The organism is Mangrovicella endophytica, assembly GCF_002893625.1.
Taxonomy (GTDB): domain Bacteria; phylum Pseudomonadota; class Alphaproteobacteria; order Rhizobiales; family Rhizobiaceae; genus Mangrovicella; species Mangrovicella endophytica.
In genome coordinates, this window is sequence record NZ_PKMZ01000007.1 from 57,052 (window position 1) to 113,214 (window position 56,163).

At 66.0% G+C, this 56,163-nt stretch carries 52 protein-coding genes and 1 pseudogene (2 of these 53 cut by a window edge); 34 read left to right on the forward strand and 19 right to left on the reverse strand.

From position 1 onward, the window contains the following. The 3 genes from C0R46_RS15095 to C0R46_RS15105 all read left to right on the forward strand — a co-directional run. Positions 1 to 809: the 3' portion of a sensor domain-containing phosphodiesterase gene (locus C0R46_RS15095; RefSeq protein ID WP_245413604.1), read on the forward strand. It extends 898 nt beyond the left edge of the window; 809 of the gene's 1,707 nt are visible here — the last part of the coding sequence; the start codon falls outside the window, past its left edge; its stop codon occupies positions 807 to 809. A 339-nt stretch (positions 810 to 1,148) separates the two neighbouring features. Then, positions 1,149 to 2,354 (forward strand): glycoside hydrolase family protein, encoded by a 1,206-nt coding sequence (locus C0R46_RS15100; RefSeq protein WP_102960492.1) that lies wholly within the window; start codon positions 1,149 to 1,151, stop codon positions 2,352 to 2,354. Next, positions 2,351 to 3,172 (forward strand): enoyl-CoA hydratase/isomerase family protein, encoded by an 822-nt coding sequence (locus tag C0R46_RS15105; RefSeq protein WP_102960493.1) that lies wholly within the window; start codon positions 2,351 to 2,353, stop codon positions 3,170 to 3,172. The genes C0R46_RS15100 and C0R46_RS15105 overlap by 4 nt, the downstream gene beginning before the upstream one ends. Here the strand turns inward: C0R46_RS15105 and C0R46_RS15110 are convergent. Further along, positions 3,160 to 4,182 carry a LacI family DNA-binding transcriptional regulator gene (locus C0R46_RS15110; protein WP_157944656.1) on the reverse strand — a complete coding sequence of 341 codons (1,023 nt, stop codon included), beginning with the start codon at positions 4,180 to 4,182 and terminating at the stop codon, positions 3,160 to 3,162. The genes C0R46_RS15105 and C0R46_RS15110 overlap by 13 nt on opposite strands. Positions 4,183 to 4,427: 245 nt before the next feature. On the opposite strand from C0R46_RS15110, the gene C0R46_RS15115 reads away from it, so the two are divergent. From C0R46_RS15115 to C0R46_RS15150, 8 genes are all read left to right on the forward strand, one after another. After that, a complete protein-coding gene (locus C0R46_RS15115) occupies positions 4,428 to 5,330 on the forward strand; it encodes a dihydrodipicolinate synthase family protein (protein WP_102960495.1) in 903 nt (300 codons plus the stop codon). Next, positions 5,327 to 5,869, forward strand: a complete 543-nt coding sequence (locus C0R46_RS15120; protein WP_157944657.1) for a TRAP transporter small permease — start codon at positions 5,327 to 5,329, stop codon at positions 5,867 to 5,869. The genes C0R46_RS15115 and C0R46_RS15120 overlap by 4 nt, the downstream gene beginning before the upstream one ends. A gap of 4 nt (positions 5,870 to 5,873) precedes the next feature. After that, the gene (locus tag C0R46_RS15125) at positions 5,874 to 7,151 is read left to right on the forward strand and encodes a TRAP transporter large permease (protein ID WP_102960497.1); all 1,278 of its coding nucleotides are present in this window, start codon (positions 5,874 to 5,876) and stop codon (positions 7,149 to 7,151) included. A gap of 18 nt (positions 7,152 to 7,169) precedes the next feature. Further along, positions 7,170 to 8,156 (forward strand): TRAP transporter substrate-binding protein, encoded by a 987-nt coding sequence (locus tag C0R46_RS15130; protein WP_102960498.1) that lies wholly within the window; start codon positions 7,170 to 7,172, stop codon positions 8,154 to 8,156. A 68-nt stretch (positions 8,157 to 8,224) separates the two neighbouring features. Then, the gene (locus C0R46_RS15135) at positions 8,225 to 9,361 is read left to right on the forward strand and encodes an acyl-CoA dehydrogenase family protein (RefSeq protein ID WP_198598354.1); all 1,137 of its coding nucleotides are present in this window, start codon (positions 8,225 to 8,227) and stop codon (positions 9,359 to 9,361) included. An 86-nt stretch (positions 9,362 to 9,447) separates the two neighbouring features. After that, positions 9,448 to 10,644 carry a CaiB/BaiF CoA transferase family protein gene (locus C0R46_RS15140; RefSeq protein WP_102960582.1) on the forward strand — a complete coding sequence of 399 codons (1,197 nt, stop codon included), beginning with the start codon at positions 9,448 to 9,450 and terminating at the stop codon, positions 10,642 to 10,644. After that, positions 10,641 to 11,090: a MaoC family dehydratase gene (locus C0R46_RS15145; RefSeq protein WP_102960500.1), complete on the forward strand. Its 450-nt coding sequence runs from the start codon at positions 10,641 to 10,643 to the stop codon at positions 11,088 to 11,090. The genes C0R46_RS15140 and C0R46_RS15145 overlap by 4 nt, the downstream gene beginning before the upstream one ends. Before the next feature lie 37 nt (positions 11,091 to 11,127). After that, positions 11,128 to 12,306 (forward strand): fumarylacetoacetate hydrolase family protein, encoded by a 1,179-nt coding sequence (locus tag C0R46_RS15150; protein WP_102960501.1) that lies wholly within the window; start codon positions 11,128 to 11,130, stop codon positions 12,304 to 12,306. 64 nt (positions 12,307 to 12,370) lie between these two features. On the opposite strand, the gene C0R46_RS15155 is transcribed toward C0R46_RS15150, so the two are convergent. Further along, positions 12,371 to 13,132, reverse strand: coding sequence for an IclR family transcriptional regulator domain-containing protein (locus C0R46_RS15155; protein WP_102960502.1), 762 nt, complete (start codon positions 13,130 to 13,132; stop codon positions 12,371 to 12,373). A gap of 115 nt (positions 13,133 to 13,247) precedes the next feature. Here C0R46_RS15155 and C0R46_RS15160 point away from each other — a divergent pair, with 115 nt between their 5' ends. The 3 genes from C0R46_RS15160 to pcaF are packed head-to-tail and all read left to right on the forward strand — an operon-like array spanning position 13,248 to position 15,855. Beyond that, the gene (locus C0R46_RS15160) at positions 13,248 to 13,982 is read left to right on the forward strand and encodes a 3-oxoacid CoA-transferase subunit A (RefSeq protein ID WP_102960503.1); all 735 of its coding nucleotides are present in this window, start codon (positions 13,248 to 13,250) and stop codon (positions 13,980 to 13,982) included. Then, positions 13,979 to 14,650: a 3-oxoacid CoA-transferase subunit B gene (locus tag C0R46_RS15165; RefSeq protein WP_102960504.1), complete on the forward strand. Its 672-nt coding sequence runs from the start codon at positions 13,979 to 13,981 to the stop codon at positions 14,648 to 14,650. Before C0R46_RS15160 ends, C0R46_RS15165 begins: the two co-directional genes overlap by 4 nt. Positions 14,651 to 14,652: 2 nt before the next feature. After that, positions 14,653 to 15,855 (forward strand): 3-oxoadipyl-CoA thiolase, encoded by a 1,203-nt coding sequence (gene pcaF, locus C0R46_RS15170; RefSeq protein WP_102960505.1) that lies wholly within the window; start codon positions 14,653 to 14,655, stop codon positions 15,853 to 15,855. Positions 15,856 to 15,991: 136 nt separating this feature from the next. Here the strand turns inward: pcaF and C0R46_RS15175 are convergent, their stop codons facing one another. The 7 genes from C0R46_RS15175 to C0R46_RS15205 all read right to left on the reverse strand — a co-directional run bounded on the left by C0R46_RS15175 (position 15,992) and on the right by C0R46_RS15205 (position 23,141). Continuing rightward, entirely contained in the window at positions 15,992 to 16,807 is an 816-nt protein-coding gene (locus tag C0R46_RS15175; RefSeq protein ID WP_102960506.1) for a substrate-binding periplasmic protein, read from the reverse strand. A gap of 40 nt (positions 16,808 to 16,847) precedes the next feature. Then, a complete protein-coding gene (locus C0R46_RS15180) occupies positions 16,848 to 17,507 on the reverse strand; it encodes an amino acid ABC transporter permease (RefSeq protein WP_102960507.1) in 660 nt (219 codons plus the stop codon). After that, the gene (locus C0R46_RS15185; RefSeq protein ID WP_102960508.1) at positions 17,507 to 18,148 is read right to left on the reverse strand and encodes an amino acid ABC transporter permease; all 642 of its coding nucleotides are present in this window, start codon (positions 18,146 to 18,148) and stop codon (positions 17,507 to 17,509) included. Before C0R46_RS15185 ends, C0R46_RS15180 begins: the two co-directional genes overlap by 1 nt. Then, complete coding sequence (locus C0R46_RS15190; RefSeq protein ID WP_102960509.1) at positions 18,145 to 18,996, reverse strand: amino acid ABC transporter ATP-binding protein; 852 nt, start codon at positions 18,994 to 18,996, stop codon at positions 18,145 to 18,147. Before C0R46_RS15190 ends, C0R46_RS15185 begins: the two co-directional genes overlap by 4 nt. After that, on the reverse strand, positions 18,993 to 20,153 hold the full coding sequence (locus tag C0R46_RS15195) for an NAD(P)/FAD-dependent oxidoreductase (RefSeq protein ID WP_102960510.1): 1,161 nt from the start codon (positions 20,151 to 20,153) through the stop codon (positions 18,993 to 18,995). The genes C0R46_RS15190 and C0R46_RS15195 overlap by 4 nt, the downstream gene beginning before the upstream one ends. A 62-nt stretch (positions 20,154 to 20,215) precedes the next feature. Further along, positions 20,216 to 21,514, reverse strand: a complete 1,299-nt coding sequence (locus C0R46_RS15200) for an aspartate aminotransferase family protein (protein ID WP_245413605.1) — start codon at positions 21,512 to 21,514, stop codon at positions 20,216 to 20,218. A gap of 79 nt (positions 21,515 to 21,593) precedes the next feature. Continuing rightward, positions 21,594 to 23,141 carry an aldehyde dehydrogenase family protein gene (locus C0R46_RS15205; protein WP_102960512.1) on the reverse strand — a complete coding sequence of 516 codons (1,548 nt, stop codon included), beginning with the start codon at positions 23,139 to 23,141 and terminating at the stop codon, positions 21,594 to 21,596. Positions 23,142 to 23,450: 309 nt separating this feature from the next. Here C0R46_RS15205 and C0R46_RS15210 point away from each other — a divergent pair, with 309 nt between their 5' ends. Then, on the forward strand, positions 23,451 to 24,284 hold the full coding sequence (locus C0R46_RS15210; protein ID WP_102960513.1) for an IclR family transcriptional regulator: 834 nt from the start codon (positions 23,451 to 23,453) through the stop codon (positions 24,282 to 24,284). Between the two features lie 13 nt (positions 24,285 to 24,297). Here C0R46_RS15210 and C0R46_RS15215 read toward each other — a convergent pair whose 3' ends face one another. Further along, positions 24,298 to 25,353: an AraC family transcriptional regulator gene (locus C0R46_RS15215; RefSeq protein WP_102960514.1), complete on the reverse strand. Its 1,056-nt coding sequence runs from the start codon at positions 25,351 to 25,353 to the stop codon at positions 24,298 to 24,300. A 147-nt stretch (positions 25,354 to 25,500) separates the two neighbouring features. Here C0R46_RS15215 and C0R46_RS15220 point away from each other — a divergent pair, with 147 nt between their 5' ends. From C0R46_RS15220 to kce, 6 genes are all read left to right on the forward strand, one after another. Beyond that, positions 25,501 to 26,607, forward strand: a complete 1,107-nt coding sequence (locus C0R46_RS15220; protein ID WP_102960515.1) for a sugar ABC transporter substrate-binding protein — start codon at positions 25,501 to 25,503, stop codon at positions 26,605 to 26,607. Between the two features lie 70 nt (positions 26,608 to 26,677). Continuing rightward, positions 26,678 to 28,207 carry a sugar ABC transporter ATP-binding protein gene (locus C0R46_RS15225; RefSeq protein ID WP_198598355.1) on the forward strand — a complete coding sequence of 510 codons (1,530 nt, stop codon included), beginning with the start codon at positions 26,678 to 26,680 and terminating at the stop codon, positions 28,205 to 28,207. Next, complete coding sequence (locus C0R46_RS15230; protein ID WP_102960517.1) at positions 28,204 to 30,234, forward strand: ABC transporter permease; 2,031 nt, start codon at positions 28,204 to 28,206, stop codon at positions 30,232 to 30,234. Before C0R46_RS15225 ends, C0R46_RS15230 begins: the two co-directional genes overlap by 4 nt. 26 nt (positions 30,235 to 30,260) lie before the next feature. After that, positions 30,261 to 30,788, forward strand: coding sequence for a cupin domain-containing protein (locus tag C0R46_RS15235; RefSeq protein WP_102960518.1), 528 nt, complete (start codon positions 30,261 to 30,263; stop codon positions 30,786 to 30,788). After that, the gene (locus C0R46_RS15240; protein WP_102960519.1) at positions 30,785 to 31,747 is read left to right on the forward strand and encodes a 3-hydroxyacyl-CoA dehydrogenase NAD-binding domain-containing protein; all 963 of its coding nucleotides are present in this window, start codon (positions 30,785 to 30,787) and stop codon (positions 31,745 to 31,747) included. Before C0R46_RS15235 ends, C0R46_RS15240 begins: the two co-directional genes overlap by 4 nt. Next, positions 31,747 to 32,679 carry a 3,5-dioxohexanoate:acetyl-CoA acetone transferase gene (kce, locus tag C0R46_RS15245; protein ID WP_102960520.1) on the forward strand — a complete coding sequence of 311 codons (933 nt, stop codon included), beginning with the start codon at positions 31,747 to 31,749 and terminating at the stop codon, positions 32,677 to 32,679. The genes C0R46_RS15240 and kce overlap by 1 nt, the downstream gene beginning before the upstream one ends. A gap of 287 nt (positions 32,680 to 32,966) precedes the next feature. On the opposite strand, the gene C0R46_RS15250 is transcribed toward kce, so the two are convergent. Next, on the reverse strand, positions 32,967 to 34,907 hold the full coding sequence (locus C0R46_RS15250; RefSeq protein WP_198598356.1) for a helix-turn-helix domain-containing protein: 1,941 nt from the start codon (positions 34,905 to 34,907) through the stop codon (positions 32,967 to 32,969). A 422-nt stretch (positions 34,908 to 35,329) separates the two neighbouring features. Between C0R46_RS15250 and C0R46_RS15255 the strand changes: the two genes are divergently transcribed. The 12 genes and pseudogenes from C0R46_RS15255 to C0R46_RS15310 all read left to right on the forward strand — a co-directional run bounded on the left by C0R46_RS15255 (position 35,330) and on the right by C0R46_RS15310 (position 46,576). Continuing rightward, entirely contained in the window at positions 35,330 to 36,562 is a 1,233-nt protein-coding gene (locus C0R46_RS15255) for a branched-chain amino acid ABC transporter substrate-binding protein (protein ID WP_425349893.1), read from the forward strand. A gap of 73 nt (positions 36,563 to 36,635) precedes the next feature. Continuing rightward, a complete protein-coding gene (locus C0R46_RS15260; RefSeq protein ID WP_102960523.1) occupies positions 36,636 to 37,577 on the forward strand; it encodes a branched-chain amino acid ABC transporter permease in 942 nt (313 codons plus the stop codon). Between the two features lies 1 nt (position 37,578). Then, entirely contained in the window at positions 37,579 to 38,868 is a 1,290-nt protein-coding gene (locus C0R46_RS15265) for an ABC transporter permease subunit (protein WP_102960524.1), read from the forward strand. Positions 38,869 to 38,882: 14 nt separating this feature from the next. Beyond that, complete coding sequence (locus tag C0R46_RS15270) at positions 38,883 to 39,635, forward strand: ABC transporter ATP-binding protein (RefSeq protein WP_198598366.1); 753 nt, start codon at positions 38,883 to 38,885, stop codon at positions 39,633 to 39,635. After that, positions 39,632 to 40,342, forward strand: a complete 711-nt coding sequence (locus C0R46_RS15275) for an ABC transporter ATP-binding protein (protein ID WP_102960526.1) — start codon at positions 39,632 to 39,634, stop codon at positions 40,340 to 40,342. Before C0R46_RS15270 ends, C0R46_RS15275 begins: the two co-directional genes overlap by 4 nt. Before the next feature lie 45 nt (positions 40,343 to 40,387). Further along, a complete protein-coding gene (locus C0R46_RS15280; RefSeq protein WP_102960583.1) occupies positions 40,388 to 41,176 on the forward strand; it encodes an SDR family oxidoreductase in 789 nt (262 codons plus the stop codon). A gap of 44 nt (positions 41,177 to 41,220) precedes the next feature. Further along, positions 41,221 to 41,603: pseudogene (locus C0R46_RS15285) on the forward strand (integrase core domain-containing protein); the annotation flags it as partial. Further along, entirely contained in the window at positions 41,600 to 42,541 is a 942-nt protein-coding gene (locus C0R46_RS15290; protein ID WP_102960528.1) for a MurR/RpiR family transcriptional regulator, read from the forward strand. The pseudogene C0R46_RS15285 and the gene C0R46_RS15290, both read left to right, overlap by 4 nt. Beyond that, positions 42,531 to 43,184, forward strand: a complete 654-nt coding sequence (locus C0R46_RS15295) for a cysteine hydrolase family protein (RefSeq protein WP_102960529.1) — start codon at positions 42,531 to 42,533, stop codon at positions 43,182 to 43,184. The genes C0R46_RS15290 and C0R46_RS15295 overlap by 11 nt, the downstream gene beginning before the upstream one ends. Further along, entirely contained in the window at positions 43,181 to 44,494 is a 1,314-nt protein-coding gene (locus C0R46_RS15300; protein WP_102960530.1) for a type I glutamate--ammonia ligase, read from the forward strand. Before C0R46_RS15295 ends, C0R46_RS15300 begins: the two co-directional genes overlap by 4 nt. Next, entirely contained in the window at positions 44,494 to 45,264 is a 771-nt protein-coding gene (locus tag C0R46_RS15305; RefSeq protein WP_102960531.1) for an N-formylglutamate amidohydrolase, read from the forward strand. The genes C0R46_RS15300 and C0R46_RS15305 overlap by 1 nt, the downstream gene beginning before the upstream one ends. Continuing rightward, complete coding sequence (locus C0R46_RS15310; protein ID WP_102960532.1) at positions 45,251 to 46,576, forward strand: M20 family metallopeptidase; 1,326 nt, start codon at positions 45,251 to 45,253, stop codon at positions 46,574 to 46,576. Before C0R46_RS15305 ends, C0R46_RS15310 begins: the two co-directional genes overlap by 14 nt. On the opposite strand, the gene C0R46_RS15315 is transcribed toward C0R46_RS15310, so the two are convergent. The 6 genes from C0R46_RS15315 to C0R46_RS15340 all read right to left on the reverse strand — a co-directional run bounded on the left by C0R46_RS15315 (position 46,569) and on the right by C0R46_RS15340 (position 52,925). Continuing rightward, a complete protein-coding gene (locus tag C0R46_RS15315; protein ID WP_102960533.1) occupies positions 46,569 to 47,591 on the reverse strand; it encodes a branched-chain amino acid ABC transporter permease in 1,023 nt (340 codons plus the stop codon). The genes C0R46_RS15310 and C0R46_RS15315 overlap by 8 nt on opposite strands. Next, positions 47,588 to 48,463 (reverse strand): branched-chain amino acid ABC transporter permease, encoded by an 876-nt coding sequence (locus tag C0R46_RS15320; protein ID WP_102960534.1) that lies wholly within the window; start codon positions 48,461 to 48,463, stop codon positions 47,588 to 47,590. Before C0R46_RS15320 ends, C0R46_RS15315 begins: the two co-directional genes overlap by 4 nt. A 9-nt stretch (positions 48,464 to 48,472) precedes the next feature. Continuing rightward, a complete protein-coding gene (locus C0R46_RS15325) occupies positions 48,473 to 49,186 on the reverse strand; it encodes an ABC transporter ATP-binding protein (RefSeq protein WP_102960535.1) in 714 nt (237 codons plus the stop codon). Beyond that, positions 49,183 to 49,920, reverse strand: coding sequence for an ABC transporter ATP-binding protein (locus tag C0R46_RS15330; RefSeq protein WP_102960536.1), 738 nt, complete (start codon positions 49,918 to 49,920; stop codon positions 49,183 to 49,185). Before C0R46_RS15330 ends, C0R46_RS15325 begins: the two co-directional genes overlap by 4 nt. Before the next feature lie 4 nt (positions 49,921 to 49,924). After that, positions 49,925 to 51,154 carry an ABC transporter substrate-binding protein gene (locus C0R46_RS15335; RefSeq protein ID WP_198598358.1) on the reverse strand — a complete coding sequence of 410 codons (1,230 nt, stop codon included), beginning with the start codon at positions 51,152 to 51,154 and terminating at the stop codon, positions 49,925 to 49,927. A 565-nt stretch (positions 51,155 to 51,719) separates the two neighbouring features. Then, the gene (locus C0R46_RS15340; protein WP_245413607.1) at positions 51,720 to 52,925 is read right to left on the reverse strand and encodes an MFS transporter; all 1,206 of its coding nucleotides are present in this window, start codon (positions 52,923 to 52,925) and stop codon (positions 51,720 to 51,722) included. A gap of 123 nt (positions 52,926 to 53,048) precedes the next feature. Here C0R46_RS15340 and C0R46_RS15345 point away from each other — a divergent pair, with 123 nt between their 5' ends. Further along, positions 53,049 to 53,939 (forward strand): LysR family transcriptional regulator, encoded by an 891-nt coding sequence (locus tag C0R46_RS15345; RefSeq protein ID WP_102960538.1) that lies wholly within the window; start codon positions 53,049 to 53,051, stop codon positions 53,937 to 53,939. Between the two features lie 24 nt (positions 53,940 to 53,963). On the opposite strand, the gene C0R46_RS15350 is transcribed toward C0R46_RS15345, so the two are convergent. Both C0R46_RS15350 and C0R46_RS15355 read right to left on the reverse strand, forming a co-directional pair. Further along, positions 53,964 to 55,598, reverse strand: coding sequence for a sensor histidine kinase (locus tag C0R46_RS15350; protein WP_102960539.1), 1,635 nt, complete (start codon positions 55,596 to 55,598; stop codon positions 53,964 to 53,966). A gap of 109 nt (positions 55,599 to 55,707) precedes the next feature. Then, positions 55,708 to 56,163: the 3' portion of a LysR family transcriptional regulator gene (locus tag C0R46_RS15355; RefSeq protein WP_102960540.1), read on the reverse strand. 462 nt of this gene lie beyond the right edge of the window; the window shows 456 of its 918 coding nt (coding positions 463-918); its start codon lies off the right edge, out of view; the stop codon is at positions 55,708 to 55,710.

Genomic DNA, 56,163 nt, shown 5'->3' on the forward strand with positions numbered 1-56,163 from the left:
GCGTCTACTCGTCCGAAGTGGACGAGCAATATCGCCGCCGCTACCGCCTTCTTCAGGATTTTGGCGCCGCCCTGGCGTCATCCGATCAGCTCCGTCTCGTTTACCAGCCGCGTATCGACCTGAAGTCGGGAGCCTGCTTGGGAGCGGAAGCGCTGCTGCGGTGGCGCCATCCGGTGCTGGGGGACGTTTCTCCGGTGGAATTCATTCCGATCGTCGAGCATTCTCCTCATGTTCAGGCGATGACCGCCTTTGTTCTGGACGAAGCGCTGCGTCAACTCGTTCGCTGGCAGCATGACGGCCTCAGCCTCTCGGTCAACGTGTCTGCCGCAAATCTCGACGAGCCGGACTTTGCCACGTCGATCGTGGCCGCCGTCGGACGCCACCGGGTGGATACCGCCTGGCTGGAACTCGAGGTGACGGAGAGCGCCGTCATGCGTGACGCAGAGCATGCGCGTCGGCAGCTCGAGGCTCTGTCCGACACGGGCATCCGCTTGGCCATCGACGATTTCGGGACCGGTTATAGCAGCCTTGGTTACCTGCAGACGCTGCCGGCCAAGGTGGTCAAGATCGACCAGAGCTTTGTTCGCAATCTCGATGATGGCGAAAAGGAGCGCTCGCTCGTCCGCTCCATGATCAATCTGTCGCACGACCTGCGTTATCGGGTCGTCGCCGAAGGTGTCGAGACACCACAGGTGGCGGATTGGCTGCGGCAACAGGGCTGCGACGAGGCGCAGGGCTACCTCTTTTCGCGCCCGCTGGAAGCCGACCAGTTCGAGACGTGGCGGCAGTCGCGCAGCCTCGCCGCTTGAACTGAGCCGGCGCAATCCGGCTGGCACGGCGGCAAGAAGGCAGACGCTTCTTGGCCGTCACTCCGATCGCGATCCGAAGGGCCGCGGTCGTCGCTCATTCCCGGCCGGCGTGCTTTAGACACCACGCCTGACCGGTGCCCTCGAAGATGCCCGCCGACGTCGACCAAAGGACGACGGTGGCGCGAAGCCGAGCGCTGACGACCGACATCGTCAGCAGCCGCCCCGAGGCCACGCTGGCAGAGGAGCCAGACGAACAGCCGCGGCAAACGACGACTGAAAGCGCTTTCAAAGTGAAGCCCAGTTCGTTTAGTCTCCAGCCTGCATGTTTGGGAGGACGACATGAACGAATCAGGCCAACAGATCACGCGCTTTCACGAGGCGCTCGACGTTCTGGCGCGCAAGACGATGGAGGATGAGCGCAGGCTAGGGGTCGAGTTCCCCTATGTGACCAAGCCTGATGGTTCGTGGGACACGATGTATGCCTCGCGCTCCGCCGGCTACACCGGTGACGACTGGAGCCACGGCAACTGGTTCTGCGGCTTCTGGGTCGGGCTGCTCCTCATCTCGCATCTCCATACAGGAGACGCCGACATGCTGGAGCGTGCCCGTGAACGAATGAAGCTGGTTGCGCCAAGATCAGCTGATCCGAACACACACGATATCGGCTTCATCTTCCTGTCGAGCGCTCTTCCGGCGTTTCACATCACTGGCGATCCCGATTATGCCCGGATCGGTCTCGAGGCCGCAGCGCAGCTCCGGGCGCGCCTCGTGCGGACGGATGCCGGCGCCTATGTCTCCTCATGGGGGCCGCTCAGCGATCCGCGTGGGCGGCGCAGTTCTGCCATCGATACGATGGCGAACCTTCCGCTCCTGTATTGGGCGGCGGACGTCGCCGGTGACGACAGCTTTCTCGTCGCGGGTGAACTGCACGCCAAGTCGACCGAGCGCGCCTTTATCCGTCCGGATCTCTCCACGTATCATGCGGTGGAGTATGACCTGCCGTCCGGCGATCGGCAGCGGGGCTACACCTTCCAGGGCTATAGCGACGAGTCATTCTGGTCGCGGGGCCAAGGCTGGGCGATTCTTGGCTTTGCCGAAACAGCGCGGGCGACCGGCGAATACGCCTATCTCGCCCTGGCGCATCGCCTCGGCGACCGCTTCATGCAGGCGCTGGGCGACGCCACGTCGGCGCCATGGGACTTCGATGATCCCGCCGGGGCGGCAGCCACGCTCGATACGGCCGCTTCGGCGATCGTCGCCAACGCCTTTCTCCAGATCGCCGACCTCGAACCTGATATGGCGCTTGCGCAAAAGCGGCGTGAGCAGGGACTGCGGCTGCTGGACGACCTCTGCCGCGAGCACCTGTCAAGGGACGACTCCGAGCGTGGGTTCCTTCGGCATGGCTGCTACTCAAAACCGCATAATATCGGTCCGGATGCCGCAGTCCTGTTCGGGGATTACTATTTCGCCGAAGCCCTGCTGATGGCCACGAAGCCTGGGGCTCTCCGCGCGGTCCCTGCGAAGCTGTCGAGCACATCGGCATGAGCGCAGGCGACGGTGTTGAACTGGAGGTGAGCGGCCCGGTTGCGACGCTCCGCCTCTGCAACCCACCACTGAACGTCCTGACAGTGGCGTTGCGGCGCGCCCTCTTCGAGCAGATCGTCGCGTTGAGCGAGCGACCGGACATCCGTGTTGTGATCATCGAGGGGCAGGGCGAGAAGGCGTTTTCCGTCGGCTCGGACGTGAAGGAGTTTCCCACCGACGAGATCGGCGGGATCGCGAAGATCCGTTTCGAGCAGTATCTGCTCGATCGGCTCGCGGCGCTGCCGCAGGTGACGATCGCCAAGATCGGGGGCTATGCCCTCGGTGGTGGCGCCGAGCTGATGCTGGCTTGCGACTTCCGTATCGCCTCGCGAGACGCATCGATCGGATTTCCTGAAATCAAGCTCGGTGCTCTGCCTGCGGCGGGCGGCATGAAGCGGCTCGTGCAGGAGATCGGCCCGCTGCGCGCTCGCGAGCTGGTGATGACCGGCAAGCCGATCGATGCTCGGAGGGCGGCGGAGCTCGGGCTGCTGAACGAGGTCGTGGGACCCGAGAGGCTTGCTGAGGCCGTCGATCGTCTGGCCACAGATCTCGCGCAGCTTCCTGCCGGCGCGCTGGCCCTGGCAAAGCGGACGATCGGATCTGCCGTCCCGGCAAGCGGCATCGATACGGCCGAAGCCGAGGCCTTCGGCGAACTGTTCCGCGGAAAGGATCTGGCTGAGGGACTTGCAGCCTTTCTCGGCAAACGTCAGCCGGGGTTCAACCGTGGGCCCGCGGGAAAAGCGGGCACAGCGGACGAGGCAACGCCTCAGCCGGGATGAGCAGGCGGCGCTCCCGTCGAATCCCTGATGGCCAATGCCGCTTCCAGCACGGTGTTGGCGCGGGGAGTCCGTCCGGCGAGAATGTCGATCATGCTCTCGGCGGCAGAAGTGCCGATGCCGGCCGCTGGAACGGTGATGGTCGTCAGGCCAGGCGACAGGTAAGCTGCGAAATCCAGTCCGTCGTATCCAGCGATCGATAGAGCATCGGGGATGACGAGCCCCATCTCCTTTGCCTCCGCCAAGGCGCCGACAGCGATGACGTCGGTCGTGCAGATGAGGCATGTGGTCGCGCTGGACTGCTGCAGGACCTGTCGAAGTCCTCCGCGGCCGGCCTCCATCGTGTAGGGCACTTCGACAATGCAGCCCAACTGGGCGTGGGTGCCTGCGTCCTTAAGGCCCTGGAGCGCGCCGTCGCGACGTGCACGGATGCGGTCATTGCCCATCGTCGGGCTCGTCATGACGGAAAAGACCCGGTGCCCTTCGGAGAGCAGGTAGCGGGTCATGTCGTAGGCTGAAGCGAAATTGTCGAAGCCGACCGCCGGATAATCCTCCGACGCCTCGTGGACGAAGGTCACGACGACAGGGCAGGCGTGGGTCCGAAGCAGCCTTCGAGACTCCGGAGAGCGTTCGTTGCCGACGAGGATCAGCCCGTCGACGCCGTGCGTGATCAGAGACCGGATCGCCTCATATTCCTTATCGGGATCATAGCGTGAATTGGCCACGACGAGGCGGTAGCCTTCACCGTTGAGGCGGTCCTGCATGGCTTCGACTCCCTTGGCGAACACAGAGATGCCAAGCGTCGGCACCACGACTCCGATGGTCCGTGTTCGGTTGGAGGCAAGGGCGCGTGCCGCGCCATGGGGAACATAGCCGAGTTCACGCGCGGCCCGCAGCACGCGCTCGCGAAGTTCCGCGCGCACGATCGACGGGTTGTTGAGAACGCGCGAGACTGTTGCCACCGAAGCGCCGGCAGCGGCTGCGACGTCGCTGAGCGACGCTTTCTTGGTCAAGCGATCCTCCAACGCTGGAATGCCTCGTCTCTACACCAGACCGGGATGAATGCTGAAGCAAACGTCTGGATTGCTGCATATCGGCCTAAAGCGCATGCGTGCATCTCGACGGAAGGCGATTGACATGCCTCCGTCACATGCCTAGCCTGAAAGCGCTTTCAGAAACTGAGCGACTGGGAGGTCGTTCAAGTTCCGCACGAGTCTCGGCAGACTCTGCAGTAGCGATCAAGTCTTGGGAGGGACGCATGATCGATTGGGCCGGGGTCTTCCCCGCTGTCACAACCAAGATGACGCGCGACGGCGCCGTTGATGTGGAGTCCACGCAGGCCTCTGTCGAGCGACTGATCTCGGCCGGGGTCAACGGCGTCGTCATGCTGCCGATGCTCGGCGAGAATGCGTCCTTGAGTGAGGGTGAGCGCGAGCAGGTGCTTCGCGCGGCCGGCGAGGTCGTCGCCGGTCGGGTTCCGATGCTGTCGGGTCTTGCAGCCGTTACCACCGAGGAGGCCGCATCGACGGCGCGTAAGATGCGGTCATGGGGCGCCGAAGGGTTCATGGCATTCCCCAGCCTCGGCTACCGCACGGACGGGCGGGAGACGGTGGCGTGGTATCGCGCCCTGGCGAGTGCCGGCGGCCTTCCGATCATGATCTACAACAATCCCATCTCCTACGGCGTCGACGTCACGCCGGAGATACTGGGGCAGCTGGCCGATGTGCCGGAGATCGTCTGCATCAAAGAGGAAAGCGGCGACGTGCGCCGCGTGACCGATCTCTTCAACGCGCTCGGCGATCGCTTCAGGGTCTTCTGCGGCGTCGACGACCAGGTTCTGGAGAGCGTTGCTCTCGGTGCAACGGGTTGGGTGTCCGGCATGACGAATGCCTGGCCTCGTGAGTGCGTCGAGCTCTTCAACAGCTGCCGGTCCGGCGAGCTTGACCGGGCAAGGCCGCTCTATCGGCTTCTGACGCCGGCCTTTCATCTCGATACGCACGTCAAGCTCGTTCAATACATCAAGCTAGCCGATCATCTCGCCAATGGCGCACCGGAATGGTGCCGTCCGCCCCGCCTGCCGCTGGAAGGCGAAGAGCGCAGCCGTGTGGTGGAGATCGTCGAGACCGCCATCGCTCGGCTGGCCGCGGAGAAGGCCCAGTGACCGGCGGCGGCATCGTCCGGCCAATCACCCAAATCGCCGACCTGGTAACGATCGTTCTCGGCTGGATCGTCGGGCTCCTCCTCGCCATCGCGACGGCCGCCGTCCTTTGTCAGGTTGCAGTCCGGTTCCTGCTCCCTCTGCTCGGGCTCTACCTGTCTGCTCCCTGGACGGAAGAGGTAGCACGTTACCTGTTGATCTGGGCTGTTTTCCTCGGCGTGGCCGTCCTCTGCCGCAGCTATCGCCTCATCGCCGTCGAGATGCTCGCCTTTGCATTTCCTCCGCGCGTCGGAACCGCTCTCAAGCTGTTCTCGGTCGTCGTCTGCATCGGCTTCTTCGGTGTCGTCGCCGCGCTCGGATTCGACTGGCTGGAGATGAGCGGCATCGAGCGATCGCCCGTGATGCGCATGCCGATGAACTGGGTTTATCTCGCCCTGCCTGTCGGAGCGATCCTGTCGGTCTTCAATCTCTTCGTCTTCGCTGCCGAGGTGCTGACCGGCCAACGCTCCGCGCTGCAGGCCAATGCCGAAATGATGGAGTAGAGCGATGCTTATCGCCCAGATCATCATCGGCTTGCTCGTTCTTCTCGCCTGCACCGTCCCGGTGGGCATCGCCATCGGCGTTCTGTCCTTCGCCGGATTGGCGGCTCGCGGCATTCCGGCGATCTCAGCCATTCAGACGGTGTTCGAGAGCCTCGACAGCTTCTCGCTGATGGCCGTGCCGTTCTACATCCTCGCCGGCAGCATCATGCAGGCGGGCGGCATCTCGCAGCGCCTCGTCAACCTCGCCAACGCCCTGATCGGCTGGCTAAAGGGCGGGCTCGGCGGTGCTGCAGTGCTCACCTCGATGTTCTTCGCCACGATCTCCGGCTCATCGTCCGCAACGACGGCGGCGGTCGGTTCCACGACCATCCCCGCCATGGTCGCCAAGGGCTACCCGCGCAACTATGCGGCCGCCATGGTTGCCGCCTCCGGCGAGCTCGGCGTGATCATTCCGCCGTCGCTGCCGATCATCATCTACGGCCTCGTCATGAACCAGTCGATCGCGACGCTGTTCATCGCAGGCATCTTGCCGGGCATCCTCATCGGCGGCTCACTGATCGCGACTTCGATCGTCACGGCCTATGTCAGGGGTTTCGACAACGTCACGCGTCTGTCGCTGTCGGATTGGGCACGTGGGGTCGCGGTCGCCGCCTGGGAGGCAATCCTCGCGCTGATGATGCCGATCATCATCCTCGGCGGCATCTATTCCGGCGCGTTCACGCCCACCGAGGCGGCGGTGGTGGCGGTTGCCTACGGTCTGGTCGTCAGCCTGTTCGTCTACCGTCAGCTGCGCTGGCGCTACCTGGGAACGGTCTTCGTGCAGGCGGCGCTCGTGTCCGCGGGCATCCTCTTGATCGTCGCCTTCGCGTCGGCGCTCGGCTTCTTCCTGACGATCAGTCAGATCCCGCAGCAGATCGGCGCCTGGATCGGTTCGCTGACGTCTTCGCCGCTGGTCTTCCTGCTGATCGTCAACGTGCTTCTGTTCATCACCGGCATGTTCATGGAGACGCTGGCGGCGATCATCATCCTCGCTCCGATCCTCGGGCCGATCGCGACGTCCTACGGCATCGATCCGATCCATTTCGGCATGGTGATGGTGGTCAACCTCGCCGTCGGCATGGTGACCCCGCCGGTCGGCGTGAACCTCTTCATCGTATGCGAAGTCGCCGGCATCCGGCTCGATCAGATCATCAGACCGCTGCTGCTGTTCCTCGGCGTCCTGATCGTCGACATCCTGATCGTCGCCTACGTGCCCGCCCTCTCGCTCGCACTCGTCAGATAACAACCGGAGGAAACTGGCATGAAGACTTTTGGACGCCTGGCCCTGGCCGCCATGCTGGCGGCGGCACTCCCTGCCGGGGCTCAAGCCCTGGAGATCAATCTGGGCCATACGCTGGCGCCGGACAGCCACTACAACGCAGCAGCGCAGAAGTTCAAAGAGGTGGTGGAGGCCGGCAGCAAGGGCGAGATCACCGTCTCCATCTTCCCGCAGAGCCAGCTCGGCGGCGAGGTGAAGATGATCCAGTCCGCCCGCACGGGTGCGATCGGTGCCTTCATCACGGCGGCGCCGCCGCTGGAGAACACCTTGCCCGAATTTTCGGTGTTCTCGCTGCCCTACCTGTTCGACACGGTCGATCAGGCCAATGCCGTTCTGCAGGGCGAAGTCGGCCGCTCCTTTCTCGACAAGCTGTCCGATGCCGGTCTCGTCGGCCTGAACTTCTTCTCCGTCTTCGAACGCAGCGTGGGCGGCAGCCGGGCGATCAACACGGTCGAGGACATGCGCGGTATGAAGATCCGGGTCCTGCAGGGTCCCGGCTTCATCCAGACCTATGACGCGCTCGGCGCCCAGGCCACTCCGATGGCCTATAGCGAGGTCTTCGTGGCGCTCCAGAACGGCGTCGTCGACGGGCTGGAGACATCGCCCGAGCAGGCGGTGCAGGACAAGTTCGTCGAGGTGATCAAGAACTTCAGCATCACCAAGATCCACCACATGCCGTCGCTGCTGGTGATGTCAAAGCCGATCTTCGACGGCCTCACGCCCGAACAGCAGGCGCTCGTCAAGGACGCTGCCCAGCAGGCGGTTCAGGCATCGATCGACACCTACAAGAAGACGCGTGCCGACGCGCTGGTGACGATGAAGACCCAGGGCATCGCCGTCAATGAGCCTGATCTCGCCGCCTTCCAGGAGAAGGCCAAGGCGCTCTGGCCGCAGCTGCTCGCCAACATCCCCAACGGGCAGGCCAATCTGGACCGCATCCAGGCGGCCGCAGGGGCAGCGGGCAAGTAGGCACCTCAAGGCCCGGGCCGGTTTTCAGGCACCGGCCCGGTCCCTCCAATCCTTGGATGATGATGATCATGTTCGACCTCGACGAAGAAAATCGCCTGATCCGCGATACCACCCGCAGCTTCGCGGAGGATGTCGTGATGCCCCGCGCGGCTGCGATCGATGAAGAAGACGCCTTTCCCTTCGAAATCTACCGGCAGATGGGTGAGCTCGGACTTCTCTCCATGACCCTGCCGGCCGCCTATGGCGGATCGGAAGCCGACACGCTGGCCTGGACGATCGTCCTGGAAGAGCTGGCGCGTGCCTCCGCGGCTGTCGCCGATGCGCACATGGTCAACAAGCTGATGTGCGACATCATCTTGAGCGAAGCCCGAGACGCGGTACGGCAGAAATACCTGCCCGGCATGGGCCGCGGTGACATCATCTGCGCCATAGCGCAGACCGAGGCCGATACCGGTTCGGACGTCGCCGCCATCAAGACGACGGCGACGCCGGTCGACGGCGGCTATCGGCTGAATGGCACCAAGCAGTTCATCACCTTTGCCGGCATCTGCGACATCGCCGTCGTCGTCGCGACGGTCGACCGCTCACTCGGCCGCAAAGGCATTGGCCTTTTCCTGGCGGATGCTCACGCCGAGGGCTTTCGGCGCGGTGCCAAGAACAAGATCATGGGCGTGCGTGGGCTGGCGACGGGCGAACTCGTCTTTGAGGACGTCTTCGTTCCGAACGATCACAGGCTCGCCGAGCCCGGCGCCGGCATGCGGCGATCGCTGACATCGCTCAATTCCGGCCGTATCGGCATGGCGGCTCAATCCGTTGGCATTGCCCAGGCGGCTTACGAACAGGCTCTCGCCTTCGCCAGGCAGCGGCATGCCTTCGGCGGTCCTATCGCCAATCTCCAGGCGATCCAGTTCATGCTGGCGGACATGTCTGTCGGCATCGAAGCCGGACGGTTGATGACGCGCCGTGCGGCGGCTGCGCGGGACGCCGGAGTGGACGTCGTCCGCATCGTGTCCGAGGCCAAGCTCTTCGCGTCCGAGATGGCGCAGCGGGTCGTCGATGACGCCCTGCAGATCCATGGCGCAGCCGGATACTCCACCGAGACGACGGTCGAGCGGCTGCAGCGTGACGTGCGCGTCTACAAGATCTGGGAAGGCACGAGCCAGATCCAGCGGATCGTCATCGCCAGGCAGCTGCTGGCGGCCTGACGAGCGGGCGCGGGCTGCATGAGCTTCGAATACAAGGACAATTCACATTGACTGCAACTGCCAAATCCGACGCTGCGGCGCCGGCCATGCTCCAAGGCATGCGCGTGCTGAGCTTCTGCCATTACCTGCAGGGTCCCGCCGCGGCGCAATACCTTGCCGACATGGGGGCCGACGTCATCAAGATCGAGCCGTCCCGCGGCGCGTTCGAGCGCCATTGGTCGGGCGCGTCGACCTTTGTCGGCGAGGTCAGCGCCTTCTTTCTGTCAGCCAACCGCAACAAGCGGAGTGTGGCGATCGATCTGAAACATCCGGACAGCCGCAAGGTGCTGACGCGCCTGATCGCCAGTGCGGATGTCGTCCTGGAGAACTACCGTCCCGGCGTCATGGATCGTCTCGGCCTCGGCTATGATGCCATCCGGGCGATCAAGCCCGACATCATCTACGCCTCGGCTTCAGGCTACGGCGCCGATGGTCCGCTTCGCGAAAGGCCGGGGCAGGACCTCCTGATCCAGGCGCGGTCGGGCCTCGTCGCGGCGAGCGGTGCCACGCCCACGGTCGTTGGATGCGCTGCTGTCGACCAGCATGGCGCGGCGCTCCTCGCCATGGGCATTGCGGCTGCCTATGCCGGCAAGCTGACGACGGGAGAGGGCACCCGTATCGAAGGCAGCCTGTTCAGTGCCGGCATCGACCTCCAGACGGAGTCGCTGACCCTCTATTATTCCGGCAAACGGACGCGCGAGCGCTTCGATCGTGATCCGCATCTCGGCACGTGGTTCCACGAGGCACCGTATGGCGTCTACGCGCTCACCGATGCATCGGTCGCGATCTCGCTCAATCCGATGCGCCGCATGGCCGATGCGCTCCAGGATGACCGTCTCGCCGCAGTGGCTGATCTCGATCCCTATGCGGAACGTGACCGGATCGCGACGGTCTTGGCAGAGATCCTGTCCGAACTCAGCTTCGCTGACGTTGAGCGGAAGTTCGAGCCACACGGCGTCTGGTATGAGCGCGTCGCCGATTACGACGATCTTCTGCATGATCCGCAGGTGGTCCATTCCGGCGTCTTCCAGACGATCCCGGTCGGCGGAGCCGAGGCGATAATCGTCAATCACCCGCTGCGCTATGACGGCCATGTTCCCGCCTTGCGGCGCTTGCCTCCGGATGTCGGCGAGCATGGGCGCGAAATCCTGACCGAACTTGGGTTTGCGAGCGACGAGCTCGCCAGGCTGGCTGAGGCAGGCGCAATCGTCCTGCCTGCCGAAGACGAGGACCATGACCGATGAAGCGCATCTACGCAGAAGTCTCCGAGCAGACGAGCTTCTCCAAGACAGTGTCGGAAAGCGACGTCTACCTCTTCGCCGGCATCACCGGCGATCTCGGCGGCAACCACGTGGACGAGGAGTTCATGAAGACCTCCAAGTTCGGTCGCCGCATCGCGCACGGCGCGCTCATCATCGGCTTCATGTCCACGACATCGACGCGGCTGATCGAGCGGTGCCTCGAGAGGGGACTTGAGACCACTCCGGTCTCGCTCGGCTACGACCGCATCCGCATGCTGAAGCCGGTCTTCCTCGGCGACACCGTCACGGTCGTCTACACGGTCGCCGAAGTCGACGAGGAGCGGATGCGCACGCGCGCCAGGATCGAGGTGACCAACCAGCACGGCGAGGTCGTCACCGTCGGCGAGCACATCATGAAGTGGGTACCGCGGATCGAGGCTGCAGCCTGACGGGATATCCGTCCGATAAGCCTGAAAGGCCTGTATCATGACCGAGCACGATCATGCTCAGACGATCGAACTTGCTCGATCGGGATCAGCGGCCCTCGTCGGACGGGTCTTCCGCCCCGATGTCGGCGGTCCGTCCGTGGTGCGGATCGAGAAGGAGCGCGTGATCGATATCACGGCGACCTTCCCGACCATGCGCGACCTCTGCGAATGTGACGCACCGGCCGCCGCGGCTTTCGGGTGCGTCGGCGAGGACGTCGGCGATATCGCTGAACTGCTCACCAACTCGCAGCCCTGCGCTCGCGATCCGAAGCGGCCCCACGTCCTGGCGCCGATCGATCTGCAGGCGATCAAAGCTGCGGGTGTCACCTTCGTCGCCTCCATGCTGGAGCGGGTGATCGAAGAGCGCGTGCGCGGCGATGCCGATGCTGCAGCAGGGGTGCGAGAGCGCATCGTCGCCGCCGTCGGCGAGCGTATCTCGAATCTGCGTCCGGGCTCGCCGGAGGCCGAAAGGCTGAAGCAGGCGTTGATCGAGGCGGGCGCTTGGAGCCAGTATCTCGAAGTCGGCATCGGACCCGACGCCGAGATCTTCACCAAGGCTCAGCCGCTCTCGGCCGTCGGCACCGGTGCAGAGGTCGGCATTCATCCGGCATCGTCATGGAACAATCCCGAGCCGGAAGTGGTGCTCGTCGTGTCGTCGAAGGGCTCAGTTGTCGGTGCGACGCTCGGCAACGACGTCAACCTGCGAGATGTGGAGGGGCGATCCGCACTGCTCCTCAGCAAGGCGAAGGACAATAACGGGTCATGCGCGATCGGGCCGTTCGTCAGGCTGTTCGACGAGCGCTTCACCATCGACAGCGTGCGCCGGCTCGACGTGTCCCTGGACGTGCGGGGCGGGGACGCGTTTCAACTCTCAGGCTTCTCGTCTCTCCAGCAGATCAGCCGCGACCCGGAGGATCTGGTGGCGCAGGCGATCAACGCGCATCACGCCTACCCCGACGGCCTCGTCCTCTTCCTTGGGACGATGTTCGCCCCCACCAAGGACCGAGGCGAAGACGGCAAAGGCTTCACGCACAAGAGGGGCGACGTCGTGACGATCTCAGCGCCGGAACTCGGCGCTCTGGTCAATCGGGTGGCTCCGACGAACGAAGTGGAGCCGTGGACGTTCGGCCTGCGTGACCTGATGGGCAACCTCGCGACGCGTGGCTTGATCGGGTAGCTCGATCGCATTGGGGTCGCCCTTCAAGGCGCCCCATAAGCCCCGTCGGCGCTGCGAGCGGCCCTCACCGCAGGACGCTGCGCAGCTCCTCCTGAACGCGGAGCAGTTCGGGAAGATAAAGCGACACGAGATCCTGCGGTTCGGCCTGCACCGCTGCGACACCCGTGTTGAGCGCGGCCACGACGCGGCGGCGCGCGGAGTGCAGCGGCACGGCGATGGACCGCAGGCCCATCTCCACCTCCTGGTCGATGATGGCGTAGCCTTGTTGCCGCACCGCGGCGAGCTCGGCCAGGATGGCATCCGGCGCGGTGATCGTCTTCGGTGTGCGGGCGGGAAGCGGATCGCGGCCGAGCAGGCCGATCGCCTCATCCTCCGGTAGGGCCGCGAGCATCGCCCGCCCCATCGAGGTGCAATAGGCCGGCAGCCGCGAACCCGGCATCAAAGCGATCGACATCACCTTCTTCTGCGCCGCGCGCGCGACATAGACGATGTCGGCACCATCGAGGATCGACACCGACGAGCTCTGCCCGGTGGTTTCCGACAAGCGGTCCAGCATCGGCTGGACGAGCTGCGGCAGCGGCATGGTCGCCAGGCAGGCGGTGCCAAGGCGCAGCACGCGCGGCGTCAGCGTGAAGAACTTCCCGTCATAGGTCGCGTATCCCTCCTGGACGAGCGTCAGAAGGCAGCGCCGCGCCGTCGCACGATCCAGCTGGGCTGCAGTCGCGACCTCGGTGATGGATTGGCTCGGCCGATCCGCCGTAAAGGTCTCGATCACGGCGAGACCTTTGGCGAGGCTGCCCATCAGATCCCGCGCTGCGAATGTCATGGAACGATCCGTGCGATAATCGAACAAAGGACTTATATCGCACAACCAGCATTTACCGGAAGTGTCTGGCGAACCTATCCATGCTCCTGTCATCAGGTCAGCGGCGGAGCATGGAATGGACAAGACCCTCCCAACGGTCGCGCAGGCGGTCGCGGAGATCCCGGATGGTGCGGTCGTGATGATCGGCGGTTTCGGCGGCTCCGGCGCGCCCATCGAGCTGGTTCACGCCCTCATCGATCGCTTCCTCGCGACAGGTCATCCGCGCGCCCTGACGGTCGTCAACAACAATGCCGGTAACGGTCATGTCGGGCTCGCCGCGCTGATCGAGCAGGGCATGGTGAAGAAGCTCGTCTGCTCCTTCCCGCGCTCGGCCGATCCGCGCGTCTTCACTGAGAAATTCCTTGCCGGCGAGATCGAGCTGGAACTGGTGCCGCAGGGAACGCTCGCCGAGCGCATCCGCGCCGGCGGCGCCGGCATTCCCGCCTTCTACACGCCGACGAGCTATGGCACCGATCTCGCCAAGGGCAAGCCGGTGGAGGAGTTCGATGGGCGCCCTTACGTCCGCGAGCGCTGGCTGAAGGCGGACTTTGCGCTGATCAAGGCGCTGAAGGGCGATCGTCTCGGCAATCTCGTCTTCAACAAGGCCGCCCGCAACTTCAATCCGTTGATGGCGATGGCCGCAGCCAAGACGATCGTGCAGGTGTCGGCCATCGTCGAGCCAGGCGCGATCGATCCCGAGAGCGTCGTCACGCCCGGCATCTTCGTGCAGGGGCTCGTCGAGGTCGCGGCCCCTGCACAGGAAGAAGAGCTGAACCGCGCCGGCGCCCGTTATCCGGAGATCGCGGCATGACCGACAGGCTCACTTCGACGCAGATCGCCTGGCGGGCGGCGCAGGACATCGCGGACGGCGCCTATGTAAATCTCGGCATCGGCTTTCCCGAGATGGTGGCGCGCTTCCAGCCGCCGGGCCGGGAGGCGATCTTCCACACCGAAAACGGCATTCTCGGCTTCGGCGAGGCGCCGCCGGCCGGCGAGGAAGACTGGGATCTCATCAACGCCGGCAAGAAGGCGGTGACGGTGAAGCCCGGCACGGCCTTCTTCCACCACGCGGACTCCTTTGCCATGGTTCGCGGCGGCCACCTCGATGTCGCGATCCTCGGCGCCTACGAAGTCGCCGAGACCGGCGATCTCGCCAACTGGTCGACGGGGCCGAAGGGCGTGCCGGCAGTCGGCGGCGCGATGGACCTCGTGCATGGCGCCAAGCGCGTCGCCGTGATCACCGAGCACGTGACCAAGGATGGCAAGCCGAAGCTGGTGAAACGCTGCTCGCTGCCGCTGACGGGGGTTGGCTGCGTCACCCGCGTCTACACCAGTCTGGCGGTGATCGATGTCGAGAAGGGCCGCTTCGTGCTGCGCGAGAAGCTGCCGTCGCTTTCAGTGAGCGAACTGCAGACGATGACCGGCGCTGAACTGGTCCTGCCCGAAACCATCACCGACCTCATTGTGCCGGAGCTTTGATCATGCGTGACGCCTTTATCTGCGGCTATGTCCGCACGCCGATCGGCCGCTTCGGCGGCGCCTTGTCCGCCGTGCGGGCGGACGACCTCGGCGCCGTGCCGCTGCGGGCGCTGATGGATCAGCACGCGTCCGTCGACTGGGGCGCCGTCGACGACGTCATCTTCGGCTGCGCCAACCAGGCGGGCGAGGACAATCGCAATGTCGCCCGTATGAGCCTCCTGCTCGCGGGTCTGCCGGAAACGGTGACGGGCACGACGATCAACCGGCTCTGCGGCTCCGGTATGGATGCCGTCATCACCGCCGCCCGCGCGATCAAGGCAGGCGAGGCCGAACTGATGGTTGCCGGCGGGGTGGAATCGATGAGCCGCGCGCCCTTCGTCATGCCGAAGGCGGAGACGGCCTTCTCGCGCAACGCCGAGATACACGACACCACGATCGGCTGGCGCTTCGTCAACCCGCTGATGAAGGCGCAATATGGCGTCGATTCCATGCCGGAGACCGGCGAAAACGTCGCCGAGGATTTCAGCGTGTCACGCGAGGATCAGGACGCCTTTGCGATCCGCTCGCAGAACAGGGCGGCGGCTGCGCAGGATAATGGCCGGCTCGCCCGCGAGATCGTCTCCGTCACCATTCCGCAGCGCAAGGGCGAACCTAAGATCGTCGATCGCGACGAGCATCCGCGTGCGACGACGATGGAGGCGCTGGCGAAGCTGCCGACACCGTTCCGGAAAGGCGGCACGGTGACGGCTGGCAATGCCTCCGGCGTCAATGACGGCGCGGCGGCGCTCATCGTGGCAAGCGAAGCTGCGGCGCGCCAGCACGGCCTGACGCCGCTCGTCCGCATTCTCGGCGGCGCGACGGCCGGGGTGCCGCCGCGTATCATGGGCTTCGGCCCGGCGCCGGCGTCCAGAAAGCTGATGGAGCGGCTGGGTCTTCAGCAAACGGAGTTTGACGTGATCGAGCTGAACGAGGCCTTTGCCAGCCAAGGGCTGGCGACGCTCCGCGACCTCGGCATTGCCGACGACGATGGCCGCGTGAACCCGAATGGCGGGGCGATCGCGCTCGGCCACCCGCTCGGCATGTCGGGGGCGCGGATCACCGGTACGGCCGCGTTGGAGCTCACGCTGACGGGCAAGCGTCGGGCGCTCGCCACCATGTGCATCGGCGTCGGGCAGGGTATTGCCGTCGCGGTCGAACGCGTCTGAGTAACGGTTCGTCGGCTCGCCGAAGAGGGCCCCGACGAGACGCTTCTGTGATCGCAGTACCGATCTTAGAGCGAGGGTCCGGCCCGGGAAATGGCCCGGGCCGAAGCCGAATGGGTGAGCGGCGGGCCGCCCGACCTTACTGGATGACCCGGCTTTCGCCGACTTCGGCGGCCGAGGGATCAAGGCCGTACTTCTTCAGCGCCTCGGCAATCGCGCCGTCCTTGCGATAGGTCTCGATCGACGCATTCACCGCATCCACGAAGGCCGTGTTGGACTTGTCGAGCAGGAACGAGGTCTGCGAGGGGTTGAGCGTGGCGCTGATGCGGGGATCCTGCTTCAGGACCTTCACCTTGAAATCCTTGCCCTCGTTCTGGACCACCGCCGAGCCGAAGCCGTCCAGTGCCACGTCGATGCGCTTGGCTTGGAGATCCTGCGCGAGGTTCAGCGAAGACGGATAGGTCTGCGAACCCTCGAAGAGCTTTTCCATGTCAGACACCCAGAGGTAGCCCTCGACCGTGCCGACCTTCTTGCCCATGATGGCGTCGACCGTGTCGAGACCCTCGGCGGACGCCACCGACAGCTGGTCGAGATAGACGGGGGTGGAGAGCGCCACGACCTTCTCGCGCGCCGCCGTCCGGTAGAAGCCGCCGAGCGCGATGTCGGCGCGGCGCGTCTGCACCGCCGAGACGGCGCCCGGATAGGTGAAGATCTCGTAGGTCGTCTCCAGGCAGTTCTCCTTGGCGAACTGCTGCACCAGCTCGCCGTCGATGCCGGCGATCGCCCCGTCCTTCTCCAGCGAATAAGGGGCGGTGTTGGTCAGCGCCACCGTAAGCTTGCCGGACTCGACGGTCTCGAACTGGTGCTTCGGCGTGCAATCCTGCGCCGCCGCGGTCCCCACGCCGAGGCCGATCACGACCGCCAGCCCTGCCACTCCTTGCGACCACTGCTTCATGCTGTCCTCCTTTGTCGTGTGGACGGGTTGTTGCTGCTGATCAGCCGAGGTGGCTGCTCATCCTACGTTCGGTGTACGAGACCAGCCATCCGAACGGGATGGTGACGGCGAGATACAGAAGGCCCGCCAGGATCAGCACATCGAGGTAGAGGTAGGTTGCGGCTCCGACGCGATAGGCACGCGCCAGAAGTTCGGGAATGGCGATGGTGAAGGTCAGCGCCGTCGCCTGGAAGATCAGGATGGCAAAGCCCATCAGCGCGGGCACCGCGAACAGGATACCCTGCGGTATGACCACGAAGCGCATGATGTCGGGATAGGTCATGCCCAGCGCGAAGCCGGCCTCGACCTCCCGCTTGGGCACCGCGTTCAGGCCGGCACGCAGGATTTCGCTGGTATAGGCGCCGGTGGTCAGGCCAAGCGCGATCGCTCCGGAGGCGAAGGCCGAGACGGTCAGCCCGCTCGCGGGCAGGCCGTAATAGACCATCTGCAGCACCACCAGGGCCGGTGCGCCGCGGCCGATCTCCACGGCCACGATCGCCGCGCGCCGCAGCCAGGTCGTCTTGCTGGCGGAGAGCAGCGCCAGGAGCAGCCCCAGCGGCAGGCCGATGAGAAGCGCAAGGCCAGTCAATTGCAGGCTGACGAGAAGGCCCTGGACGAGCTGCGGCAGCCAGTCGATCCAGTTGGAAAGCGTCTCGGACATCACGCCTGGCTCCGTGTCCGCAGCCGCTCGTCCATCCGCCGGGAGAGCACCGCGACGGGAATGGTGAGAAGGATGTAAAGGAGTGCCGCCAGGATGAAGGGCGTGAAGCTGCCGCCACCGGACTGCGCCTTCTGCGAGGCATACATCATGACGTCGCGCACCCCGATGGTGGAGGCCACCGTGGTGTCCTTCAGCAGGCTGACCAGGAAGGTCGCCATGGCCGGGACCGAGACACGCAGAACCTGCGGCGCGAGGATGTAGCGAAGGGAGTCGAGGCGCGACATGCCGAGCGCCTTGGCGGCTTCTCCCTGTCCGCCCGGAAGTGCCAGGAAGCCACCGCGGTAGATCTCGGCGAGATAGGCGGCCGAGACCAGGCCCATGGCAATAACCGCCGCCTGCAGCGAGGTGAGCACGAGAATCCCGCTGCCGAGGCCGAAGAAGATCACGAAGAGCCAGACGATCGGCGGAATGCCGCGCACCACGGCGATGTAGAACCGAGCCGGATACTGGAGGAGGCGCAGATGCGAGCGCCGCATCAGCACGAGCGGCACGCCCGCTAAGGCGCCGAGCAGAAAGGCCCCGCCGGTGACGATGAGCGTCGCCGGAACTCCTCTGAGCAAGGACAGGCCGAGCTCGATCATCGGCGATCCACGACGGCGCGGAAGAAGCGCTGCGTCCTTGGCGAAGACGGATTGCGGATCACCGCCTCCGGCGTGCCCTCCTCGATGATGGCGCCGTCGGCCATGACGATGACGCGGTCGGCGACATCGGCAGCGAAGGCGATCTCGTGGGTGACGATGATCATCGTCATACCGTCCTCGGCGAGTTCACGCATGACCGCCAGCACTTCCAGGCCGAGCTCGGGGTCGAGCGCGGAGGTCGGCTCGTCGAACAGCATCACCTTCGGATCGAGGGCGAGGGCACGGGCGATCGCGATGCGCTGCTGCTGGCCGCCGGAGAGCCGTGCCGGATAGGACTGCGCCTTGTCGGCGAGGTGGACGCGCTCCAGCAGCTGTGCGGTGCGGGCGTCGGCGTCCTTGCGGGAGCGGCCGAGCACCCGCATCTGCGGCAGCGAGATGTTGCGCTCCACCGTCATGTGCGGGAACAGGTTGAAGGACTGGAAGACCATGCCGGTCGAGCGGCGCAGCTTCAGGAGATCCTGCGCGGTGAGACGGTGATCGACGGAGAAGGTGAAGTCGCCGACCTGCAGCGTGCCGGACGAGGGCTGCTCCAGCATGTTGATGGCGCGCAGGAGCGTGCTCTTGCCCGCGCCGCTCGGCCCGACAATGGCGACGACCTCGCCGCGGCGGATGTCGAGGCAAGCGTCCTTGACGGCATGGTAGCGGCCGTAGCGGACATTGATGTCCTTGATGCGGACGATGGTGTCGGCCTCCGCCGCAGCGCGCTGCGACCCCTGTGGTGCCAGGGCTCCTGCGGTAGCGGGAGAGGGCTGGCCTTCGTCCGTCAGGCTGTGACCCGGCTTTGTCATGCGTGACCACCGGAAGCGATGTTGCGGTCCGGCGTCGGCGCAAGGATCTCGGCTCCAGGAATGGACACCGGAGCGCCCTTCAGCACCCAGTCGGCCGCCAGCATCCCGATCACCGGGGCGAGCTGGATGCCGTAGCCGCCGGCACCCGCTGCGGTGACGAGGGTTGGCTCGGACGGGTCGATAGGGCCGACGAATGGCCGGTGATCGGCCGTCACGGGGTAGAGACCAGCCCAGCCGCGCCCGAGCCGGGCACCCGGAAGCTCCGGCACGCGCTCGAGCAGGAGCTCGGCCAGCATTACCTTGGAGGCTTCTTCGCACTGGTCGTTGTAGGCGTCGGGATCCTCCGGTGCGAGCGAGTCGACCTTGTGGATCTCCGTGATCAGCTCTGTCCTGGACTCGTGGCGGAAGTTCAGCCCGGTGCCCTCGCCATTCACCAGGTCCATCACCATCGGCATGGTGTAGCCAAGCGGCTCGTCGAGATGGATGAGCATGGCTTCGTGCCGCTCGGGCCGCACATGCAGCGTCTGTCCGAACATTCGCGCTATGGCGGGCGCCCAGGCGCCGGCCGCGTTGATCACGACGTCGCACTCGATCGCGCCCTTGTCCGTCTGCAGGACATAGCCGCCATCGCGCCGCGCCACATCCAGGAGGCGGCGGAACTGGTGCACCGTGCCGCCCGCGGCGCGGACGCGCTCGGCCAGGAAGGTGCACATCTCGTGCGGGTCGAGGAAGCCGTCATCGGGGCCGAACAGGCCGCCCTCCAGACCGTCGGTGCTCATATGCGGAACCAGCTGCTGCAACTCGCTCGCGCCGTAGACGCGCGAGCGCAGGCCGGCCTCCTCCTGGATGCGCACCGACCGGGCGAAGAGCTCCATCTGCTCGGCAGTTCTGGCGAGGCGCAGATAGCCGATATGGTTGAAGCCGAGGCCGAGCGCCTCCCACTGGCGCAGGAGCCGCAGCGAGTGGACTCGCAGCAGGATCTCGAACGGGTCGGTCAGTTGGCTGCCGACGACACCGACGGAACGGCCGCTGGAGCCCGAGGCAATGGACTGGGCGTCGAGGACGGTGACCGTCGCGCCCTCAGCTGTCAGCGCCGCCGCCGAGCAGATGCCGAGGGTTCCGGCACCGATGATGACCACGTGTGGTTGAGCTGCCATTGTCGTCTTCTTGCCTGCTGTCGTGTTGCGGCGCGTGCGGTGGGATCTGCCGAGGCGGTCCGTCAGGACTGCACGGCGACCTCGCCGAGCGTGTCATCGATCGCCGTCAGGATTTCGTGGGCGTCGCCTTCCGTCATGGGCGTCGAGAGGGCGAACAGGCCGTAGCTCGCCGACAGGACACCGCGGTCGAGCAGCCCCTTGTGAAGGACGTCCAGCTTCCGCCGTTCGCCCGCGCCCGGATAAACCGAGCGGTAGTCAGTGACGGGATGGCTGGTGAAGTGGATCTTGAAGAGCGAGCCGAGACCGACGCAGGAGCCGGGCAGGCCGTGCTTGCGCAGCGCCGCCTCCGTGCCTTCGCGGATGAGGGCTCCCAGCCGGTCAAGATGGACAAAGCTCTCCGGCGTCAGCGCGCGCATGGCCGCGAGCCCGGCGCGCATCGTCACCGGATTGGCGGTGAAGGTGCCGCCATGGGGCAGCGCCGGCTTGCCGCGTGTGGGGTCGAACACCGCCATGACGTCGGCCCGCCCGCCGACCGCGCCGACGGGAAAGCCGCCGCCGATGATCTTGCCGAGGGCCGTCAGATCCGGCCGGACATCCCACAGGCCTTGCGCGCCGGAATAGCCCAGGCGGAAGGAGATGACCTCGTCGAAGATCACCAGGGCGCCGGCGGCGTGGGCGATCGAGAGCATCGCCTCGAGATAATCCTTGCGCGCCGGGATGAGGCCAGCGCGGTTCGGCATCGGGTCAATCAGTACGGCGGCGATCGTCTCGCCCTGTGCGCCGAAGACCGCGCGCAGAGCCTCGATGTCGTTGAAGGGCACCACGGCGACGTCGGCCAGCACGCCGTCCGGCGTTCCGCGGGCATAGGCGGTCGAGTTCGGCAGGTCGCCCCAGTTGGCGGGCGAGCTGTCGAGGCTCACTTCGGCGAAATCGTAGGAGCCGTGATAGGCGCCTTCGATCTTCACGATCTTGGGCCGGCCAGTGAATGCCCGGGCAGCCTTGATGGCCATCATGACGCCTTCGGTGCCGGAATTGGCAAAGCGTATCTGCTCCACCGACGGCAGCCGCTCGACCAGAAGCTCGGCCAGTTCGATCTCGCTTAAGGTGGGTGCGCCGAAGGCGGTCCCGTCCGGCAGCTGCTCGATCACCGCCGCCGTCACGGCGGGATGATTGTAGCCGTGGATCATCGCCGTGAAGTTGTTGATGCAGTCGAAGAAGACGTTGCCGTCCACGTCCCACATCCGGCAGCCGTCGCCGCGCTCGGCGTAGATCGGAAACGGATCGATGAAGACCGTCGTGCGGGTGTTGCCGCCGGGCATGACCTTCCGGGCCCGCTCGAAGAGCTGCCGGGATGCAGGCATGGCGTCTGGATAATGATGCATGGTGTCGCAGACCCGGTGAGAACGGGATGAATGGAGCGTCAGGCGGTTGGCCGATTGCTCACTTCGTCATGATCGTGTGGCTCTGCTCGCGCAGATATTGGGGCAGGAACCAGGGGCCGAGGCCGCCCTTGCCGCTGACGCCGGTGCCCTTCCAGCCGCAGAAGGGCTGGGCGCCCGGCCAGGCGCCGGTGGTCGCGCCACTGGCCCGGTTGGCGTAGAGAACGCCCGCCTGCGCATGGTCGAGGAAGTACTGCAGTTCCGCTTGGTCTTGCGTGAAGATGCCGGCGGACAGGCCGTAGGGAACGTCGTTGCCTTCGGCGATGGCCGCCTCCAGACCATCGACGCCGCGGACCACCACGAAGGGCATGAACAGCTCCTCGCGCGTCAGCCGTCCCGGCGCATCGAGCTCCACCACCGTCGGCAGGACGTAGTTGTTGTCGAAGCCCTGCCCGAGCGTGTCGCCTCCGGTCAGCACCTTGCCGTCGCGCCTGGCGTCGGAGACGGCGGCCTCGTAGCGCGCAACGGTCGCCTGGCCGTAGACGGGTCCCATGAAGGTTTCGGCCTTGCGCGGATCCCCCACAACGAGGCTGGACGAGAAGGCCAGCAGCTTCTCGACGAAGGCGTCCTTGACCGCGTTGTCGACATAGACGACGGAGCAGGCGGAGCACTTCTGCCCCTGGAGCCCGAAGGCGGAGCGGCCGACGCCCTGCGCCGCGCGATCGAGATCAGCGTTGCGCGTGACATAGGCAGGATTCTTGCCGCCCATCTCGGCAATCACCGGCTTCATGTGCGGCAGCGTCGCCATGTGGCGGAAGATGCTCATCCCGGTCTTGTGCGAGCCGGTGAAGGCGACGCCATCGACGCCCTCGTGCCGGGTAAGGCGCTCTCCAACGTCGCCGCCGCCGAGAACGATGTTGAAGACGCCGGCGGGCAGCCCTGCCTCCTCAAGCGTCTCGGCGATGAGCAGGCCGGTCAGTGCGCAGGCGGGCGAGGGCTTGTAGACCACCGCATTGCCGGTCAGGAGCGCGCCCGACACCATGCCGATCGACAGGGCGAGCGGGAAATTGAAGGGTGCGATCACGGCGAAGACGCCGTAGGGCTTCATGACGCTGCGGGCCGTCTCGTTGGCCACCAGCTCGTTCATCGGCCGCGTGTAGCCGTTGTTGGCCTTCAGCTCGGAGGCATAATATTCGACCATGTCGAGGCATTCCTCCGCCTCGCCGATCGCCTCCATGCGTGACTTGCCGATCTCGTAAAGCGCAGCGAGTCCGAGCTCGTACTTGCGCTCTGCAAGCACCTCCCTCCAGCGCTGGGCAAAGGCGAGCCGTTCCTCCAGCGAGGACACGTTCCACGTCTTCGCCCCCCGACGTGCCGCAGCAACGGCCTCGTCCACATCGGCGGGTGTCGAGACGGGGAACTGCCCCAGCGACAGCCCAGCCGCAATCGGGCTCTCGATGCTCTCCGCCTGGCCGGTCGCGAATGGGCTCGACCAGCTCTGGCCAAGAATGTCCGCCTCGAAGCGCGGCAGCCGTTCGTCCAGATGGGCGTGGACGGGAGAGAAGTCGACACCGATGTTCGAGTAGGTAACGCGGGGGAGCTGAGACATGTTGTATCCGTTTATCGGGACTTGGTCCGATAATCAGGATTTCGCCGCCTTCGTCAATCGGGTGTTCCGAAAATTGGTTACGTGTCCGATTTCCGGTATTAATCTCCTTGCTTCGTCGGTAAGGGCTGTGCATGGGATGGAGATGCTCTGACCATTTCCGTCGCCGAAGGCTGCTCGACGATCAGCGAGCGAGTGTGAAAGAGATCATGTGTCAGCCATCGGAATGTCTCTGCGCGGCGCGCATAACGCGCCGGCAGACAGGTCTGGCGGTGCGAGGCGGACGGCGACGCGTTTCAGACGAGCCAGCGGGTGAATGACGTGACTTCGAAGGACAGCCCGCTCGAGCGGTATATTTCGATTCTCGAGACCATCGCTCCCTTCTCGGACGGACTGACGGCCGCCGAGCTGGAAGCGGCGTTGAACCTGCCGCGCACGAGCATCAACCGACTGCTTCACGTTTTGCTGGACAGCGGCATGGTCAATGCCGACAGCGTGCGCAACCGCACGTTTCGTCTTGGCAACCGGCTGCTGCGGATCCTGCAGATGTCGCCTGACAGCGAGTGGCTGGCGACGCTGGCGCAGCGGCCGCTCCAGGATCTCGCCGAAGAGACCGGCCAATCGGCCTTCATCTCCAAATTCGACGGGACGGAGGTCCGCTCCGTCACCTGCGTTGCACCCGACACGCCTGTGCGCACCTATGTGATGCCCGGCATGGCGATGCCGATTAACGCCACGGCATCGGCCAAGGCGATCCTGGCGTTCCACCCGGACAGCGAGGTCGACAAGCTCCTGATCAGCGAGCTGCAGAGCTTCACGGACAAGACGAAGACGCAGGTCGTCGATCTGAAACGGGAACTCGCGAGCGTGCGCGAGCGCGGTTATGCCACCGATCTGGCGGAGCATGTGGCCGGACTCGGCTCGATCGCATTTCCCGTACGTACGGCCCGTGGCGCGGTTGCCTTTGCGGTCGGTCTAACGGGGCCCTATGGTCAGATCATCGACCACAACTTCGACGCGCATTGCCAAGCGCTCCGATCAGCGGCCAGGCAGTTGGGCAAGCTGGTCGATCTGCGCACGCCGAGCGAGGAGAGGCCTCTCAGCCCCGATCAGGACGAACCCGGGTCGGCTGCGTCGAAGCTGTAGCTGGGAGGCGATGTTACCGGGCAGAAGTCTGGTTGCTGGCCTGAGTTCCCGCCAGCGATGCCGGCGCTGCCGAGGCGCTGTTTCGATATTCGCTCGGGCCCATGCCGTTCCAGCGCTTGAACGAGCTCCTGAAATTGGCGGCATCGGAAAAGCCCAAGAGACTGGCGATGTCCTCGACCGTGAAGGTCCTTGCTTCGAGATATTTGCGTGCCAGCGTGTTGCGCACCTCGTCGAGGATTGCCGAATAGGTGCGCTGCTCGGCTCTGAGTTTGCGGCGCAGGGTCCGGCTGGTCATCGACAGCTTGGCGGCGACCTCGTCCATCGACGGAAACGGCACTGGCGTTTCCATGACAACCCGGAAGACGCGGCCGGAGATCCCTTCGAGCGTGCGCAGATCCTCCAGCATCCGCGCGCAGCTTTCGCGCAGCGTGATGTGGCTGATCGGGTTCATCATCGGCGGCCGCTCGTCGATGATCGACATGTCGTAGACGAGCCTTGTCGCGGGCATCGAGAACTCGACCGGACATTCGAAGAGCTGCTCCAGAAGCTCGGAGCGGCCTGCGGCTCGGACCGCCACTTCCACCTTGATCGGCTTACGATCCGAGCGGGTGATGTCGCGAACATGCGTGACGTGCTGCGCAAGTTGCTGGAAGAGCAGGAACCGGTGGACCCGCGGCTCGTACCGGACCAGGTGCTCGTCGGGGAATTTCCAGACGAACTTGTCGTCCTCGAGGTCGAAGGCGATCTCGAACAATGGGGTGGCGAGGCGGTGATAGCGTACGGCGAACTCGAAGCTCGCGCGAACGGACGGACCGCAAAGCAGTGCGAAGCCATACAGGCCATAGGCCGAAAGATGTAAGGATTGGCCGACCTGCAGGGGTAGCGCCGGATCATCGCACAGGCGGACGACGTTTTCGCAGGCGGTCAGATAATGCTCGATCGATGTGGCGGCGCTCTCTTGCTCCAGGCTTCCTTCCGAGAAGGGCAGCCGATGCAGCACCTGCGCCGGCGTCAGGCCAAAACCCTTGGCGCAGTTCAGCAACGCATAGAGTTTGTAGGGGGCGTACATGACGTGCTCCCGATCTAACGGGCGATCCGGTCGCGCCGCAATGTCCTCTAATAACTCCCCCTTTGTCCTCTTGGAACCTTCTCATGACCTCCAGGCCTAGCATGCTGGCGGAGACGTGTGGAGGCGTCTTTCGGGAGGAGAGAAACGATGGGAGCGGGATCAATCCGCAGTCTCGTGGCGGGCGCAGCATTGCTGGCGCCGCTCGGCGTCGGTGCCGCATCGGCGGCCGACGGGGAACCCTACAAGATATTCCTGAGCATGAGCTATGTCGGCAACGACTGGCAGGCCGAGGCCCAGAATATGGTCTCTGCGATGGCGCGCGCGCATCCGGACACGGTGGATCTGCAGATCCAAGTCGCCGGACCCGTCGCCCAGAAGCAGATCCAGCAGATCAACGCCATGGTCCAGGCCGGCGCCAAGGCGATCATCGTCTATCCGATCTCGCCGACCGCGCTGAACCCGGCGATCAAGAACGCTTGCAACAAGGGCGTCGTTGTCTTCGCCTATGACAGCTCCGTCACCGAGCCCTGCGCCTACAACGTCGTCACCGACCAGGTGGCGCTCGCCACGCAGAGCGCCGAGTGGGTGGCCGAGCAGATGGGCCACAAGGGCAATCTGATCTTCATGACCGGCGTTCCCGGAACGTCGGTCGACACCGACCGCAACGCGGCCGCGCGCAAGGTCTTTGCCCGCTATCCCGACATCAAGATCGTCGCTGAGCCGAATGGCATGTGGTCGCAGGCGGTGGCCCGAAAGGCGCTGACGGAGGTTCTCGCGACGACCAACTGGGACTCGATCGACGGCGTGTGGGGGGCCACGGCCTGCGTGCAGTCCTGGTCGCTTCAGGTCGAGGCCGGCGACAAGGATCTCGTGCCCTGCGGCGCCGAGGGCACCAACGGCATGCGTGTCATGATGCTGCCGGAGGGATCGATCGAGGGCGCTTCGGGCACCTATGCGCCGATGGGTGCGCCTGGCATCTCGCTTGAAAGCCATCCGGGCGCGGGAGCCGTGGCCCTCAAGCTGGCGCTCGACGTCCTGGCCGGGAAGACGGTCGCGAAGACGACCCTCATGCCGCTCGAGGCCGTCACATCGAGCACGGCGAAATTGTGCAAGGAGGGCACGTTCGACGAGCTGAAAGCCGGCTGCAATACGTTCGATCCGGCCTTGGTGCCGTCCGGCTGGTTTGCCAACATCGCCAATCCCGACACGCCGGAAATCGGCTTCCAGGCCGCCCTCGTGGGTCAGCCCGAGTAATCCGAGGAGCGCCAGCGGGCGGCCGGCCTGCATGGCCAGCCGCTCGATCCTTCATCTGCGCGAGTCAAGCATGTCGGATGCCCTTCGCCTCACGGGCGTGTCCAAATCCTACGGACCCACGGTCGCCTTGTCGGACACGTCGCTGTGCATTGCCGAGGGCTCGGTCCAGGCGCTTCTCGGCGAGAACGGCGCCGGCAAGTCGACGCTGGTCAAGATCCTCAGCGGTCTGGTGAAGCCGGACCGCGGTTCGATCACGCTGTTCGGACGAAGTGTCGAACTCGCCGGACGGGCGGCTTCGAGCGCCGCCGGCATCGAGACGGCTTTTCAGGAAGTTCCGCTGGTCCCCGACCTCAGCGTCACCGACAATCTGCTGATGCCCGACCTGCCGCTCCGGCTGGGCATGTTCGTGAACCGGAGAGCCGCGGCCGAGCGCGTTCGGGCGTTGCAGGCCGATCTCGAGATCGCCGATATCGATCCGCGTGCCCTGATCAGCGAACTCAACCTGTCGCAACGGCAAAAGGTCGAGATTGCAAGGGCCATCGCGCGGCGCCCGCGCCTTCTCATTCTGGATGAACCGACGGCAGCCCTGTCGCGCGCCGACGTCGACTGGCTGGCGCGCCGCATCGCCACCCTGAGGGCCGAGGGGACGACGATCATCCTGGTGACCCATCGCATGAGCGAGGTGCACGATCTGTGCTCGGCGATGTCCATCCTGCGCAATGGCACCCATGTCGGGAGCTTCCGGGTGGGAGAGATCTCCGACGAGGAGGTCTTCCGCCACATCATGGGGCGCTCCGTCGAAGTCAGTTTCCCGCCGCGGCCTGCGCCGAAGGCCGATCCCAGCGCGACGCCTCTCCTCGAAGCGGTGAGCATTTCCGCCGGGCGCAAGATGCGCGGCCTCTCCATGACGCTGAACGGAGGCGAGATCGTCGGTGTCGCCAGCCTTCAGGGAATGGGGCAGCTCGATCTCTTCAACGCACTCTTCGCAGCCGAACGGCTGCGCGCCGGCAAGATCCTGGTCGATGGCAAAGAAGCGCATCTGGGCGCGCCGGCCGACGCGATCGCCGCCGGCATTGCGCTCGTCCCGGAGGACCGCAAAATCCAGGGGCTGGCGCTCAACCGCTCGGGCACCGAAAATGCGACGCTGCCGATCGTCAGCGATTTTGCCGCATTCGGGATGCTGCGCCCCGAACGCGAACGGCGCGCGGTCGATCGTGCCTTCGCGTCCGTCAGCCTGCATCCCCGCGCCCTCTACCAGACCCCGGCGGAATTCAGCGGCGGCAACCAGCAAAAGATCGTCCTCGCCAAATGGCTGATGACGCAGTGTCGCTGTCTCCTGGTGTTCGACCCGACGCGCGGCGTCGACATCGGCACCAAGCATGAAATCTACGCGCTGCTTCGCGGCTTTGCGGAAGCGGGCGGCGGCATCCTCTTCCACTCCACCGAGATCTCCGAGCTGATCGGGCTCTGCGACCGGATTCTGACGATCTACGAGGGCCGGATCGTGGGCAACGTCTCACATGCGGACGCGACCGAGGACGGCATCGGGGCGCTGATGATGGGCGCGTCGTCGCGTTATGACGAGGCGGTCATCGCATGACGGCCACGACCACCACCGCGTCACCCGATCTTGCCCGTTCCCTGGCACGCAATCAGGGCCTGCTGGTCGCCTTCACGACACTCGCGGCCGTGTTTGTCCTCCTGCAGGCCAATCTTGCCGACGGCTTCAGCTACTATGACGTCAGCAGCACCTTCGCGAGCACGGCGACCCTCGCCATTGCGGCGATCGGAGCGACGATCGTGGTCATCTCACGCGGGCTGGACCTCTCGGTCGGGTCCGTCATCTCACTGACGAATTGCCTGATCGCCGTGAACATGGACGACAGTCCGGGCTCGATGGTCCTCTGGGCCTTGCTCGGCATCGGCGCCGGAGCCCTCGTCGGCCTCTTCAACGGCATCTTCGTCGCGCTTTTGCGGCTGCCTTCGATCATCGTCACCCTGGCGAGCATGTTCATCGTCGAGGGAATCACCCTGATGATCCTCGATCAGCCTGGCGGAATGGTGCCAGCAGGCTTTTCCAGCTTCTTCCTGTCCGATGCGATCGCGAATGTGCTCCCGATGCCGGCCGTGCTCGTCGCTGTGGTTCTCTTCGGCTGGTTCGCGTTGAAGGCGACGCCGTTCGGCACCAGCCTCTATGCGATCGGCAGCAGCGAGGAAGCGGCGCTTGCCAGGGGTGTGCGCGTCGATACGACCCGGCTCGGCGCCTATGTGATCGCAGGGGCCCTCTACGGCGTGGCGGGCATGTTCCTGACCGCGCAGACGGGATCGGGTGACCCGACCGTCGGCCCGCCGATGCTGCTGCCGGTCTTTGTCGCGGTGGTGCTGGGCGGAACGCCGTTTACCGGCGGGCGCGGCGGCTGCCTCGGCGCGGTGTTCGGCGCGCTGACGCTCATGCTCATCGTGAACCTTTTGCTGGTCTTCAACGTCCCGACCTTCTACGCGACCGTGGTTGAAGGCTGCCTCCTGATCCTCGCCGTCCTCGCCGGTTCGCGCCAGCGGATCACCGAGGCCGCGGCGGGGTTTCGTCTCCGGCTCAGGCGCCGGGCCCATTCCGCCGGACCTCGTCTTCGCCGCCAGTATGCCGATCTGCCCCTGCCGCGTGCCGACGACACCTTGCCGGCGAGCGCAGTCCGGCGCTGGATGAAGCGCAATCGGGCGACCTTGCGCAGCAGCCTGCCGGCCTATGTCAGCCTTCTGGTGGTGCTGGTCGCGACGCTGACGCTCTTCGAAGGCCGGCTGTCGGGTGCAAGCTACTTCAATTCGCTGTTCGTGCTGACGGCCTTCCTCGCTGTTCTGGCGCTTGGCCAGGGCAGCGTTGTCATCGGCGGCGGGCTCGACCTTTCCGTTCCCGCGATGATCACCTTTGCAGGCGTCATGCTGGGCGAATGGACGATCGGCGGTCTGGGCGGGTTCGCGCCGATCGCGGTGGTGGTCGTGGCCGCCGCGATCGGCGCCCTCAGCGGGTTCGGCATCGGCGTGATCGGCATGCATCCGCTCATCATGACGCTCGCCGTCAACGGCATTCTCGAAGGCGTGACGCTGGTCGCGACGGGCGGCACGCCGCGCGGCGCGGCTCCCGGCTGGATCAGCTGGCTGATGACCGGAAAGATCGCGGGCCTTACGCCCGTGATCGCGATCCTGCTGATCTTCGTCCTGGCGGCCAGTCTGCTGCTGGCCCGAACGTCCTTTGCGCGAAGGCTCTATGCCGTCGGCAGCAATCCGGTGATGGCCTATTTCTCCGGCGTCTCCGTCGCCCGGACCCAGATCGCGGCCTATGCGCTCAGCGCTGCCTGCGCGGCGCTCGTCGGCATCATGCTGACCGGGTTCAGCGGGCAGGCCTTCATCGACATGGGAACGCCGTATCTACTGCCCTCCATCGCTGTCGTCGTTATCGGCGGGACGGCCATGACCGGCGGGCGCGGCACTTTTCTCGGCATGTTCGGCGGCGCGCTGCTCATGACGGCGCTGTCGATGGCGCTGCAGGGCGTGCTGGTTCCGATCGCGGTGCGCAACGTGATCTTCGGCGCCGTCATCCTCGGCGCCGTCATCGGACTGCGCGAGACGTGATTTTTCGGGAGCGAAGGGAGGCCACCATGCTCAAGCAAGTCCGGCGGATCGTCACGCAGAACGACGAGAACGGCAAATCCGAGGTGATGATCGACGGCATCGCCGAGCATGTCATCACGGTGCTGACGGAACTCTGGGTCACTGAACCCGGGCCTCACGATCACAAGTCGCCGGTCGACATGGCGCGCCGGTCCGTCGGCGTCCTGCCGCCGAAGGGCGGAACGGTCTTCCGGTTCTTCCAGATCGCGCCTGACAGCCAGAACGATCATCTCACCTGGGAGGAGCGTCAGAAGGAAGCGCGGGACTGGTTCACCGCGATGAATGGCGGCCACATCCAGCCGGACACGTCGCGCCATGAATCGATGCATGTGACGGACACGACCGATTACATCATGCTGCTGTCAGGCGAGATCACCCTGGTTCTCGACAAGGAAGAGCGGGATCTGAAGCCGTTCGACGTCGTCATCCAGCGGGGAACGAACCACGCATGGGTCAACCGCGGAACCGAGGATGCGCTTCTGATGGCGGTGCTCGTGGATGCGAGCGGGACATGAGCGGGGCCGAGGAGCCGGACGAGGTCGAGGTCAGAACCGTCGCGATCGTCGGGACCGGGATCATCGGCGCGAGCTGGGCCTGTCTCATCCTGGCGCACGGCCTGGATGTGATCGCCAGCGATATCCGCGATGGCGCCGAGGCACGATTGCGAGACACGATCGAACGGCTCTGGCCGTCGCTCCCGGATGCTCTGCTCGACAGAGGCAAGCGGGGCGCACTGCATTTCACGACCGACCCGGCGGAGGCCTGCCGCAACGCTGATTTCGTCCAGGAGAACGCTGCCGAACGGCTGGAGCTCAAAGTCGACCTGATCCGCCGGATCGATGCGGCGGCGGGGCCGGATGTCGTCATCGCGTCGAGTTCCTCGGCCCTGTCCGTCACCGACATGCAAAGCGCCTGCGGGCGGCCGCAGCGCGTAGTCCTCGGACATCCGTTCAACCCGCCACACCTCGTTCCGCTGGTCGAGGTGGTCGGTGGCGAGAAAACCGAGGAGGCCTATCTTGCGAAGGCCGAGCGCTTCTACAGGCAAATCGGCAAAGCGCCGGTCCGGCTGCAGAAGGAGATCTACGGTCACATCGCGAACCGGATGCAGGCGGCCATCTTCCGCGAGGCCATTCACCTGCTCGACAGCGGTGTCGCCTCGGCGGAGGATATCGATCGCGCCATCAGCGAAGGACCGGGCACGCGTTGGGCGCTCATGGGGCCGCTTCTGACCTATCGGCTTGCAGGCGGCGACAAGGGGATGCGAGGGTTCTGGGACATGTTCGCGCCGATGCAGGAAAAGCTGTGGAACAACCTCGGCACGCCTCGGCCCGACGCGATGCTGCAGAGCCGGGTCACCGACGCGGTCGAACGCGCCTACGCCCATCGCCACATCCGTGATCTTGCGAAAGAGCGCGACACCCGCCTCCGGGCCGTCCTCGCCGCGAAAGCCTCTGCCAGGAAAGATCAGCCGTAATGTGTGCCAAGAAAGTCATCATCAGCTGCGCGATCACCGGCGGCATCCACACGCCGTCCATGTCGCCGCATCTTCCCTTCACACCGGACGCGATCGCGACGTCCGCAACCGAGGCGGCGCAGGCTGGAGCCGCGATCCTGCATCTTCACGCGCGCGATCCGCAGACGGGTGCGCCGGCGGCGGACCCAGACGTCTATGCCCAGTTCCTGCCGAAGATCCACGAGGCCTGCGACGCAGTCATCAACCTGACGACCGGCGGGGGCCTTCAGATGACTCTCGACGAGCGCCTGAGGGGACCGCTGCGCTTCAAGCCCGAAATGTGCTCGCTCAACATGGGATCGATGAACTTCGCGATCCATCCCCTGGCCGAGAGAGGGATCGACTGGCAGCATGATTGGGAGCAGGTCTATCTCAGGGGCACCAAGCGCGGTGTTTTCCGCAACACATTCGAGGACATCGAGGGCATCGTCGAAACGCTCGGCAAGGAGCACGGCACCCGTTTCGAGCACGAATGCTACGATGTCGGCCACCTCTACAATCTGGCTCACTTGCTGGACCGCAAGGTCATCGAGCCGCCGTTCCTGGTCCAGACGATCTTCGGCATCCTCGGCGGCATCGGCGCCGAATGGCAGAACCTGTTCTTCATGAAGGAGACGGCCGACCGGCTCTTCGGCGACGCCTATGAATGGTCGGTGCTGGCGGCAGGCCGGCATCAGATGCCGTTCGCAGCCCATGCTGCCGCGCGCCAGGGGCACGTACGCGTCGGCCTCGAAGACAGTCTCTACATTTCGCGCGGCGTTCTGGCCGAATCCAATGCCCAGCAGGTGACCAAGATCCGCGCCATCATCGAAGATCTCGATCTGGAGATCGCAACGCCGGACGACGCCCGGCAGATGCTCGCCTTGAAGGGAAAGGACCGCGTCGCTCTGTGACCTCCTAGAGCCTTTCACGGTCAGCTGGAAGCGTTCTGCCCGGCCCATCGATCATCCCGCGCCGGTGGCGCGGGATGATCGATGGGTTCTCCTGGCTGCCGTTTGCCAGAGGCAAACAGGCGGGCCGGGTTTCCGCTGGCGGGCGCCCGGTGCGTCGAGCCCCTTGGCCGATGCACCAGCATCGACCGGCACGTCTCTCCTGCCGGAACGCCTCGCCAGCGGAGAAACAGAACCGCTTCCATCTGACCCTGAAAGGCTCTGGCGAGAAAACGAGTGGTCGGGGCTCGTCACGGGGTCGAGATGATCCTGTCGAGCTTGAGAGCCACATGCAGCTCGAGTGCGGATATCGGATCGTCCCAGCCGCCGGTGACCTCTCGAAGGGTCTCGAGGCGCCGGCGCACCGTATTGACGTGGATATCCAGCTCTTCGGCGGCGCGGGCGCTGTTGAACTGGCAGTCGAAGAAGCACAAGAGCGTCGCCTTCAACTGAGCCCTGTCGCGGGGATCGCGCGTGGTGATCGGCATCAGGGTGTTGCGGACGAACTCCTGGATGCGGCGGGGGTCGCTGGTCTCGAACAGCCGCGCGAACAGATTGACGTCGCCCTCCTCGATGAAGCGGTGGAAGGGCGCGATCTTCTCCATCGTGCGCAAGGCGTTGCCGAGCCTGGAATAATGGCCCGGGCTTTCCGCAAGATCGCCATAGGGCTTCGAAACGAGACCGCCGATCTGCACGCAGTCCGTCCGCCGGCTCAGCGTTTCCACCAGCCTGTCGACCTGCCCCACCGGCCCGATGGCGAGATAGGCGCCGTCGATGAGATCGAGCAGGATGTTGAGGCGCTCGCCGGCTTTCCGGATCCGGGCGGTCTGCTCCTCCCGTTCCATACCGGACAGGACGACGAGGGCGAGCCGCACCGGCTGCTGCATGCCGAGGCCGAGGCGGTCACGCGCCGAAGCGAGCGTGGAAGCGTCCGTCGGCGAGACCAAGACAAGATGTCGAAGCAGGGTGGACGAGGCGACCAGACGCTCCGTCTCCCGCCGTTCGGTCCACAATTGCGCGATCGACAAGGCGACGGCGCTGCGTTCGAGATTGCGCAGATGGATCTCGTCGATGCGGCCGGTGTGACAGACGATCAGGCAGTCGCCGCGCAGGTCACCACCGTGAAGGGCAAGAACGAGGCAGCGCTCGCTCCCGTCTTCGCGCAGAAGCACGGAACGGCCGTTCTGGCGTGAACGCACCAAGGCGGACAGTATCTCCGCCCGATCCAGCCGGCCCTGCCGCAGCTCTTCGCTGAACGATCCGTCATATGTGTCCGCCGTCACCTCGTGGCGGATGGTCAAGGCACTGTCCAGATACTGGATCGATCCGCCGATATGACCGGCCATACGGCGCATGAAGGTCGACAGGTCGGCCCCTTGTGCCAGAAGCGACATCATCTCGTCATGCGTCTGTGCGGAGTCCTCGACACGTTTGACGTGGCGTTCGAGGGCGCTGCGATTGCGCTCGGTCTCCTCAAGCGCTTCGGACAGGCGTTCAAAGGTCCGGGCGTTGCGCATTGCCATGCCCGCATGCTGGGCGAATGAGCCGAGCACCGATATCTCGCGCCCGGAATACTGCCGGCTGTAGCGATCCGCTACGAACAGAAGTCCCTGCACCGTGTCGCCGGAAAATGCGGGAAGACCCGCCAGCGACTCGATGTTCTCGATCCTGAACTGACGATCGAGAGCCGGTGAATGGGTGAACCGGTCGTCGGACAGATAGTGCGACGTGGTGAAGAAGGTCTTCGTATTCATGATCACGCTGACTGCGCCGCGATCGAATTGCGACGTCATCATCGCCGTGCCGGGCGACAGGTGACCTTCCGCGGCAAGGTTGCGGAAAATGCCTGCCTGTTCGTCGCGGATGGTCAGCCAGGCGATGTCGGCGCTGACGAGACTGCGAGCGCGGCTGACGATCTTGCGCAGGAGATCCTGCAGCGACAGCGTACTCGTCAGGTCATGGGCCGTCTCGATCAGGAGGTTGAGCCCGCGATCTGCGAGGGCGGATTCACGTGCATATCGCACCTGTGCGGCCAGTTGACCGAGCAGTCGTTCCGCCGCCAGCGGATCGTCCGAGTGTTCCCCTTCGCTCCTCAGCCTCGCCAGCAACGCGTTCGTCTCGGCGTCGGCAGCGCCGCTGGCGAGGCGTTGCAGGAGATCAGCGGTGATCGACAGCATCCCGGCAGGTTGCATGGCATCTCCTCGCATCCAGCCACTGACCCGGACGAGCCTTGCTCACGCGGCTCCGTGGTGGCTCCAGCACCTATATCGAGCCTCCGGCTGTAGCAATCACACATATCCACTCAGGATTGCACGTGGCACGATCAATCATCGTCAAGAAGCGGACCGGCTGCTTGCCGACCGCGGTGGGAGAACCTCGACCAGAACTGCCACGGCGGCGGTCGCTCGCGCGCTTAGTGGGTAGCGAGCCGATCGCTAGGGGGGGGCGTCGACGAGGCCGGCATTGGGAGATGCCGCGGCCTTTGTGCTCCGACGCAGGGAGCTGCGCGGCGCCGCCGGCGTGCCGGGACCGGACCCTCGGCCGCAGCTCGGCCGGGAGGGCCAACGGGACCGCGACAGCAGGGAATAGACGTGAGGAGGATCACATGAAACACATCGCGATGATGACGTTCACCGCTGCCGGCGCCCTGGTCGCGGCTGCCCCGGCAGTTCACGCCGAACCCCTGAAGATCGGGATCATCGAAAGTCTCTCGGGCTCTCAGACCTCGACCGGCCGGCTCTATGCGACGGCGGTGGAATACGGCGTCGACCAGATCAACAAGGCCGGCGGCTTCAATGGCGAGCCAGTCCAGGTCACCGAATACGACAATGCCGGCGGTGCGCCCGAGGCGGCCGACAAGTTCCGCCAAGCGGTCGCGGACGGCGTCGACATCATCTTCCAGGGCGCCTCGTCGGCCATTGCCGGACAGCTCACCGAAGACGTGCGCAAGCACAACATCCGCAACACCGGCAAGGAGGTCATGTTCATCAATCTCGGGGGCGAGGCGATGGAACTGACCGGCGACAAGTGCCAGTTCTACCACTTCCGCTTCACCACCACGGCGCCGATGCGCGTGAATGCCCTGGTGAGCGCGATGAAGGAGTCCGGTGACCTCGGCACCAAGGTCTATTCGATCAACCAGAACTACTCCTGGGGCCAGGACATGCAGGCGGCGGTGAAGGCCTCGGCCGAGAAAGGGGGCTACGAGGTCATCGACGAGGTTCTGCACGACGTGAACAAGATCCAGGATTTCGCGCCCTTCGTCGCGCGGATCAAGGCCGCCGCCCCGAACACCGTCTTCACCGGCAACTGGTCTAACGACCTCCTGCTCCTGATGAAGGCGACGGGCGACGCCGGGCTCGACGTGACCTTCGCGACGGCCTTCCTCGACCAGCCGGGCAACATCGCCAATGCGGGGAAAACCGCGCTCGGGCACTACATCGCCAACAACTACGACAACGCGGCCGCCAAGACCGACGCCTTTCCGGAGGCCTACAAACAGGCAACCGGGCACTATCCGATCTTCGTGGAAGGTCACTCCGCCTTTGCCCTTGCCCAGCTGCAGCAGGCGCTGGGCACGCTCGACTTCAAGGGGGGCGAGATCAGCGTGACGCAGATCGCGCTGGCGCTGGAGAATACGACCTACGAGACACCCGTGGGTCCGGTCTCGGTCCGCAAGGAGGACCACCAGACCATCCGCCCGGTTGTGGTGTCGAAGGTCGCCGAGAATGCAAAATATCCCGCGGACAATACCGACATGGGCTTCGAGACGGTGAAGATCGTTCCGGCAGAGGAGGCGATCTATCCGGTGCAGGAGAGCTGCCAGATGGAGCGGCCGGAGCAATAAGCTCCGCCCCGAAGGTCCGGCCGACGCTTGGAGCCGGCCGGGCCCGCCTGACGTCCCCAGCCCGGTAGCCACGATGGAATTTGCGATCATCTCCGCGCTGAACGGCGTGACCTACGGCCTGTTGCTGTTCATGGTCTCCGCCGGTCTGACGCTGATCTTCGGCATGATGGGCGTGCTCAACTTCGCCCACGCCTCCTTCTACATGCTGGGCGCCTATGTGGCCTATGCAGTCTCCTCGATCTTCGGCTTCTGGACCGGGCTCGTCGTTGCGCCCATCGTCGTCGGCCTCGTCGGCATGGCCGTGGAGCGCTTCCTGTTGCCGCGGGTCCACGCTCATGGCCACGCGCACGAACTGCTTCTGACCTTCGGCCTGGCGTTGATCATCGAGGAACTGATCAAGCTCTTCTTCGGCGACTTTCCGGTGGACTACCAGATGCCGGCAGACCTTCGATTCTCCGCCTTCAGCATCTTCGGCTCGGACTATCCCTTCTATCGTCTCTTCATCGGCGGCGTGGCGGTTGTCATGTTCGCAGTTCTCTGGCTGCTTCTGACCCGCACTCGTACCGGGATCGTGGTCCGCGCCGCCGAACGGCTTCCCGCCATGGCCGAGGCGCTCGGGCACAACATCCCGATGGTCTTCATGTTCGTCTTCGGAACCGGCGCCGCGCTGGCCGGCCTCGCCGGGGCGGTCGCAGGGGCCTTCTACCCGACCAATCCCAATATGGGCCTCGAGCTTGGCGTGATCGTCTTCGTGGTCGTCGTCGTGGGCGGGCTCGGTTCGCTGAAGGGTTCGCTCCTGGCCTCGCTGCTGATCGGGCTCTTCTCTTCCTTCGCGGTGGGCCTCGACTGGTCGCTTGCCGGTCTGTTCGGCCTCGTCGGGCTGGGGGACTGGGCGCGATCCCTCGGCGGGCTGATGACCCTCAAGCTCTCGTCGGTCAGCGCCACCATTCCCTTCGCCCTGATGCTGATCGTCCTTCTGGTCAGGCCCGCGGGGCTCATGGGCGAGCGCAACTGAGATGGCTTCGATGCGCAACATCTCGATCCTCGTTGCCATCCTGGCCCTTGCGATCGCCGTGCCACCCTTTCTCGGAATCGCATGGCAGAACGCGCTGGTGAACGTCCTGATCGCCAGCCTCTTCGCGCTGGCCTTCAACCTGCTCATCGGTCAAGCGGGGCTGCTCTCCTTCGGCCATGCCGCCTATTTCGGCATCGGCGCCTTCGCCGCGCTGCATCTGATGATCGCGATCGAAGACGGGCTCGCCTTCCCGACCCCGCTTGTGCCATTGGCCGGGGCGGCGGCCGGGCTCCTCGTCGGCATCGTCGCCGGCTATTTCGCCACGATGCGCTCCGGCGTCTATTTCGCCCTGGTGACGCTCGCCATCGCCGAACTCTTCCATTCGCTCGCCCCGCATCTTCAAGGTCTGTTCGGCGGCGAGTCCGGCGTCTCCTCGATGCGCATGCCCTGGCAGGGGATCATCTTCGGCTCGCTGATCGAGGTCTATTATCTGACGCTTGGCTGGGTGCTGACCTGCGGCCTGGCGCTGTGGGCCTATACGCGCACGCCCTTCGGCCGGCTGACCCTGGCCCTGCGGGACAACGAGCAGCGGGTGCAGTTCCTGGGCTACAACGCTCACGCCGCCAAGGTGATCGTCTTCGCCGTGTCGGCGATGGCCTCGGGTGTCGCCGGTGCGCTGCTGGCGATCTCGAACGAGACGGCGAACTACTCGCTCTTTGCGACCGACGTCTCCGCCCAGGTGGTGCTGCAGACCTTCGTCGGCGGCTCGACCGTCTTCTTCGGCCCGGTCTTCGGGGCCGCGGCCTTCACGCTCTTCGCCTTCCTCGTCTCCGATCTCACCCGGTCCTGGGTCTTCTATCAGGGGCTGATCTTCGTCCTCGTGATGCTCTATGCCCCGACCGGGATCGGTGGCGTGATCGCGTATCACGCCCGTCATCGGCGGCAGTTGGACTGGTCGCGTCTGGCGGGGCCCTATGCCTTGGCGCTGGTCGGCGGCCTTCTGGTCGCGGCCGGTGTCGTCTACCTCACCGAGACCGTCGCGGTCCTTTTCGGCGAGGGCTATGCGGTTCGCATGCGCGATGCCGGAGGTAGCCTGCCGCGCTATGACCTCTTCGGCGTCAGCTGGGATCCGGCCGGCATTCTCACCTGGCTCCTGCCTCTGATCCTCATCGGCGCGGGCGGTGCCGTCCTCGTGCGCGCCCGCCGATCGATCGCCGGCTTCTGGAACCGCATGGGCCGGACGGAGGCACTGGCGGCCGCAACGCCCGAACCTGCGGGAGGGACGGCATGAGTGCCGCGACCACAATGGAGGAACCGGCGCTGCGGCTCGCCTCCGTCACCAAGTCGTTCGGCCCGATCGAGGTGATCCAGGGTGTTGATCTCGACATCCGCCCCGGCGAGCGCCATGCGGTGATCGGTCCGAACGGTGCGGGCAAGTCAACGCTCTTCAACCTGATCTCGGGGATGTTCCCGCCTTCGTCCGGCGACATCAGGCTCAACGGACGCAGCATCGCCGGACTCTCGCCATACCGTATCAACCGCGCCGGACTGGCGCGATCCTTCCAGATCACCAACATCTTCCATCGCCTGAGCGTGTTCGAGAATCTGCGGATCGGCGTCCTGGCGCGCCACGGCGTGCGCTACGGTCTCTTCCGGTCGATCGCACGGATGCGGCGTGTGAACGAAGAAACCGCCGATGTGCTCGAGCGGGTAGGGCTCGCGGCGCGCGGCGCAGATCTCGCCGGGGACCTGACCTATTCGGAGCAGCGGGCGCTGGAGATCGGCATGACGCTGACCACCGGCGCCGACGTCATCCTGCTGGACGAGCCGACCGCCGGCATGTCGCGCGAAGAGACCGCCGAGGCAGTGGCCCTCATCCGCTCGGTCACGCAAGGCAAGACGCTGCTCATGGTCGAGCACGACATGAGCGTGGTCTTCAGCCTCTGCGACCGGGTCTCGGTGCTGGTCTACGGCTCGATCCTCGCCACCGACACGCCCGAGTGCATCAGCGCCAACCGCGATGTCCAGGAAGCCTATCTCGGCAAGGAGGCGTCATGAGCCTGCTCGAGGTGAAGGGTTTCCACGCCCATTACGGCAAGAGCCATATCCTCCACGGCATCGACATGGAGGTGCCCGAGGCTGCCATCGTGTCGCTGCTCGGCCGCAACGGATCGGGCCGCTCGACGCTGCTGAAGGCGATGATGGGGCTGGTGCCGCCCACCGCCGGCACGGTGACGCTGGATGGGTGGCAGCTCTGCGGCCGGCGGCCTTTCGACATCTGCCGCAAAGGCATCGGCTACGTCCCCGAAGAACGGCTGATCTTCCCCAATCTCACGGTCGAGGAGAACCTCGCCATGGGAGTGCAGAAGGGTGCGCCGGGGGCGCATCGCTGGTCGGTCGCGGAGATGTACGACTATTTCCCCCGCCTGAAGGAGCGGCGCGCCATTCGCGCCGGCTATCTCTCGGGCGGCGAGCAGCAGATGCTGACGATCTGCCGCTCCCTCCTCGGCAACCCGCGTGTGCTCCTGATCGACGAGCCGACCGAGGGCCTCGCGCCGAAGATCGTCGAGGTCGTCATGGAGGTGATCCTCGACATCGGCCGCAGGGGTGTCGCCGTGGTGCTGGTCGAGCAGAAGCTGACCATCGCCCTGAAAGTCGCCCGCGAAGTCATGGTCATGGGGCACGGCGAGCTGGTGTTCCGCGGCACGCCCGAGGACCTTGCGGAGAAGCCGGACATTCGGCGCCGCTGGCTCGAAGTCGCCTGAGGGATGCAGGTCCGCCCAGGGCCGCTGACAGAAAAGAGAGACATCGTGACCTATCTGGACAGACTGCGGCCTCGAAAGGGCTTGAGAGTGCTCGTGACGGCGGGCGCATCGGGGATCGGCGCCGCGATCGCGGCGGCATTTCTGGAGGCCGGCGCGAAACTCGCGATCTGTGACGTCGACGCGGCCGCCCTGGAGAGGTTCAAGGCCGAGCACCCGGATGCTCAATGCCTTGTCGCCGACGTGTCGGATCCAGAGGCGGTCGATCGCCTGTTCGACGGCGTGGAGCATGCGTTCGGCGGGCTGGACGTGCTGGTGAACAATGCCGGCATTGCCGGACCGACGGGACCGATCGAGACACTGTCGACGGACGATATCCGCCGCACGATCGAGATCGACCTCGTGGGCCAGCTGCTTGTCACGCGCCGGGCAGCCGCACTGCTCAAACGCAGCGATGACGCCGCGATCATCAACATCTCGTCGGTCGCCGGGCGCTTCGGCTATGCGATGCGCTCGCCCTATTCCGCCTCCAAATGGGGGATCGTCGGATTGACCGCGACCCTCGCAAAGGAAATGGGACCGGATGGGGTCCGCGTGAACGCGATCCTGCCCGGCGTCGTCCGGGGCGCGCGCATGGACAAGGTGATCAGCGCAAGGGCCGAAGCCTCGGGCCGGACGGTCGCCGCGGTGGAGGAAGACTACCTATCCAGCATCTCGCTTCGCCGGATGGTCGACCCCGACGACGTCGCGCTGACGGCCTTGTTCTTGAGCTCGCCCGCAGGCGCCAACATCTCGGGGCAGTCCATCGGCGTCTGCGGGAACGTCGAGTATCTCTGAGGGCCGCAGGCCGGCGGGGCGGTTTCTTCGCCAGCCCGGTGGCGCTGGCGAAGCGCGGCGCCAAGACCGCGTTCATGAAACCGGGGTCGCCCCGGGAGAATGGCTCGTGCGGGAGCTTCAACTCCAAGCTCCCGGACGAGCTCCCGAACGGCAAGATTTTCGCCAGCCTTGGAGAGTTGCGGATCGTTATCGAGAGCTGGCGGCAGCACCACGCCACAAGCGACCCCGTTCATCGCTCGGCTATCGCCCGCCTGCTCCAGCCGCAGTGCCGTGGCTGGCTGCGCCACCCCAGCCCGCTTCTCCGACCACCTCGAACGTCGCCAGCGAGCCTACTCTGCATTGTATTCAAAGTGAGCCCAAACGGCACAGGCCCCATGCGGCGATGTGTTGGAAATTCAACATAAGGCCTGTATGCTCCATTAGATGAAGAGGCCGCTTCACACTGTTGACACGTCGCTTCGGGGCGAACTGCCCCCGCTTCGTGACGTTCTGACGACGTCGAGTCTACGCTTCACGCCATCCGAGGAGAAGGTCGTGCAGGCCATGCTTGCCGACTATCCGGTTGCCGGGCTCGGAACGGCGACGAGCCTTGCGCGCCGGGCCGGCGTCAGCGATCCGACGGTCGTTCGCTTTGTGGCCAAGCTCGGTTTTGACGGCTTTTCGGCCTTTCAGGCGCGGCTGCTCGCGGAGGTGGAGGCGCGGCTCCAGTCGCCGCTTCTGATGATGGAGGCCAAGCGCGCCGCGCTCGCTGGCGAGAGCGGCGTCACGCAATATCTGCGTTCGGTCGCCGCGGCACTGGAGCGGACGGAGAGCCTCGTGCCGATCCAGCTCTACGACCGCGCCTGCCGCCTGCTATTCGAGGCTAAGGGCGACGTGCTCGTGCTCGGCGGGCGCTTCAGTCGCAACGTCGCGGGGATGCTCGCGAGCTATCTCGTCCAGCTTCGCCCGCGCGTCGCCGATCTCGGACCCCTGACGGGCGACGAGTTCGACCGGCTGATCGATCTCGGCCGGCGCGACCTCCTGATCGTCTTCGACTATCGCCGCTACCAGTCGGACGTCGTCGCCTTCGCGCGGCAGGCCGCCGGGCGCGGCGTGCCGGTGGTGCTCTTCACCGATCCCTGGCGCTCGCCGATCGCCGAGGTGGCCGATGTGACGCTCGTCGCGGAAGGGGAGGCCGGTTCGCCCTTCGATACGCTTGCCCCCGCTGTCGCCCAGATGGAGGCGTTCGTCGCCCAGGCGCTCGGCCACACCGAGGGGCGGGAGCGGCGGCGCATGGAGGCGCTGGAGCGCGTGCGCAGCGCCAACGGCGTGACGATCGGTGCCGGACCGCAGAACGAGAGAACCGAGAGGGACAATGGCGTATGAGGACATGCGGCGCGATGCGCCGTTCGAGAAGGGCGCGACTGCGCTGCTTCTTGTCGACATGCAGCGCGTGTGGCTGGAGCCGGGACTGGATCCCGATCATGCCGACTGGGAACCGGACCACTATTTCTACCGCGAAACGCGCGAGCGTGCGGTGCCGAATGCGCAGCGCCTTTTGGAAGCCGCCCGCGCCTCCGGCGTCGAAGTGCTGCACACGATCATCCGCAGCCTGACGACGGACGGGCGCGACCGCTCGCTCGACCACAAGATGACGCCGATCCATCTTGGACCCGACGCCCCGGAGGCGCTGCCGGTCGAGGCGCTTGCGCCTGTCGGCGACGAGATACTGCTGCCGAAGACTTCGTCCGGCGTCTTCAACTCGACCAATCTCGACTATCTCCTCAAGAACCTCGGCATCCGTCATCTCGTGATCGCGGGCATCTTGACCGACCAGTGCGTCGACATGGCGGTGCGCGACGGGGCGGACCGCGGCTACCGCGTCACCTGCGTTGCGGATGCCTGCGCCGCGCCGACGCCGGAGCGCCACGCCAACGCATTGCGCGCCTTCGGCGGCTATTGCTGGTTGGCCAGCACCGAGGAGGTGGAAGGGCGCTTTCGCGGTCTGGCGAGGGACGCCGCCGCATGAGCGACGTACCGAGCCTTCCGACCCTCGTCACCACGGATCTCGCCGCCATCACGCGCGGCCGTCCGATCCCCGAAGCGCGGCTCGCGCCCGGCGGTACCGGTATCGGCTGGGTGCCGGCAAATCTCTGCCTGACCGCCTTCAACACGATCGCCGACCCCAATCCTTTCGGCTCGGTCGGCGACCTGCGGATCCTGCCGGATCCCGCCGCCCGCTATGCGACCGACAGAACCGGGAGCGCGACGCGCTTCGACCTCGTGATGGGCGACATCGTCACCCTCGACGGCACGCCCTGGGACTGCTGCCCGCGGCACTTCCTGCGCGAGGCGCTGGCGATGCTGAAGGCCGAGACAGGGCTGTCGCTGCTGGCCGCGTTCGAGCACGAGTTCCTGCTGACGGGTATCGGGGCCGCCGGCCACGCCTTCTCCTTCGAGGCGCTGCGCCAGGCCGATCCCTTCGTGCCGCGCCTGCTCGCAGGTCTGGAGGAAGCGGGCGCCGAGCCCGAACTCGCCTTCGCCGAATATGGTGCCAACCAGTTCGAGGCGACGCTCGCCCCGGCGGACGGGCTCGTGGCGGCGGATCGGGCGGTGGTGCTGCGCGAAATGGTGCGCGAACTCGCCCAGAGCTTCGGCTGGCGCGCGAGCTTCACGCCGAAGCCCGCGCTCGACGGCGTCGGCAACGGCGTCCATATCCATATGAGCCTCGTCGGCGCGGACGGTGCGCCCGCCACCTTCGACCCGGCCCGGCCCGGCCGGCTGTCGGCGAAGGCGGGCGCGTTCTTCGCGGGCGTTCTCGCCCACATGCCGGCGCTCACCGCCATCACTGCGCCGGCCGAGCTCTCCTACTACCGCCTGAAGCCCCACAACTGGAGCGCCTCCTACACCTGGCTCGGCGACCGCGATCGTGAGGCGACCCTGCGCATCTGCCCGACCGTGGCGATCGGCGGGCGCGATCCGGCTCGCCAGTTCAATGTCGAGTACCGGGCGGCCGATGCGCTCGCCAACCCTTATCTCGCACTCGGCGTGCTGGTGCGCGCGGGGCTGGAGGGGTTGCGGGCGGAGCTGCCGGCGCCGCCAGTCGTGTCCGGCGATCCGGGCACCATGAGCGAGGCCGAGCGGGCGGAGAAGGGCCTCTTTCGCCTGCCGGAAAGCTGTGAGGCGGCGCTCGACGCGCTCGAGGCCGACGCGACGGCGCGGCGCTGGTTCTCGCCGGATCTCCTTTCAAGCTTCCTAGCCGTGCGCCGGGCCGAGCGGGCCCACATCGCCGGATTCGATGCCGCTGCGGTCTGCGAAACCTACCGGATGCTCTATTGATGGACGATGGCCCGATCTCCCCGGTGGAGGTGCTGAATGAGAACGGGGCGTGCGACGTCGTGCTCGTCTGCGAGCATGCCGGCAACCGACTGCCGCCTCGCTACGGCTCGCTTGGCCTCCCGGCGGCGGACCTCTCGCGCCACATTGCGTACGACATCGGCGCCGGCGCGCTGACGCGTGCCCTGTCGCGCCGGCTGAACGCGCCGGCCTTCTTCGGCACGCTGTCGCGCCTCCTGGTCGACCTCAACCGGCCCTTCGGCGTGCCCTCCTCGATGCCGCTCCTGTCGGAGGCGACGGAGGTTCCCGGCAACCGGGACCTTGCGCCAGAGGAGCGCGAGCGGCGTCGCCGGCTCGTCTTCGAGCCCTTCCATGAACGGCTCGCCCGCTTCCTCGACGCCCGCGACGCCGCCGGTCGCAAGACGCGCCTCGTGGCAATCCACTCCTTCACGCCCGTCTTCCTCGGCAAGACGCGACCCTGGCATGCGGGTGTCCTGTTCGAGCCGCCGGAGACCTTCGGCCGCGCCGTACTGACGGCCTTGCGCTCGGAGCCCGGCCTCATCGTCGGGGAGAACGAGCCCTACCGGATCGACCGGACGGAGGACTACGCCATCCCCGTGCATGGCACCGACAGAGGCTATCCCGCCGTGCTGATCGAGGTGCGCAACGACCTTCTCGCCTCGTCCGGCGAGATCGAGCGATGGGCTCACCGGCTTGCCCCCGCCGTAACCCTTCCCCTGCCGAACGATGAGGTTCTCCATGTCCGCGCCTGAGGTTTCGCCCGACGTCCTTGCCTCCGTCATCGCCGAGATCGACCGCGAGCCGGATTTCGTTACCGGCCTGACCGCCGATCTCGTGCGCATCCCAACGGTGAATCCGAAGTTTCAGGCTGATCCGTCGATCAACCGGGAGGCGGAGCTGCAGGCCCATCTCGCGGGCATCCTGGACGCCGAAGGCTTTGCCACCCTCCGGCCCGAAGCGCTGCCCGGCCGGCCGAACCTCATCGCCAACCGGCAGGGGTCCGAGGCGCGCAGCCTGATCCTCTGCGGCCATGTCGACGTCGTGCCGGTGGGCGAGCGCAAGCGCTGGACGGTTGATCCCTTTGGCGGAGAGATCCGGGACGGGCGGCTCTACGGCCGCGGCTCGATCGACATGAAGGGCGGCCTCGCCGCCTGCGTCGCCGCCGCCCGCGCAATCCGCAAGGCCGGCGTCACACTGGACGGCCGCCTCTCGATCCATGCCGTGGTGGACGAAGAGGCCGGCGGTTTCGGCGCCATGGCGGCAGTACGCGACGGGCATCTCGCGAAGGCCGTGCTCGTCGCCGAGCCGACCTGGGGCGATGTCCTGCCGGCCGAGGGCGGGCTCGAATGGGCACGGGTCACGATCCGCGGTCGCGCGGCCCATTCCGCCTGGCGCTACAACGAGATCTATCCGCAGACGGCGAGCCCGGACCGGCTGGAGCCCGGCACCAATGCGATCGAACTCGCCGCCCGCTTCATCGAGGCGTTGCGCCATTACGAGTCCGGCCGCACCCGCGCGCGCTCCCATCCGCTGCTGCCGCCCGGCATGAACACGATCAATGTCGGCGTGATGCGGGCGGGTGCCGGCCTCGGCGAAGACGGGCTGCCGCTGGTGATGACCAATCCCGCGATCATCCCCGACCTCGCCGTGCTCGACCTCGACATGAAGTTCCTGCCCGACGAGACGTCGGCCGACTACCGGCGCGACTTCGAGGCCTTCGTGCACCATTTTGCCGAAACCGACGCCTGGCTGCGGGCGCATCCGCCAACGGTGGAGTGGGAGCTGGGCGGACTGCACTTCCCGCCGCTCGACACCGCGTCGGACCATCCGCTCGTCGCCTCACTGGTCAAGCGCAAGTCGGCTTTCGGCAAGGCGCCTGGCATTCGCGGCTTCGTCGCCGTCTGCGACGCCGCGCATTATGCCGGGGCGGGCGTCGACGGCGTCATCTTCGGGCCCTCCGGCGACGGCTTCCACGGCGATGACGAATATGTCGACGTCGCGTCGCTGCGCGAGACGACCAAGGTGATCGCGGCGAGCGTCCTCGACTGGTGCGGCGTCAGGTAGAGCGGACGAGGCGGCCGGCGTGCCCGGCCGCCGCCTTGACGAGACCGGCAAGGCCCGCGGGATAGGCGAGCATCACGCCGACGATGAGGACGGCGACGATCATCGGCCGCCAAGCGCCGAAATCCGCCATCGCTTCCGAGAACAGCGTCAGCAGGAACGAGGCGAGGATCGCGCCGTAGATCGTGCCGGTGCCGCCGAGGAGCACCATCGACAGGATCACCGTCGACAGGCTCATTCCGAAGACGTCGATGGAGGCATTGCGCTGATAGGCGGCGTAGAAGGCGCCGGCGGCGCCAGTGAAGAAGGCGCTCGAGGCCATGGTAAAAAGGCGCAGCCGCGCAACGGAAAGACCCCGGGCGACGGCATAGTCCTCGTTGTCGCGCAGAGCCACGATCGCGGCGCCGAGGCGCGAGCGCACGATGATGCGCAGCGCCGCCGTCGACAGGGCGAGCAGGCCAAGCGCCAGGTAGAAGTAGGCGAACTTGTTGTCGCGGATCATGCTGTGATCGCCCAGCGTCAGCCCGGGAATGCGCACGATCCCTTGTGTGCCGCCGGTCAGCTCCGACTGGCTGAGGATCACCTGCATCACGAGCTGGGCGAAGCCGAAGGTGACGAGGATGATGAAAATCCCCTTGAGCCTCAGGATCGGCACCGTCACGAGCACGGCCGCGGCGGTGGCAATGAAGCCCGACAGGACCAACGCCGTCCAGGGCTCGATCCCGACGAGCTTGGTCAGGAGTGCATAGGCGTAGACGCCGATGCCGAAGAGGGCGAGATGGGCGAAGTTGAAGATGCCACCATAGCCCAGACTGAGATCCCAGTTCGAGGCGATCACCGCATACAGGAAGGCCATGATCAGGACGTGCCGCCCGTAGGAGCCGCCGACGAGAAGCGGCAGACACGCCAGGAAGGCGAAGCCGGCGGCAAAGGCGATCGCCTCGACGGTGGCCGGCATCCGGCCGGGCGTTCGCGGCGGCGAACCGACCTGCGCGGCGCGGGTGGCGAGCGCGCTCATGCGAGCTTGCCCATGCGCGGGGCGAAGAGGCCTTCCGGGCGCACCATCAGCGTCGAAATCAGGACGGCGAAGAGGATCGCCGGCGTCCAGTAGAGACCGAAGGCGTAGTTGGAGAAGGCCTCGAGGAAGCCGATCAGATAGGCCGCGAAGATCGGTCCGGAAATCGACGAGATACCGCCGAAGACGACGACGATCAGCGCCTTCAGGAGCGGGTCGCCTCCCATGGCTGGGGACATGAAGCGGTAGCCCCCGATGAAGATGCCGGCCAGTCCGGCAAGGCTTGCCGACAGCGCGAAGGCGAGGCCGTAGAGCGCGGCGACGTTGAGACCGACGAGTTGCGCCGAATCTTCGTTCTGCGCGACGGCGCGCAGCGCCAGCCCGAGGCGCGTGCGGGTCAGGAACAGCCAGAGCGCCAGAAGCACGACGGGCGTTGCGAGTATTATCGCGAGCTGATGCAGCGACACGCCGATCGGGCCGATCGTCATGCTGCCCTCGACCAGCGGCGGTAGCTGCTTGGAGCGCGGCCCGAAGGCCTGGAGCACGCCGTTCTCGACGAGAGAGCCGGCGGCGAGGGTCGTGATCACGACCGCGAGCACGAGGTTGGGGCGCCCGATCAGCGGGCGCACGACGCCCGCCTGCAGCAGCCAGCCAGCGCCGCCCATCAGCAGGATCGCGGCGGGCAGCGCAAGGGCGAGCGGCAGGCCGGCCGCCGTCAGCGTCCAGGCGAGATAGGCCCCCAGCATCATCAAGGCGCCATGCGCGAAGTTGAACACCCCGATCGTCGTCCAGACCAGGGCGAGCCCGACACCCATCATGGCATAGAGCGAGCCCTGGAAGAGCCCGCCGAACACGATCTCCGCAAGCGGCTGCATGGTCCCTCCCTAATGCCCGAAATACATGGCCATGATGGCGTCGTGGCCGATCGTCTCGCCCGGCCGGATCTCGGCCCCGATGGTGCCGTGGTTGACGAGGAAGAGGTGCTTTGCGAGGCCGAGGAGGAGTTCGACGTCCTCATCCACGATAACGAGCGGCACACCGGCCGCCGAGACCGCCCTGACGGCTTCCGCCAGCTCTTCCTTCAGCCGCGGCGACAGGCCGAGCGTCGGCTCGTCGAGAACGAGAAGGCGCGGGGCGCCCATCAGGCCGGTCGCGATCGACACCATCTGCCGCTCGCCGCCGGACAAGGTGCGAACCGGCTGGCGCCAGCGCTCGGCAAGGCGCGGGAAGATCGCCGCGGCGCGTTCACGGTTCTCGTCCTCGACGGCGCGGGCGCGCCGTGTCCAGGCGCCGAGAGCGAGGCATTCGGCGATCGACAGATCGGGGAAGAGACGGTTGCCCTGCGGGACGTGGATCAGCCCGCGCCCGACGATCGCCTGCGGCGAGAGATGCGTCACGTCCTCGCCGAAGAAGCGGATGCGGCCGGCACTGGGGCGCACGAGGCCGGACATCGCGCGCAGCAGCGTCGTCTTGCCGTGCCCGTTCGGCCCGAACAGGCCGACATTGCCGCTCGTCCCCGCTGTCATCGACAGGCCGTGCAGCACCGTGACGCGGCCGTAGCCCGCAACGAGGTCCTCGATCTCCAGCGGCGCACTCATGCGGCGGACCTGCGCGTGCCGAGATAGACCTCGACCACCGCCGGATCGGCGATCACCTCGCGCGGGCTCCCGCTGGCCAGCACGCGTCCGCCGCTGAGGATCACGAGATGGTCGGAGAGGTTCATCAGGAAGGTCAGGACGTGCTCGATGAGGACGATGGTGACGCCGCTCGCCGCGATCGACCGGACGAGGCCGATCGAAGCCTCGATCTCCGGCCGCGTCAGCCCGGAGGCCGGCTCGTCGAGAAGAAGAAGCTTCGGGCGCATGGCGCAGGCCGTCGCGAGCATCAGGCACTTGCGCTCGAAGACTGAAAGCTCGCCGGCGAGGCGGCCGAAGCCGGCCGGCGCGAAACCTGCCAACTGCAGCGCCTCGGCGGCCGCCTCGCGCGCCATCGCCGAGGCTCTGATCCGGCCGCCGAAGGTGGCGCCGACAAGGGCGTTCTCGAAGACCGTCAGCCCGTCGAAGCTTGTTTCGCGCTGAAATGTGCGGGCGATGCCGGCCCCGGCGATCTCGTGGGCCGACAGGCGCTCGATCGGCACACCGTCGATACGGACCCGGCCGCGGTCGGGGCCGAAGGGAATGCCTGTGACGAGGTTGAACAGCGTACTCTTGCCGCTGCCGTTCGGCCCGGCGATGCCCTGGATGCGTCCCTTCTCGACGGAAAGAGTGACGCCGTCGACGGCCTTCAGCGAGCCGAAGGACTTACCGACGTCCTCGATCTCCAGCAGCGCCACGCGCTCACTTCGTCCAGGGCTGGGGCTGGAATTCGTCGGTGGCGTAGGCCGCCGGCGCGATCAGCCGGCGCTCGCCGTCGAAGATCTGGAAGAAGGTCAGCGGGATGTAGTCGTCACCCTGCATGGCGAGATGTGTGGCCGGATCGAACTTGAGGCGGCCGGCCACCGTCTGCTTGTCGGTCTCAGCGATCGCCTTCATCACGGCCGCGTGGTCGGACGGATCGCCGGCCTTCTTCAGGGCATCGAAGTAGACGTTGACGATCTCGTAAAGCGCGACGCCATAGGTGCCGCTCTCGACGCCGTAGGCCGCCTTGAACTTCTCCCCGACCTCGGCGGCGCGCGGGTTCTTCGGCGAAATCAAGGGGCCGCCGAGGAGATTGTAGAGCACCCCGTCCGACTTCTTGCCGGTGAGTTGCACGAATTCCGGCACACTCGGGGCGTATTGCAGGAAGACGAGGCTCTTCGTCGGCTGCTCCAGGAACTGGTTCAGGAACGAGGCCGAGTTGCCAGGCAGGTAGTCGGTGTTGATCACCAGATCCGGCACGTCGGCGCGGATCTTGGCAAGGATCGCCCGCCAGTCCGTCACCTCGCCGAACGGCACCAGCTCGTCCACCGTGAGCGTCCAGCCCTTCTCGGCGAAGGTCTTCTTCATGCCCTCCGAGATCGTTTTGGAATAGGCGTTGTCGGAGGAGACGATCGCGACCTTCTTGCTCGGGAGCTGGATCTTGCCGTCTGCCGCGAGCTTTTCGACGAAGCTCGCGACATCGGTGTTGTAGGCGTCGAAGGAGGGGGTCCAGGACCAGCAGCAGGCGTAGTCTTCCGGCTTCGGCGCGATGATGTCGCGCGTCTGCTGCGAGGTCGCGGCGAGGATGTAGGGCATCTCCGCCTCGGCCATGTTGTCGATCTCGAAGTTGTTGAGGCTCGCGTAGCCCGTCAGCATGAAGTGCATGTCCGGGTCGCCGAGAAGGCGCTCGACGGCGCTGGTGACGTTGCCTGCCGACTGGTCCTTCACGTCCCCGACGACGAGCTCGAAGGTGTGGCCGTCGAGGCCGCCGGCCTTGTTCATCTCGTCCACCGCCAGCTGGGCGCCGCGCTGGAACTCCTGACCATCGGCGCTGGCTGGACCCGTCAGCGGCGCGAGAAGGCCGATCTTGACGACATCGGCCGCCGCAGGCGCGGCGAGGGCGGCGACAAGCGCCGAGGTGGCGAGGAGGCGGGTGGCGAGGCGAGTCATGACGGTCTCTTCTCCACGGCAGACACGGGTGCCGCGCTTCGTCGGCATTTCGACAAGCTAACCTGATCTTGTACGATCTGAAAAGATTATTTCACGACATGAGCGCGATTTCGCTGGTGGTGCGTACGACAGAAGTGGTGGATGGGAACGAGCCGACCGAAACGCTGGAAACGAGCTGCGATAGCCCTGCGCGACGCGGGCGGCGGCGGACTCGTGGTTTCGATCTACACGGCAACTCCTCCTCCAGCGCGATCTTCCACAACCAGATGGACGGTCGGCTGGGTCGGCGCCGAGGCGGCTGAACGCGTTCATCGCCGCGCCGCGTTCGTCAGATCGACGAGGTCCTTAAGCGCGAAGGCGGCCGATCAGGCTGTGCAGGTCGATTGGCGATCGAGATGAGTCGAGAGCCGCAGGCTCGAGCGGGTGGGCACCCGTCGGCCTGCCTCTGCGCCGAGACCGCTCTGAAGCGGACGTGCTTTTCACCTTCGAGGAAGCTCTCGCCGTCCGAGTAGCACGGCAAGATTTGACCGCGCCAACGCCGCGGGTTCTGGCCTGCGGACAGCCATCATGATCGTGTTGGCGAGACAATCTTCTGCCGGCCGCGGAGCGCGACAAGTTGGAGGACGGTCGCGAGAACCCCAAGCGCGGCGCCGAGGCCGATCACCGCTGGCCAGTCGCCCGCCTGCCACGCCGTGGTCCCGGCGGCGGACCCGAAGGCGCCGCCGAGGAACATTGAGCCCATCAGGACGGTGTTCAGCCGGGCGCGTGCTTCGGGCCGAAGGGCGAAAACGGCATGCTGGTTCGCGACCAGGGCAGACTGCACGGCAAAGTCGAGCACCACGACACCGATCAACAGACCGGGGAGCGACGTCCACGCCCCGAACACCGCCCAGGCGGCAAGCGTCAGGATGGCGCCCGCCAACACCACCGGTGCCGATCCGCGCCGATCGGCAAAGCGGCCGGCAAGAGGCGCGGCGAAGATGCCGACCGCTCCTACAATGCCGAACAGTCCGGCGACATCGGCGCCGTAGCCATAGGCTGCACGGACCCGGAACGCGAGAACGGTCCAGAACACGCTGAAGGCCGCAAAGATCAGAGCCTGTGTCGCCGCTGCCAGTCGGAGCGCCGGGAACTCTCGCCAGAGCTTTCCCATCGAGCTGAGGAGCGGCCCGTAGCGCAGCGTCGTGTCCGGCCGGCTGTGCGGCAGCACCGACAGCATCAGCCCGCCGCCGCCGAGCGCCATCGGAACGCCGAGCCAGAACATCGCGCGCCAGCCGGCGTGCGTGGCTACGAGCCCGGCCAGCGTCCGGCTGAGCAGGATGCCGGTCAGAATGCCCGACAGGATGGTCCCGATCGTCGCGCCGCGTCGCTCAGGAGGCGCGAGATGGGCTGCCAGCGGAACGATCTGCTGCGCTACGGTCGCGGCGAGACCCATGACCAGCGAGGCGAGAACGAGCAGCACCGCCGTCGGCGCGATTGCCGCGAGCGTGAGCGCGATGGCGAGGGCGCCGAACTGGATTGCGATCAGTCGCCGGCGCTCCACGAGGTCTCCCAGCGGCACCAGGAGGAACAGCCCGGCCGCGTAGCCGAACTGCGTCGCGGTTGGGATCAGGCCCGTCAGCTCGCCCGGCATGTCGCGCTCGATCAGGTCGAGCATTGGCTGGTTGTAGTAGATGTTGGCGACAGCGATGCCTGCTGCCGCCGCCATCGCAAATGTGCGGCCGGGGCGGGCGGACATCGCCGCTTCGCCGGTCATGAACTGAAACGACATGGCTTTTCTCCGACGGTCGACGCGATGCTCTTCAAGGGCGCCGTCCCGTCAGCTAGCTATTTCAACCTCGCCGATCGTTGTAGTAGCCTCAAATGATATGCGATTGTATCTTGTGGTGATGGATTGGACTTTCTCGCGCTCTCGGTCCTGACGGAGGCTGCCGGCGCGGGAAGCCTGGCCGCGGCAGCACGCAGGCTTCGTATCGCGCCCATGGCCGCTACGCGCAGTCTGGCCGCGCTCGAGCGGGAGCTCGGCGTCAGGCTCCTCCACCGGACGACGCGATCCCTGACGCTGACGGATGAAGGGCGGACCTTCCTGGCGCATGCGCAGACCCTCCTCGAGGAGCGCGACGCGGCTTTCGCCAGCGTGAGGCCGGCGCAAGCCGGCGCGTCCGGCCTTCTTCGTCTTACCGCGTCATCAGCCTTCGGCCGCAAGGTCGTCGCGCCCGCGACCGTCGCCTTCATGAAGGAGTATCCCGCGGTCGAGGTCGATCTCCTCCTGACCGACACCGTCCTCGATCCCGTGGCAGCGGGACTGGATCTTGCGATCAGGATCGCGACGCTGGGCGATACCAGCCTCGTCGCGCGCCGGCTTGCCGCAAGTCCGCGCAGCCTTTTCGCGTCCCCCGTCTACCTCGCCGCGTCAGGAACGCCGGCGACGCTGGCGGAACTCTGCGGACACCAATGCCTCGCGATCTCCGGTGTGACGCACTGGGCGTTCGAAGCGTGCGGCAAGACCGTCGCAACGAAGATCGGCGGGCGGTTCTCGGCGAATTCGATCGAGGGAATCCACCAGGCCTGCGTCGGAGGTCTCGGCATTGCGTTACTGTCGCGGTGGGAAGCCGCAGACGATGTTGCGACGGGCGCGTTGCGGGAAGTCCGCCTCGCCGATGCCGAGCCGGAGGCGCTCGCCATCTGGGCACTGTATCCGACCCGACGCATGGTTCCGGCGAAGGTGAGGCTATTCATTCAATCCCTCGTCGGCCACTTCCCGACTTCGTTGCGCCTGCCATGATGCCTTGCCAGCAGGGTTGGGAGATCAACGGTCTCGGTTTCGACGCGCCGGCGCCGCGACGGGAGGCTGCTCGGCGCGCGGAAGGGTGAAGCGGAAGATCGCTCCGTGTGGTTCGTTCGGCTGGCACCAGAGTCGGCCGCCATGCGCCTCGACGACGTGTCGGCAGAACATCAGGCCCAAGCCCATACCCCCGGTTTTCGTGGTAAAGAACGGCTCGAAGATCCGCGCTGCCTGCGCAGGCTCGACCCCGATGCCGTTGTCCGCCAGTTCGAAGCGTACGAGGCCGTCCTCCGTTATGCCCGTGGCGATCCGCATCAGTCGCGGCCGGTCGCTGGACGCATGCATGGCGTCGATTGCGTTCGAGAACAGGTTCTCGACCACCAAGCGGAGCTGGATCGGGTCGCCAATCACGGCAGGCAGGTCGTCGGTGAGGGCGACCTCAACGGAGATCCTGTCGAGTAGTGCCTCGGCGCGACCGCGCGTAACCACGTCTTCGACGAGGCGGTTGAGGTTGACAGGAACCCGCTCCGGGATATCCGTCTGCACCATCGACCGGATGCTGCGAAGGATGTCGGCCGCCCGGTGCCCGTCGGACACGATGCGCTCGAAGGCGGCGCGGGCTTCGGCGACGTCAGGCTCCCTCCTGCCGATCCAGCGCAAGCCGGCCTGGCCATTCGTGGTGATGCTTGCGAGCGGCTGGTTGATCTCGTGCGCCACGAGCGCCGAGAAGGCCTCCAACGCGATGAGCCGACCGTCGCGCCCCCGGCGTTCGGAGACAAGGGTCCTCGTCAGCCCCGCATAAAGAGCTGCGGTCTCGGTGAGTAGAACGATCAGAACGAGGCTGGCGGAGGCAAGGCCGAAGCATCGGCCGACCCACCAGCCGATAGTGAGGCGGATTCCGGCGCTCACATATGCCAGCAGCACGAACTCGATCGCCAGCGTGCTGATGACGACCATCAGCCAGAGGTCCAGGACGGAGCGGCGTCGCGCCCAAAGAGTGGCGACGACGAGGACGTAGAGCGAGATCGAAAGGAGCGGAACGTAATTCCAGAGCGGTGACGCCATCCGCGCATCGGTCATCAGATCGGGAAGCTGTTCGGCATCCCGGAGAGCCCAGGCGGTCACCGCGATCGCGCCTGCCAGCACGCCGGCGACGCCGGCGGGAGCGACCCGGCGCGACGCAAGAGGCTGTGACGGCCGGTCCTTCGACAGTGCGTATGCGAGCGCAAACAGCGGGAAGGACAGGCGACGCGCGGCGGCGATGAAGGCGGTGCTCTGAAGGTTTGTCCCGAGGCCGAGCGATGGAAACACGCCCGGGAACGTCAAGGCCCAAGGCACCACTAGAGTGGCGGAGAAGAGGTAGCCGAGCGCGAGAATAAGGACGGAAGCCGAGCGTTCGATGCGGAAAATCGACAGCAGCAGGACAAACGTCAGGAACTCGACCAGCGCAACGGCCGCCGCGTAGGCGGGAAGGAGAGCCTCCGTGCCCGGCAGCGGAAGCCGGGCGTGCGGCGCGGCCATGATACTGGCGCCGACGAACCCAACGATGATGGCCGTGGCAATGGTCAGTTGAGGCCGCGCCGGCCGGACGGTTGTGACGAGGAAGTCGTTTTCGGATGCCACTGCCGCCGATTGCCCATCGGGTGTCGCGTTCTGCATCTTCGGGTCGGCTCCGTCAGTGTGACATCGGCTACTGTTCGGCATCTGGCCGACGACGGGCGCATGTCGAGCCGGCGCACCCTCGCCAAATGCCGATGGCTTCATTCACTCACGGCGCATCATCGGCTCGCTGCCGGTCACCCTCGATCAGGCTTTTGGCCGCGGCAATCTCCCGATGCAGGAAATCCAGCAACGCCCGAATCCGGGGAACGCGCCGGAGGTCGGGGTGCGTTAGGAGCCAGAGGTCTGCGGCGAAGGCTGGCTCCGGCTCGTCGAGCCGAACGAGGCTCGGCCGCACGTCGCCGATGAAGCAGGGCAGATGGCCGATGCCGATCCCGGCTTCCACGGCTTCGGCAAGGCCGAGCACCGAGTTCACCCGATAGGCTGGACCATCTGGACCGGCGGCGGCGACGGCGTGCCTCACGACGTTCATCGAACCCATGCCGTCGGCGAGTGCGACCCAGCTTCGACCTTCGGCATCGCTCGAAACATCCGCCTCGCCACGCTGGCCGTAGAGTGCCCAGGCGATACGCGCGACCTTACGGCCGACGAGCGTATCGGGCGG

Bases quoted from the DNA above. Each gene is read 5' to 3' on its own strand.
- C0R46_RS15100 (WP_102960492.1), top strand. From the start codon at position 1,149: ATGAACGAATCAGGCCAACAGATCACGCGCTTTCACGAGGCGCTCGAC.
- C0R46_RS15105 (WP_102960493.1), top strand. From the start codon at position 2,351: ATGAGCGCAGGCGACGGTGTTGAACTGGAGGTGAGCGGCCCGGTTGCG.
- C0R46_RS15115 (WP_102960495.1), top strand. From the start codon at position 4,428: ATGATCGATTGGGCCGGGGTCTTCCCCGCTGTCACAACCAAGATGACG.
- C0R46_RS15125 (WP_102960497.1), top strand. From the start codon at position 5,874: ATGCTTATCGCCCAGATCATCATCGGCTTGCTCGTTCTTCTCGCCTGC.
- C0R46_RS15130 (WP_102960498.1), top strand. From the start codon at position 7,170: ATGAAGACTTTTGGACGCCTGGCCCTGGCCGCCATGCTGGCGGCGGCA.
- C0R46_RS15135 (WP_198598354.1), top strand. From the start codon at position 8,225: ATGTTCGACCTCGACGAAGAAAATCGCCTGATCCGCGATACCACCCGC.
- C0R46_RS15140 (WP_102960582.1), top strand. From the start codon at position 9,448: ATGCTCCAAGGCATGCGCGTGCTGAGCTTCTGCCATTACCTGCAGGGT.
- C0R46_RS15145 (WP_102960500.1), top strand. From the start codon at position 10,641: ATGAAGCGCATCTACGCAGAAGTCTCCGAGCAGACGAGCTTCTCCAAG.
- C0R46_RS15150 (WP_102960501.1), top strand. From the start codon at position 11,128: ATGACCGAGCACGATCATGCTCAGACGATCGAACTTGCTCGATCGGGA.
- C0R46_RS15155 (WP_102960502.1), bottom strand. From the start codon at position 13,132: ATGACATTCGCAGCGCGGGATCTGATGGGCAGCCTCGCCAAAGGTCTC.
- C0R46_RS15160 (WP_102960503.1), top strand. From the start codon at position 13,248: ATGGACAAGACCCTCCCAACGGTCGCGCAGGCGGTCGCGGAGATCCCG.
- C0R46_RS15165 (WP_102960504.1), top strand. From the start codon at position 13,979: ATGACCGACAGGCTCACTTCGACGCAGATCGCCTGGCGGGCGGCGCAG.
- pcaF (WP_102960505.1), top strand. From the start codon at position 14,653: ATGCGTGACGCCTTTATCTGCGGCTATGTCCGCACGCCGATCGGCCGC.
- C0R46_RS15175 (WP_102960506.1), bottom strand. From the start codon at position 16,807: ATGAAGCAGTGGTCGCAAGGAGTGGCAGGGCTGGCGGTCGTGATCGGC.
- C0R46_RS15180 (WP_102960507.1), bottom strand. From the start codon at position 17,507: ATGTCCGAGACGCTTTCCAACTGGATCGACTGGCTGCCGCAGCTCGTC.
- C0R46_RS15185 (WP_102960508.1), bottom strand. From the start codon at position 18,148: ATGATCGAGCTCGGCCTGTCCTTGCTCAGAGGAGTTCCGGCGACGCTC.
- C0R46_RS15190 (WP_102960509.1), bottom strand. From the start codon at position 18,996: ATGACAAAGCCGGGTCACAGCCTGACGGACGAAGGCCAGCCCTCTCCC.
- C0R46_RS15195 (WP_102960510.1), bottom strand. From the start codon at position 20,153: ATGGCAGCTCAACCACACGTGGTCATCATCGGTGCCGGAACCCTCGGC.
- C0R46_RS15200 (WP_245413605.1), bottom strand. From the start codon at position 21,514: ATGCCTGCATCCCGGCAGCTCTTCGAGCGGGCCCGGAAGGTCATGCCC.
- C0R46_RS15205 (WP_102960512.1), bottom strand. From the start codon at position 23,141: ATGTCTCAGCTCCCCCGCGTTACCTACTCGAACATCGGTGTCGACTTC.
- C0R46_RS15215 (WP_102960514.1), bottom strand. From the start codon at position 25,353: ATGTACGCCCCCTACAAACTCTATGCGTTGCTGAACTGCGCCAAGGGT.
- C0R46_RS15220 (WP_102960515.1), top strand. From the start codon at position 25,501: ATGGGAGCGGGATCAATCCGCAGTCTCGTGGCGGGCGCAGCATTGCTG.
- C0R46_RS15225 (WP_198598355.1), top strand. From the start codon at position 26,678: ATGTCGGATGCCCTTCGCCTCACGGGCGTGTCCAAATCCTACGGACCC.
- C0R46_RS15230 (WP_102960517.1), top strand. From the start codon at position 28,204: ATGACGGCCACGACCACCACCGCGTCACCCGATCTTGCCCGTTCCCTG.
- C0R46_RS15235 (WP_102960518.1), top strand. From the start codon at position 30,261: ATGCTCAAGCAAGTCCGGCGGATCGTCACGCAGAACGACGAGAACGGC.
- C0R46_RS15240 (WP_102960519.1), top strand. From the start codon at position 30,785: ATGAGCGGGGCCGAGGAGCCGGACGAGGTCGAGGTCAGAACCGTCGCG.
- kce (WP_102960520.1), top strand. From the start codon at position 31,747: ATGTGTGCCAAGAAAGTCATCATCAGCTGCGCGATCACCGGCGGCATC.
- C0R46_RS15250 (WP_198598356.1), bottom strand. From the start codon at position 34,907: ATGCAACCTGCCGGGATGCTGTCGATCACCGCTGATCTCCTGCAACGC.
- C0R46_RS15260 (WP_102960523.1), top strand. From the start codon at position 36,636: ATGGAATTTGCGATCATCTCCGCGCTGAACGGCGTGACCTACGGCCTG.
- C0R46_RS15265 (WP_102960524.1), top strand. From the start codon at position 37,579: ATGGCTTCGATGCGCAACATCTCGATCCTCGTTGCCATCCTGGCCCTT.
- C0R46_RS15270 (WP_198598366.1), top strand. From the start codon at position 38,883: ATGGAGGAACCGGCGCTGCGGCTCGCCTCCGTCACCAAGTCGTTCGGC.
- C0R46_RS15275 (WP_102960526.1), top strand. From the start codon at position 39,632: ATGAGCCTGCTCGAGGTGAAGGGTTTCCACGCCCATTACGGCAAGAGC.
- C0R46_RS15290 (WP_102960528.1), top strand. From the start codon at position 41,600: ATGAAGAGGCCGCTTCACACTGTTGACACGTCGCTTCGGGGCGAACTG.
- C0R46_RS15295 (WP_102960529.1), top strand. From the start codon at position 42,531: ATGGCGTATGAGGACATGCGGCGCGATGCGCCGTTCGAGAAGGGCGCG.
- C0R46_RS15300 (WP_102960530.1), top strand. From the start codon at position 43,181: ATGAGCGACGTACCGAGCCTTCCGACCCTCGTCACCACGGATCTCGCC.
- C0R46_RS15305 (WP_102960531.1), top strand. From the start codon at position 44,494: ATGGACGATGGCCCGATCTCCCCGGTGGAGGTGCTGAATGAGAACGGG.
- C0R46_RS15310 (WP_102960532.1), top strand. From the start codon at position 45,251: ATGTCCGCGCCTGAGGTTTCGCCCGACGTCCTTGCCTCCGTCATCGCC.
- C0R46_RS15315 (WP_102960533.1), bottom strand. From the start codon at position 47,591: ATGAGCGCGCTCGCCACCCGCGCCGCGCAGGTCGGTTCGCCGCCGCGA.
- C0R46_RS15320 (WP_102960534.1), bottom strand. From the start codon at position 48,463: ATGCAGCCGCTTGCGGAGATCGTGTTCGGCGGGCTCTTCCAGGGCTCG.
- C0R46_RS15325 (WP_102960535.1), bottom strand. From the start codon at position 49,186: ATGAGTGCGCCGCTGGAGATCGAGGACCTCGTTGCGGGCTACGGCCGC.
- C0R46_RS15335 (WP_198598358.1), bottom strand. From the start codon at position 51,154: ATGACTCGCCTCGCCACCCGCCTCCTCGCCACCTCGGCGCTTGTCGCC.
- C0R46_RS15340 (WP_245413607.1), bottom strand. From the start codon at position 52,925: ATGTCGTTTCAGTTCATGACCGGCGAAGCGGCGATGTCCGCCCGCCCC.
- C0R46_RS15350 (WP_102960539.1), bottom strand. From the start codon at position 55,598: ATGCAGAACGCGACACCCGATGGGCAATCGGCGGCAGTGGCATCCGAA.